This is a genomic window from Streptomyces sp. NPDC021115, assembly GCF_044333065.1.
Lineage (GTDB): Bacteria > Actinomycetota > Actinomycetes > Streptomycetales > Streptomycetaceae > Streptomyces.
Genome location: NZ_JBIRQF010000006.1, coordinates 1 through 57,671, shown reverse-complemented (window position 1 = coordinate 57,671; position 57,671 = coordinate 1). Strand labels below are relative to the sequence as shown.

At 72.9% G+C, this 57,671-nt stretch carries 4 protein-coding genes and 1 pseudogene (1 of these 5 running past the window's edge); all 5 read right to left on the bottom strand.

Annotated features, from left to right (window positions below):
• Nucleotides 1-631, bottom strand: the beginning of a protein-coding gene (locus ACH4TL_RS20510) for a type I polyketide synthase (RefSeq protein ID WP_398329213.1). It extends 14,903 nt beyond the left edge of the window; the window shows 631 of its 15,534 coding nt (coding positions 1-631); it begins with the start codon at nucleotides 629-631; its stop codon lies beyond the left edge, outside the window.
• Nucleotides 632-889: 258 nt separating this feature from the next.
• Nucleotides 890-5,854 (bottom strand): annotated as a pseudogene (locus tag ACH4TL_RS20505) (type I polyketide synthase); the annotation flags it as partial.
• Nucleotides 5,855-5,917: 63 nt separating this feature from the next.
• Nucleotides 5,918-26,053, bottom strand: a complete 20,136-nt coding sequence (locus ACH4TL_RS20500; protein WP_398329210.1) for a type I polyketide synthase — start codon at nucleotides 26,051-26,053, stop codon at nucleotides 5,918-5,920.
• A 26-nt stretch (nucleotides 26,054-26,079) separates the two neighbouring features.
• Nucleotides 26,080-37,257, bottom strand: coding sequence for a type I polyketide synthase (locus tag ACH4TL_RS20495; RefSeq protein ID WP_398329208.1), 11,178 nt, complete (start codon nucleotides 37,255-37,257; stop codon nucleotides 26,080-26,082).
• Between the two features lie 50 nt (nucleotides 37,258-37,307).
• A partial coding sequence (locus ACH4TL_RS20490; protein WP_398425296.1) for a type I polyketide synthase occupies nucleotides 37,308-57,671 on the bottom strand: 20,364 nt, incomplete at its 5' end.

Here is a 57,671-nt window from a genome sequence, read left to right as displayed (position 1 = left end):
CCAGCGACGAGGAGCAGGCGGTGTCGACGGTGACGGCGGGGCCCTCGAAACCGAAGGTGTAGGACAGGCGGCCGGAGGCGACGCTCGCGGCGTTGCCGGTGCCGAAGTAGCCCTCGAAGTTCTCCCCGGAGCTGAGGATCGCGCCCAGGTAGTCGTGGTTGCTGGTGCCGACGAAGACGCCGATCTGCTTGCCGCGCACGGTGACCGGGTTGATGCCGGCGCGTTCGAAAGCCTCCCAGGACGTCTCCAGCAGCATGCGCTGCTGCGGGTCCATGCCGAGGGCCTCACGCGGGCTGATGCCGAAGAAGGACGGGTCGAAGTCGGCGATCCCGTCGACGAATCCGCCCTCGTGCACATAGCTGGTGCCGGGGTGCTCCGGATCCGGGTGGTACATCTTGTCGACGCTCCACCCGCGGTCGGTCGGGAAATCGCTGACCGCGTCGATGCCCTCGCTGACGATGCGCCACAGATCCTCGGGGTCCTGAATGCCCCCGGGATAACGGCAGCCGATCCCCACGATGGCGATGGGGTCGTGGTTCTTCGCCTCGGCCTCCTGCAAGCGGAGGCGAGTCTGGTGCAGATCCGCCGTTACCACCTTGAGGTAGTCCCGCAGCGTCTCTTCATTCGCCATTACGCAATCCATTTACAGCAGACGGCATCGAAAATGCTCCACAGATCCCAGCAGAGGAGCCGTTAACCAACAAACAATTATTCGACTTCTCGCTCAGAGCCTATGCGCGAACTAATCCTCGCGCCAACCCCTAGATGCCCCCTATGACCCCCTGGTGGAACCAAGGAGTGATAGGGGGCAGCCGGTATTTCATAATCTATTCAAGCGTGGCGAAAATCCTGGCCGACATCGAGAATGATGTCAATAGCAGAATTCCCGTCACGCCCTTCCCAGTCCCTTGTTGATGAATGCGAAGAGCTCTTCGTCGCTGGCCGACTGGAGCTGGTCGACCTCGACGGCGTCCTTTGCCGTCTCCGCCGGCCGCGCCGCCGGGGGTTCGGCCGTGGCCGCCGTGCCGTCCGACTCGTTCCACTTCGCCATCAGCGACTGGAGCCGCATGGTGATCCGGGCCCGGGTGATGTTGTCGGGGGCGCTGGAGGTGAGCGCGGTCTCCAGCTTGTCGAGTTCGGCGAGCAGAGGCGCGCCGGCGGCCGCTTCGTCGGGCACGATCTCGGCCCGCATATGGGCGGCCACGGCGGCCGGGGTCGGGTGGTCGAAGATGAGGGTCGGCGGCAGCTTGAGTCCGCTGGCGGCTCCGAGGCGGTTGCGGAGTTCGACCGCGGTGAGCGAGTCGAAGCCCAGGTCCTTGAAGGCCCGGCCCGCCTCGATCGCCTCGGCCCCGGAGTGCCCGAGCACGGCGGCGACCGCACCACGGACGAGTTCCAGCAGCACCCGCTCCCGCTCGGTCTCGGGCAGCGTCGCCAGCTGACCGGCCAGCGCCTCCCCGGCGGCGGCCTCGTCGGCCGCGTCGGACCGCATCTCCGCCACGACCTCGCGGGCCTCGGGCAGCGTGTCGAGCAGCGGACGCGGCCGGTCGGCGGTGAAGGCGAGGGTGAAGCGGCGCCAGTCCATGTCGATGGCGGTCAGCGCCGTCTCGTCCCGGTCCAGGGCGTGCTGGAGCGCGGCGGTGGCGGGCTCGGGCGCCATCTCGTTGATGCCGTGGCGGCGCATCCGGTCGCCGGTGGCGCCGTCCACCGTGCCGCCGTCGCCCCACGGGCCCCAGGACACGGTGGTGGCGGGCAGCCCGTCGGCGCGGCGCTGCTCGGCGAAGCTGTGCAGGAACGCGTTGCCGGGCGCCTGGTTGCCCTGGCCGGGGGCGCCGAACGTGGCGGAGAAGTGCGAGAACAGCACGAACGCGGTCAGGTCCGCATCCCGCGTCAGCTCGTGCAGATGGCGCGTGGCGGCCACCTTGAGCCGCAGCACGCGCTCGGCCTGATCGGGGGTCAGCCCCTCGATCACCCCGTCCTCGATGACCGCGGCGGTGTGCATCACGGCCGTCAGCGGCTGGTCGGCCGGGATGGCGGCGAGGGTTTCGGCGAGCGCGTCCCGGTCGGTCACATCGCACGCGGCGAGGGTGACCTTGGCGCCGAGGCCGGTCAGTTCGGCCTCCAGCTCCACCGCGCCGGGGGCGTCCGCGCCCCGGCGGCTCGCCAGCACCAGGTGTTCGGCGCCGCCGCGGGCCAGCCAGCGGGCGACCTCCGCGCCGAGCCGCCCCGTACCGCCGGTGACCAGCGTGGTGCCGGACGGCTTCCAGGACCGTACGGGGGAGGTGTCGGCGAGCGGGGCGCGCACCAGCCGCGCGCCGAAGACGCCCGCCTCGCGGATCGCCACCTGGTCCTCGTCGTGTTCGGCGGCGAGGACGCCGATGAGCCGGGACAGCGCCTGCTCGTCGGGCGCCTGGGGCAGGTCGACCAGACCGCCCCAGCGCTCCAGGTGCTCCAGCGCGGCCACCCGGCCGAGCCCCCAGACCAGGGCGTGTTCGGGGCACTCCGGCCGGTCGGCGCCGCCGGTGGAGACGGCGCCCTGGGTCAGGCACCACAGCGGGGCGCCGATTCCCGCGTCGCCGAGCGCCTGGACCAGCGCGAGCTGGGCGGCGGTTCCGGCGGGCAGGGCGGGGTGGCGCGGATGCGCGTCCCCGGCCGGGGCGAGCAGCGACAGTACGCCGGTGAAGTCGCCACCGGCCTCGGTGTGCGCGGTGCGCAGCCGCTCGGCCAGCTCCTCGCGCCCGTCGGTGCCGGGGTCCACGACGATCTGCTGGACGTCGGCGCCGCGCCCGGTCAGCGCGCCGGTCACGGCGGCCGTCCACGCGTCGTCGGTGCTGGCCGCGACGACGAGCCAGCGCCCGTCCGGGCGCGCGGACCGCGCCTCGGCGAGCTGCTGCCACGTCACGCGGTAGCGCCAGCCGTCCACGGTGGACTGCTCACGGGCCTGCTTGCGCCACGACGCGAGGGCGGGCAGGACGGCGCTCATCGGCTGGTCGCCGTCGACGGTCAGCTCGGCGGCCAGCGCCTGCCAGTCCTCGGCCTCCACGGCCGCCCAGAACTTGGCCTCCACCGCGTCGTGCCGGGTCTCCCCCGCCGCGCGCCCCGCCCCGGCCTCGGGCCAGTAGCGCTGCTGCTGGAAGGCGTACGTGGGCAGTTCGATACGGCGGGCCCCGGTGCCGTCGAACACCGCGTGCCAGTCCACGGCGACACCGCGCGACCACGCCTCGCCGACGGAGGCCCAGAAGCGGTCGAGACCGCCCTCGTCGCGGCGCAGCGACCCGATCGCGGCCGCGTCCGCACCGGCGTCCTCGGCCGTCTCCTGCACGGCCATCGTGAGCACCGGATGGGCGCTGGACTCGATGAACACACCGAAGCCCTCGTCCAGCAGCCGCCGCACGGCACCTTCGAGTTCGACGGTACGGCGCAGGTTGGTGAACCAGTACTCCGCGCCCAGCTCGGAACCGTCGACCCACTCCCCCGTCACGGTCGACAGGAACGGCACCTGCGCGGTCTTGGGCTGTACGGGGGCCAGCAGACCGAGCAGTTCGTCGCGCAGCAGCTCCACCTGCGCGGAGTGCGAGGCGTAGTCCACCGGCACCCGGCGGGCCCGCACCCCGTCCGCCTCGCAGGAAGCCAGCAGCTCGTCCAGCGCGGCCGGTTCACCCGAGACCACCACGGCCGAGGGCCCGTTGACGGCGGCCACCGAGATGCGCTCCTCGCCCCACGGCGCGATCCGCTCCCGTACCTCGGACACCGGCAGCGCGATCGACACCATGCCGCCCTTGCCCGCCAGCACCCGGCCGATCGCCTGGCTGCGCAGCGCCACCACACGCGCCGCGTCCCGCAGCGTCAGGACGCCCGCCACGCACGCGGCGGCGATCTCGCCCTGCGAGTGGCCGACCACGGCGGACGGTTCGACGCCGAGCGTGCGCCACACCTCGGCGAGGGACACCATCACCGCGAACAGCACCGGCTGGACCACGTCCACCCGGTCCAGCGACGGCGCGCCGTCCACCCCGCGCAGCACATCCACCAGCGACCAGTCGGTGAACTCCGCGAGCGCCGCCGCGCACTCCTCGATCCGGGCGGCGAACACCGGCGAGGCGTCCATCAGCCCCACGCCCATCCGCACCCACTGCGAGCCCTGCCCCGGGAAGACGAACGCCGTCTGACCCGCGACGACGGAACCCCGCTCCACGCCCGCCGCCATGCCGCCGTCGGCGAGGGCGGTGAGCCCCGCCATCAGTTCGTCGCGGTCCCGGCCCTGGACGACACCGCGTACGTCCAGCGCGGCGCGGGTCGTGGCCAGCGACAGGCCCATGTCCACCGGGCGCAGCGCCGGTTCGTCGTGGAGGCGGTCCAGCAGCCGCCTGGCCTGGGCGCGCAGCGCGGCCTCGCTCTTGCCGGACACCACCCACGGCACCACGCCCGGCTGCTTCGACACCAGCTCGGCGGGCTCCCGCTCCTCGGCGGGCGCCTGCTCGATGATGGTGTGCGCGTTGGTGCCGCTGAAGCCGAACGAGGAGATGCCCGCGCGGCGCGGGCGGCCCGTCTCGGGCCACGGCGTAGCGGACGTGGCCAGCGAGATCGCGCCCGATGACCAGTCGATGTGCGGGGACGGCTCGGCGATGTGCAGCGACTCCGGCACCAGCCCGTGCCGTATGGCGAGCACCATCTTCATCACGCCCGCGATGCCCGCGGCGCCCTGGGTGTGGCCGATGTTGGACTTCACCGACCCCAGCAGCAGCGGCAGTTCCTCGGGACGGTCCGCGCCGTACGTGGCGAGCAGTGCCTGCGCCTCGATCGGGTCGCCCAGCGACGTGCCGGTGCCGTGCGCCTCGACCACGTCCACATCGGCGCCCGACAGCCGCGCGTTGGCCAGCGCCTGCTGGATGACGCGCCGCTGGGACGGGCCGTTGGGCGCGGTCAGACCGTTGGACGCGCCGTCCTGGTTGACGGCGGAGCCACGGACGACGGCGAGCACCTGGTGGCCGTTCTTCCGCGCGTCCGACAGCCGCTCCAGCAGCAGGACGCCCACGCCCTCGGCCGGGCCGAAGCCGTCGGCGTCGGCCGAGAACGCCTTGCAGCGCCCGTCCTGGGACAGTCCGCGCTGACGGCTGAACTCGATGAACAGACCGGGCGTGGACATCACATGGACGCCGCTCGCCAGCGCCAGCGAGCACTCGTCAAGCCGCAGCGACTGCACGGCCAGGTGCAGCGCCACCAGCGACGCCGAGCAGGCCGTGTCCACGGTGACGGCCGGGCCCTCCAGGCCGAAGGCGTAGCTGAGACGGCCGGAGACGACGCTGCCCGCGTTGCCCGTCCCCAGGTGGCCGCCGAAGTCGTCGTCGGCGCCGAGCGCCACCGTCAGATAGTCGGAGGCGTTCATGCCCGCGAACACCCCGGTACGGCTGCCGCGCAGGGTGGCCGGGTCGATGCCCGCCCGCTCGAACACCTCCCACGACGTCTCCAGCAGCAGCCGCTGCTGCGGGTCCATGGCCAGCGCCTCACGCGGCGAGATCCCGAAGAACGCCGCGTCGAACCGGGTGGCGCCGCCGAGGAAGCCGCCCTCGCGGGTGTACGTGGTCTCCGGGGTGTCCGGGTCCGGGTCGAACAGGTTCTGGAGGTCCCAGCCCCGGTCGGCAGGGAACGCCGTCTGCGCCTCGCCACCGGTGGCCATGAGCTGCCACAGCTCCTCGGGCGTGTCGACGCCACCGGGGAAGCGGCAGCTCATGCCCACGATCGCGATCGGCTCATGGGCCTGTTCGTCGACCTCCTGGAGACGCCGGTGGGCGGCGGTGAGGTCGGTGGTGACCTTCTTCAGATATTCGCGGAGCTTGGCTTCGTTCGCAGTCGCCATGGGACGTTCACCTATTCGCAGTGCTCTGGATCGTCGGGGGTCCGGGAGGGGTGCCGTTCGCGTTCAGCCGTTGCCGAACCTCTTGTCGATGAAGTCGAAGAGTTCGTCATCGCTGACCTCTTCGAACGCGTCCGACTCGGCGTCCGGCCCGTCGTCGTCCGCGGTGCGACGCACGTCGTGCCACTTCGCCAGCAGGGTCTGCAGGCGCACCGCGATGTTCGCATGCGCGGCCTCGTCGCCCGCGACCGCCGCCAGATCCTGCGGCGTCAGCGAGGACAGGCTGTTCTCCAGCCGCTCCAGCTCGTCCGCGAGGGACATTCCGCTGTCCGCGGCGTCCGGCGCCACCTCGTGGCGCAGCTGCCGGGCGAGCGCCATCGGCGTCGGGTAGTCGTACACCAGCGTCGCCGTCAGCTTCAGCCCGGTGGCCGCGTTGAGCCGGTTCCGCAGCTCCACGGCCGTCAGCGAGTCGAAGCCCAGCTCCTTGAACGCCTGCTCGGCGCCCACTTGCTCCTTCGACGCATAGCCCAGGACGGCGGCCACCTGGCGGCGCACCAGGTCGAGCACGGTCCGCTCCTGCTGGGCCTCCGACTGCCGCTCCAGCTGCCGCGCCAGGGTGTCGGCCTCGGCGGCCGCTTGGGCGACGGCCGGAGCACCGCTGTCGGCGGCCCGCCGCACCGGGGTGCGCACCAGACCGCGGTAGAGCGGCAGCAGCTCCCCGGCGGAGGCGGCGCCGCGCAGCGCCGCCAGGTCCAGCCGTACGGGCACCAGCACCGGCGCGTCGGGCACCGCGTGGGCCGCGTCGAACAGGGCCAGGCCCTCCTCGGCGGACAGCGGCAGCACACCGCCGCGCGCCGCGCGCTTCAGGTCGGCCGCGCCGATCCTGCCGCCCATGCCCCGCTCCTCGGCCCACATGCCCCATACGAGGGACTGCGCGGTACGGCCGGTGGCGCGGCGGTGTCCGGCGAGCGCGTCGAGGAACACGTTCGCCGCCGCGTAGCCGCCCTGGCCCGCGCCGCCGATCGTCCCGGCCGCGGCCGAGAAGAGCACGAACGCGGACAGGTCCAGATCGCGGGTCAGCTCGTGCAGATTGACCGCCGCGTCGACCTTCGGCCGCAGCACGCGGTCCACCCGCTCCGGCGTCAGCATGTCGATGACACCGTCGTCGAGGACGCCCGCGGTGTGCACCACGGCCGTCAGCGGACGCTCCGCCGGAATCCCGGCCAGCAGCCCGGCCAGCGCCTCCCGGTCGGCCGCGTCGCACGCGACGACCGTGGCCTCCGCGCCCGACTCGGCCAGTTCCGCCGTCAGTTCGGCCATGCCCTCGGCGGCGGGGCCGCTCCGGCTGGTCAGCAGCAGATGGCGGGCGCCGTGGACGGTGGCCAGGTGGCGGGCGACCAGCCTGCCCAGACCACCGGTGGCGCCGGTGATCAGGACGGTGCCCTCGGGGTCGATGGCGCCCCGTACCGGCTCGGTGGCCGGGGCCTCGACCCGGGCCAGCCGCGGCGCGTACGCCGCCCCCGCGCGCAGCGCGATCTCGGGCTCGCCCGAGTCCAGCGCCGCCGCGATCGCCGGGTACGACACCTCGCCGTCGACGTCGAGCAGCACGAACTGGCCGGGGTTCTCGGTCTGTGCGGACCGCAGCAGGCCCCACACGGGCGCGTTCGCCAGGTCGATGACCTCGGTGTCCCCGGCCGCGGCGACCGCGCCACGGGTGACCAGCACCAGCCGGGCACCGCCGGGCCTGCCGCCGTTCAGCCACTCCTGGACCAGGCCGAGGGCCCGGTGGGTGGCCGCGTGGGCGTCCGCCACCAGACCGTTGCCGCGGTCGGTGCCGGTCTCGGGCAGGAAGGGCACCAGGACCGTGTCCGGCGCCGTGCCGTCCGCAGCGTTGAGTGCTACGAGGTCGTCGTGGACCGTGGCGGTGTGCCCGGCCGCGTCGAGGGCGACGCTCAGCTTGAGGTCATCGCCACCGACCACGGCGAAGCCCGCCGCAGGTGCTTCCGAAGCCGCCGTCACCGGGGCCCAGTCGACCCGGAACAACGTGTCCCGGCGCCCGGACGCCGCCGACGCTCCGGCGATCCGGTCCACGTCCAGCGGCTCGGCGGCCAGCGCGTCCACCGACGCTACGAGCGCACCCGTCTCGTCGGCCGCCACCAGTCGCGTCGTGCCGTCCGCGGCCGGGGTGAGCCGTACGCGCAGCGCCTCGGCGCCCACCGCGTACAGGCTCAGCCCCCGCCACGACGCCGCCACCGCGGCGCCGTTCACGCCCAGCCCCAGCGGCTGGAGCGCACCGTCCAGCAGGGCCGGATGCAGCGCGAAGCGGGCGGCGTCCGCCTGCCGCTCCTCGCCGATACGGACCTCCGCGTACAGCTCCTCGCCGCGCCGCCACACCTGGCGCAGGCTCTGGAACGCCGGGCCGTGCAGCAGCCCGGCGCGGGCCATGTCCGCGTACAGGGCGCCGGTGTCGACCGGTTCGGCGTCGGCGGGCGGCCATACGGCGAACGCGCCCGCTTCGGCGGCGGCGTGGCCCTCGGCCGTTCCGAGAACACCACCGGCGTGCCGCGTCCACGGCTGGTCGGACTCCGCACCCTCCGGGCGCGAGTACACCGCCAGCGGGCGGCGCCCCTCACCGTCGGGTTCACCGACCGACACCCGCAGCTGCACCCCGCCGCGCTCCGGCAGGGTCAGCGGCTCCTCAAGGGCCAGCTCATCGACCCGGTCACAGCCCACCTGGTCCCCGGCGCGCACCGCCAGCTCCACGAAAGCGGAGCCCGGCAGCACGGCCGTATCGGCGACCGTGTGGTCCGCCAGCCAGGAGTGCGACGCGAGGGCGAGCCGCCCGGAGAAGAGGAACGCGTCCGCGTCGGGCAGCTCCACCGCCGCACCCAGCAGCGGATGACCGGCCGAGCCGAGCCCGGCCGAGGCCACCTCGTCCAGGGTGAGCAGCGCGTCGACCCAGTAGCGGCTGCGCTGGAACGCGTACGTCGGCAGGCCGACCTTTCGCGCGCCCGTACCGGCGAAGTACGCCTCCCAGTCGAGCGCCACGCCACGGACATGCGCCCGTGCGAGGGCCGTCGTCAGCGCCTCGGCCTCGGGGCGGTCCTTGCGGCAGACCGAGACGAAGGCGGCCTCGTCGTCGCCGGTCACGCACTCCTGCGCCATGGCGGTGAGCACCCCGTCGGGGCCCAGCTCGACGTACGTGGTGACGCCCTGCGCTTCGAGCGTGCGCACACCGTCGAGGAAGCGGACCGCCTCGCGGACGTGCCGCACCCAGAAGTCCGGGCTGGCGATCTCCTCGGCGGAGACGATGTCCCCGGTGAGGTTGGAGACGATCGGGATGCTCGGGGCCTCGTAGATCAGCAACTGCGCGACCTCGCGGAACGCTTCCAGCATGTCGTCCATGCGGGGCGAGTGGAAGGCGTGGCTGACCGTGAGGCGCTTGGTCTTGTGGCCCTGCGCCTCGAAGAACGCCGCGATCTGCACGGCGTCATCCTCGTCACCCGCGATGACCACCGAGGTCGGCCCGTTGAGGGCGGCGATGCTGACGCGCTCGGTGAGCAGCGGCACCACCTCGTCCTCGGACGCCTGCACGGCGATCATCGCGCCACCGGCGGGCAGCTCCTGCATGAGACGCCCGCGCGCGGCCACCAACTTCGCCGCGTCGGCGAGGGACAGCACCCCGGCCACATGCGCGGCGGCCAACTCGCCTATGGAATGCCCGGACAGGAAGTCCGCCTTCACACCCCACGCTTCGACCAGCCGGAACAGCGCCACCTCGACCGCGAACAACGCGGGCTGGGTGAAACCGGTCTGATCCAGCGCGGCGGCATCGTCCCCGAACAGGACATCGCGCAGCGGCCGTTCCAGGTGTGCGTCCAAGTGGGCGCACACCTCGTCCAGTGCGTCCGCGAAGACCGGGTACGCCTCGTACAGCTCGCGGCCCATGCCGAGCCGCTGGCTGCCCTGCCCCGTGAACAGGAACGCCACCTTGCCACCGGCCACCGAGCCCTCGACCAGACCGGCCACCTCGGACTCGCCGCGCGCCAGCGCCGCGAGACCGGCCAGCAGCCCGTCCGCGCCGTCGGCGGTGACCACGGCCCGGTGGTCCATGGCGGTGCGGGTCGTGGCCAGTGAATAGGCCACGTCCGTGGGTGCGGCGTCGCCGCCGAGGTGGGCCAGCAGCCGTGCGGCCTGACCCCGTACGGCGGCCCGGGACTTGCCGGACAGCACCCACGGCACCGTCGGCGGCTCCGCCACCGGACCGGCGGCGGGTGCCTCCTCCGGGGCCGGGGCCTGCTCGACGATGGTGTGGGCGTTGGTGCCGCTGATGCCGAACGAGGAGATACCCGCACGGCGCAGGCGGCCCGTCTCCGGCCACTCCCGCGCCTCGGTCAGCAGCTCCAGCTCACCGGCGGACCAGTCGACGTGCGGCGTCGGCTCGTCCACGTGCAGCGTCTGCGGCAGCACGCCGTGCTGCAACGCCAGCACCATCTTCATCACGCCCGCCACACCGGCGGCGGCCTGCGTGTGGCCGATGTTGGACTTGATGGAGCCGAGCAGCAGCGGCCGGCCCTCGGAGCGGTCCTGACCGTAAGTGGCCAGCAGCGCCTGCGCCTCGATCGGGTCGCCCAGCGTCGTACCGGTGCCATGGGCCTCGACCGCGTCCACCTCGGACGCCGTCAGCCCGGCCCCGGCCAGCGCCTGACGGATGACACGCTGCTGCGACGGACCGTTGGGCGCCGTCAGACCATTCGACGCGCCGTCCTGGTTGATCGCGCTGCCACGCACCGTCGCCAGCACCGTGTGCCCGTTACGACGGGCATCGGACAGCCGCTCCACGAGCAGCATCCCGACGCCCTCGCCCCAGCCGGTGCCATCCGCACCCGCCGCGAACGCCTTGATACGGCCGTCCGCCGCCAACCCACGCTGACGGCTGAAGTCCACGAACGAACCCGGCGTCGACATCACCGTCACACCACCGGCCAACGCCAACGAACACTCACCGGCACGCAACGCCTGAATCGCCCAGTGCAACGCCACCAGCGACGACGAACACGCCGTGTCCACCGTCACCGCCGGACCCTCAAGACCCAGCGCGTACGACACCCGACCGGACAACACGCTGGCCGCGTTGCCCGTCCCCATGAACCCGTCGCCGCTGTCCTGCGAGTTGAGGACGAGGGACAGGTAGTCCTGGCCGTTCGTACCGGCGAACACGCCGACCTGCTGGCCGCGCAGCGTCGTCGGATCGATACCCGCCCGCTCGAACGCCTCCCACGACGTCTCCAGAAGCAACCGCTGCTGCGGATCCATCGCAAGCGCCTCACGCGGCGAGATCCCGAAGAACGCGGCGTCGAAGTCCCCGGCGTCGGCCAGGAATCCGCCTTCGCGGACGTAGGTGGCGTACTCGGCGCCCGGCTCCGGGTCGTACAGCGACTCGATGTCCCAGCCACGGTCGGCGGGGAAGTCCGCCACCGCGTCCTGCCCGGTGGACAGCAGCCGCCACAGCTCCTCGGGCGAGTCCACCCCGCCGGGGAAGCGGCAGCTCATGCCCACGATCGCGATCGGATCGTCGTGCACGGAAACGGCGGAGGCGACGACGGCGGTGTCGGCCGCGCCCTCCTCGCCCAGGATCTCCGTACGGAGGTGGGCGGCGAGCGCCGAGGACGTCGGGTAGTCGTAGACCAGGGTGGGCGGCAGCCGCAGCCCGGTCACGGTGTTGAGGCGGTTGCGCAGCTCGACGGCGGTCAGCGAGTCGAAGCCCAGCTCGCTGAACGCCCGGCTCGCCTCCACCGCCTCCGCGTCGGCGTGGCCCAGTACGTCCGCCACGGCGGAGCGCACCAGGTCCAGCAGGACGCCCTCGCGCTCCGCCGCCGGAACGCCCGCGAGCCGCTGCGCGAGCGCGGACTCGCCGCCGCCAGCGGTACCGGCCGTCTGCCCGGCCGCGGCCTCCAGCGCAGTACGCGCCTCGGGCAGGTCCCGCAGCAGCGGGCTCGGCCGGGACGCGGCGAAGCCGGGGGCCAGCCGCGCCCAGTCGATGTCCGCGACCATCACGGTCGTCTCGTCCAGGTCAAGGGCCCGCTGGAGCGCTGCGACGGCCAGGTCGGCCGCCATCGGCGGCACACCGCCGCGGCGCATGCGCTGCTCCAGCGCGTCGTCCGCGGCCATACCGCCCTCGGCCCACGGGCCCCACGCCACCGAGGTGGCGGGCAGGCCCTCGGCGCGGCGCCGCTCGGCGAGCGCGTCCAGGAAGGCGTTCGCGGCGGCGTAGTTGGCCTGGCCAGCGGCGCCCATGGAACCGGCGAACGAGGAGAAGAGGACGAAGGCGGTGAGGTCCAGGTCCCGCGTCACCTCGTGCAGGTTGGCGGCCGCGTCGGCCTTCGCGCGCAGCACGGTGGCGAAACGCTCGGGGGTCAGCGACTCCAGTACGCCGTCGTCCAGCACACCGGCCGCGTGCACGACCGCCGTCAGCGGCAGCTCGGCCGGAAGCCCGGCCACCAGCGCGGCCAGCGCGTCACGGTCGGCGGCGTCGCAGGCCGCGACCGTGATCCGGGCGCCCTGCGCGGTGAGTTCGTCCCGCAGCTCGGCCGCGCCGGGAGCGTCGAGGCCCCGGCGGCTGGTGAGCACCACGTGCTCGGCGCCGTTGCCGATCAGCCAGCGGGCCACGTGCGCGCCCAACGCGCCCGTACCGCCGGTGACCAGCACGGATCCCGCGCCCGGCCGCCACTCGCGGCCGTGCGTCTCCCCGGTGGCACGGGTCAGGCGACGGCCGAAGACACCGGAGGCGCGCACCGCCACCTGGTCCTCGCCCTCGGCGCCGTTGCCCCCGGCCAGCACGCCCGCCAGCCGCGACAGCGCCCGGTCGTCCGCCGTCTCCGGCAGATCGACGAGCCCGCCCCAGCGTTCGGCCAGTTCGAGGGCGGCGACCCGGCCCAGGCCCCAGACCCGCGCCTGCCACGGGTCCACCGGACCGTCGGACCGGCCGGTGGAGACCGCGCCACGCGTGGCCACCCACAGCGGCCCGGTCACGCCCAGGTCGCCCAGCGCCTGCGCCAGGGCGGCCGTACGGAGCAGTCCGTCGGCGCCCCCGGCGAGGGACGGCAGTGCGAACACACCGGCCACCGGCGCGTCGGCGACCGCCTCGCGCAGCAGCTCGGCCATGTCCGTGCGGTCCCCTGCGGTCAGCTCGACGCGCTGGACCTCGGCGCCGCGCGCGGACAGCGTCCGTACGACACCCTCGGCCCAGACGTCATCCGCCCCGTCAGCGGGCGCCACGACCAGCCACCGGCCGCTCAGCGTCCCCGCGCCACGGGTCGGCGTCACCGGCTTCCAGCTCACCTGGTAGCGCCAGGCGTCCACGGTGGACCGCTCGCCCTGGCGGCGCCGCCACGAGGACAGCATCGGCAGGACGGCGCCCAGCGAGGACAGCTCGTCCGCGCCCTCGGACCGGAGCGTCCCGGCAAGGGCCTCCAGATCCTCACGCTCCACGGCCTCCCAGAACCGGGCGTCCACGGAATCCATCGCCGCGGCGGCCTCGCGGACCTCCTCCGGGTCCTCCACCCAGAAGCGCTGCCGCTGGAAGGCGTAGGTCGGCAGCTCGACCCGCGCGGGGCCCGTACGGGAGAAGAAGGCCCGCCAGTCCAGGGCGACACCCCGGGTGTGGAGGGCTGCCAGCGCACCGGTCAGCGACTCGGGCTCGGCACGCCCCTTGCGCAGCGCGGGAACAAACGCCGCATCGGCACCGGTCGCGCACTCCTGCGCCATGGCGGTGAGCACACCGTCCGGGCCCAGCTCCACGAACGTGGTAACGCCCTGAGCCTCCAGAGCACGCACACCGTCGAGGAAGCGCACGGCCTCACGGACATGGCGCACCCAGAAGTCCGGGCTGGTGATCTCCTCGGCGGACACCACGGCGCCCGTCAGATTCGACACGATCGGAATGCGCGGAGCCTCGTAGGTCAGCCCCTGCGCGACCTCGTGGAACGCGTCCAGCATCCCGTCCATGCGGGGCGAGTGGAACGCGTGGCTCACGGTGAGCCGCTTGGTCTTACGACCCTGCTGCTCAAAGCCCGCCGCGATCGCGACAGCCGCGTCCTCGTCACCCGCGATGACGACCGACGTCGGGCCATTCACAGCGGCGATGCTCACCAGGTCGGTGAGCAGCGGCGCCACCTCGTCCTCCGACGCCTGCACCGCGATCATCGCGCCACCGGCGGGCAGCTCCTGCATCAGACGACCGCGCGCGGCCACCAGCTTCGCCGCGTCGCCAAGCGACAGCACGCCCGCCACATGCGCGGCGGCGATCTCGCCGATGGAGTGCCCGGACAGGAAGTCCGCACGCGCACCCCACGCCTCGACCAGCCGGAACAGCGCCACCTCGACCGCGAACAGCGCGGGCTGGGTGAAACCGGTCCGGTCCAGCACCGAGGCGTCGTCCCCGAACAGCACCGTCTTCAAGGGCTGTTCGAGGTGCCGGTCCAGCTCATCGCATACGGCGTCCAGCGCCTCCGCGAACACCGGGTACGCGTCGTACAGCTCACGGCCCATCCCGAGCCGCTGGCTGCCCTGCCCCGTGAACAGGAACGCCACCTTGCCCTCGGACACCGAGCCTTCGACCAGGCCGGGGGCCGACTCGCCACGCGCCAGGGCGTCCAGAGCGGCGGCCCGGTCCTCGCCGACGACCACCGCGCGCCGCTCCAGCGCCGCCCGGCCGGTCGCCAGGGCGTAGCCGATGTCCGTGGCGTCCAGGCCGGGATGGGCGCCGAGGTGGTCCAGAAGCCGTGCGGCCTGGCCGCGCAGCGCGGCCCCGGACTTGCCCGAGAGCACCCACGGCACCGTTGGCAGCGCCACATCGGAAGCCGGGGCCGCTGCCACGGCCGGGGGCTGCTCCAGGATGGTGTGCGCGTTCGTGCCGCTCACGCCGAACGACGACACGGCCGCCCGGCGCGGTCGGCCGAGTTCCGGCCACGGCCGGGCGTCGGCCAGCAGCTCGACGTCGCCCGACGCCCAGTCCACATGCGGGGTGGGCTCGTCCAGATGGAGCGTCCGCGGCAGCACCCCGTGGCGCATCGCCATGATCATCTTGATGACGCCCGCGACACCGGCCGCCGCCTGGGCGTGGCCGATGTTCGACTTGAGGGAGCCCAGCCACAGCGGCTGCCCCTCCGGCCGCCCACGGCCGTACGTGGCGAGCAGCGCCTGCGCCTCGATCGGGTCGCCCAGCTTCGTCCCCGTACCGTGCGCCTCGATCACGTCGACATCGGCGGTGGTGAGCCGGGCGCTGGTGAGCGCGTCGCGGATGACGCGCTGCTGGGACGGGCCGTTGGGCGCCGTCAGGCCGTTCGACGCGCCGTCCTGGTTGATGGCGCTGCCGCGTACGACCGCCAGCACCGGGTGGCCGTTGCGGCGCGCGTCCGACAGCCGCTCCACGAGCAGCATGCCCGCGCCCTCGGCCCAGCCCGTGCCGTCCGCCGAGGCCGCGAAGGACTTGCAGCGGCCGCTGGTCGACAGACCGCCCTGGCGGCTGAAGTCGATGAAGGTCTCCGGGGTGGCCATGACGGTGACGCCACCGGCCAGGGCGAGCGAGCACTCGCCGTTGCGCAGCGCCTGCGCGGCCAGGTGCAGGGCCACCAGCGACGAGGAGCATGCGGTGTCGATGGTGACCGCCGGGCCTTCGAGCCCGAAGGTGTAGGCGACCCGGCCGGAGGCGACACTGCCCGCGGAGCCGGTGCCCAGATAGCCCTCAAGACCCTCGGGGACGGCGTTCAGACGGGACAGATAGTCGTGGTACATGACGCCCGCGAAGACACCGGTCCTGCTGCCGCGCGCCGTCGCCGGGTCGATCCCCGCCCGCTCGAACGCCTCCCACGACGTCTCCAGCAGCAGCCGCTGCTGCGGGTCCATGGCAAGGGCCTCACGCGGCGAGATCCCGAAGAAGTCCGGGTCGAACTCGGCCGCGTCGTGGAGGAAGCCGCCCTGGCCCGTGGTGCTGGTGCGCGCGGTGCCGGGGTCGTCGCTCAGCAGCCCTTCCAGGTCCCAGCCACGGTCGGCCGGGAAGTCGGAGACGGCGTCCACGGAGCCCATGACGAGCTGCCACAGCTCCTCGGGGGTCGTGACCCCGCCCGGGTAGCGGCAGCTCATCCCGACGATGGCGATCGCGTCGTCGTCGGCGGCGGCCACGGTCGGCACCAAGGCTGCCGCGCCCTCGTCCGCCTGATCGCCCACCAGCTCGGTCCGCAGATGGCGGGCGAGGACCGTCGGGTCCGGGTAGTCGAAGACCAGGGTGGCGGGCAGCCGCAGTCCGGTCACCGTGTTGAGGTGGTTGCGCAGTTCGACCGCGGTCAGCGAGTCGAAGCCCAACTCCTTGAACGCCCGCGCCGATCCGATGGTCTCCGCGCCCGCGTACCCGAGCACCGTCGCCACCTGCGCACGGACCAGGTCCAGCAGCAGCCGCTCCTGCTCCGGCTCCGACAGCCCCGAGAGCCGCCGCGTCAGGTCCGACTCGACCGCCCCGGCGACGGCTTCCACCGCACGCCGCGCCGGTACCCGCACCAGGCCGCGCAGCAGCGGCGAGACGGCGCCCGCCGCGGCCTGCGTGCGCAGGCCAGGGAGATCCACGCGCATCGGCACCAGGGACGCTTCGCCCACGGACAGCGCGGTGTCGAACAGCGCCAGGCCCTCCGCCACGGGCAGCGGGGGAAGTCCGGCCCGCCGCATCCGGGCGATGTCGGCCTCGTCGAGCGTGCCGCCCATGCCGCCACCGGCCCACAGGCCCCACGCCAGGGAGGTGCCGGGCAGGCCACGCGCCGCGCGGTGCTGCGCCAGCGCGTCCAGGAAGGCGTTGGCGGCGGCGTAGTTGCCCTGCCCCGGGCTGCCGAACACCGCGGCCACCGACGAGAACAGCACGAACGCCGTCAGGTCCAGGTCCTGGGTCAGCTCGTGCAGATTCCAGGCCGCGTCCACCTTCGGACGCAGGACCCCCGCCAGCCGCTCCGGCGTCAGGGACCCGATCACACCGTCGTCCAGCACACCGGCGGTGTGGACCACGCCGGTCAGCGGATGACCGGCCGGAACCGCCGCCAGCACCTCGGCCAGCGCGTCCCGGTCCGCCACGTCACACGCCGCCCAGCGCACCTCCGCGCCCGCCTCGGCCAGCTCGGCGCTCAGCTCCGCGGCGCCGGGCGCCGCCTCGCCACGTCGGCTCACCAGCAGCAGATGCCGTACGCCGTGCTCGGCCACCAGACGCCGGGCGAACAGACCGCCCAGCGAACCACCGGCACCGGTGACCAGCACCGTGCCGTCCGGATTCCACTCCGGGGAGCGGCTGTCGGCCCCGGACGTGGCCCGGGCGAGCCGGGGAATCCTGAGCGCCCCCTGCCGTACGGCGATGTCCGGCTCGCCGCTGTCCAGCGCCGCGGGCAGCGCGGCGGACGAGTCCTGATGGCCGTCGACGTCGATGAGGACGAAGCGGTCCGGGTTCTCGGACTGCGCCGAACGCAGCAGGCCCCGCACCGTGGCGCCCGCCAGGTCCGCCACCGGCTCACCGGCCTCGGTGGCCAGCGCCCCCGACGTCAGCACCGCAAGCCGCGCGTCCGCGAACCGCTCGTCGTCCAGCCATGCCCGTACCAGCGCCAGCGCCTCGGCGGCGGCCCGGTGCGCGGCACCTGCCGCGTCCGTGCCGCCGCGTGCGGACGGTGCCGCCAGCACGACCCGTGGTACGGCCGCACCGGCCTCGATCGCCGCGGTCAGCTCCGCGAGGTCGGCGTACGCCGCAACATCGGCGCCCACGCCCGCCGCGTCACGTACGAGGTCGTCGGAGCCCAGCACCGCCCACCGGTCGCCACCGTCCGTACCGGCCACACCCGCCAGTTCGGTCCACTCCAGGCGGAACAGCGATTCGTGGTGCTCCGTACGCGCGCTCCGCAGCTGCTCGGCCGAAACCGGACGCAGCCTCAGCGCCTCCACCGCGGCAACCGGCACCCCGGCCGTGTCCGCGATCTCCAGCCGCACCCCGTCGCCGCCCGCGGGCGTCAGCCGCACCCGCAGCGCCGCGGCACCGCTCGCGTACAGCGACACCCCGCTCCACGCGAAGGGCAGCCGCCCCTCTCCATCGGTGTTGCCCAGCCCTTCGAGCCCCACGGCGTGCAGCGCCGAATCCAGCAGCGCCGGATGCAGACCGAACCGGCCCGCCTCCTCCACCGCGTCCTCGGGCAGCGTCACCTCGGCGAAGATCTCACCGTCGCGCTGCCACGCCCTGCGCAGCCCCTGGAACACCGGCCCATACGCGAAGCCGATGTCCCGCAGGCCCTCATAGCGGCCGTCGATCTCCACCTCGACCGCGTCCGCCGGAGGCCACACGCTCAACTCGAAGGAAGCTTCCGGTCGGCCACCGGGCGACAGCACACCACTGGCGTGCCGCGTCCACGGCTCCTCGGCCGACAGACCCTCCTGACGGGAGTGCAGCGACAGCGACCGCCGCCCCGCGTCGTCGGCGGCGCCGACGGCGAGCCGCAGCTGCACACCGCCCTGTTCGGGCAGGGCCAGCGGCACTTCCAGCGTCAGCTCTTCCAGATGGTCGCACCCCACCTGGTCACCGGCCCTGACCGCCAGTTCCACCAGCGCCGTGCCCGGCAGCAGAACCGTGTCCAGGATGGTGTGCTCGGCCAGCCACGGATGAGTGGCCAGCGACAGTCGGCCGGTGAACAGCGTCCCGTCCACGTCCGGCAGCTCGGCGGTCGCCGCCAGGAGCGGATGCCCCGCCTCGCCCAGGCCCACGGCGGCCACATCGCCGAAGAACAGCGACGACACCCGCGGCCAGAACCGCTGCCGCTGGAACGCGTACGTCGGCAGCTCGACCCGCGTCGCACCCTTACCGGCGTAGAACGCGGTCCAGTCCACCGCGACGCCACGGACATGCGCCCGCGCCACGGCGGTGGTCAGCGCCTCGGCCTCGGGACGGTCCTTGCGCAACGCGGTGATGAACGCCGCGTCCTCACCGGTCACGCACTCCTGCGCCATCGCGGTGAGCACACCGTCCGGGCCCAGCTCCACGAACGTGGTAACGCCCTGAGCCTCCAGAGCACGCACACCATCGAGGAAACGCACGGCCTCACGGACATGGCGCACCCAGAAATCCGGGCTGGTGATCTCCTCGGCGGACACCACGGCACCGGTCAGATTCGACACGATGGGGATGAGGGGAGCCTCGTACGTCAGCCCCTGTGCGACCTCGCGCAACGCGTCCAACATGCCGTCCATGCGCGGGGAGTGGAACGCGTGGCTCACGGTGAGCCGCTTGGTCTTACGACCCTGCTGCTCAAAGCCCGTCGCGACCGCGACAGCCGCGTCCTCGTCACCCGCGATGACCACCGACGTCGGGCCATTCACCGCGGCGATGCTCACGCGCTCGGTGAGCAGCGGCTTGACCTCGTCCTCGGACGCCTGGACGGCGATCATCGCGCCACCGGCCGGGAGTTCCTGCATCAGACGGCCACGCGCGGCCACCAGCTTCGCGGCGTCCGTCAGCGAGAGCACACCCGCCACATGCGCGGCAGCCAGCTCACCGATGGAGTGCCCGGAGAGGAAGTCCGGCGTCAGGCCCCACGTCTCCACCAGCCGGAACAGCGCCACCTCGATGGCGAACAGCGCGGGCTGGGTGAAACCGGTCCGGTCCAGCGCCTCGGAGTCGTCCCCGAACAGCACATCCCGCAGCGGCCGCGCCAGATGAGCGTCCAGCTCCGCGCACACCTCGTCCAGCGCGTCCGCGAACACCGGATACGCCTCGTACAGCTCACGGCCCATCCCCAGCCGCTGACTGCCCTGACCCGTGAACAGGAACGCCACCCGGCCACCGGTCGCCGACCCCTGGACCAGCCCGGCCGCCGACTCACCACGCGCCAGCGCCTCCAGACCGGCCAGCAGACCGTCCCGGTCCTCCGCGACCAGCGCCGCCCGCTCGTCGAGCGCCGACCGGCCGACGGCCAGGGAGAAACCGAGGTCCACCAACCGGACCCCGTCCTCCTCCACGAGATGATCGCGCAGCCGCTCGGCCTGCGCCCGCAGCGCCTCCGGCGTCTTGCCCGAGAGGACCACCGGCAGCGCACCGTCCGCCTCCCCGGTCACCGACCCGGCCGACGCGACCTCGGCCACCGGCGCCTGCTCCAACACCGCATGCGCATTGGTGCCGCTGAAGCCGAACGAGGAGACGCCCGCACGACGCGGCTGTCCGGTCTCCGGCCACAACTCGTTCTCGGACAGCAACTCGATGTCGCCCGCCGACCAGTCCACATGCGGCGACGGCTCATCCACATGCAGGGTCCGCGGCAGCACACCGTGCCGCATGGCCAGCACGACCTTCATCACACCGGCAACGCCCGCGGCCGCCTGCGTGTGGCCGAGGTTCGACTTCACCGACCCCAGCCGCAACGGCCGGTCCGCGTCCCGGTCCTGGCCGTACGTGGCGAGCAGCGCCTGCGCCTCGATCGGGTCGCCCAGCGCCGTACCCGTACCGTGCGCCTCGACCACGTCCACGTCGGAGGCCGACAGACCCGCGTTGGCCAGCGCCGCACGGATCACCCGCTGCTGCGACGGGCCGTTGGGCGCCGTCAGACCGTTCGAGGCACCGTCCTGATTGACCGCCGTACCGCGCACCACCGCGAGCACCGGGTGGCCGTTGCGCCGGGCGTCCGACAGCCGCTCGACCAGCAGCATGCCGACGCCCTCACCCCACCCCGTGCCATCCGCACTCGCCGCGAACGCCTTGACCCGGCCGTCCTGCGCGAGTCCGCGCTGACGGCTGAACTCGATGAACGCGCCAGGGGTGGACATCACGGTCACACCACCGGCCAGAGCCATCGAGCACTCACCGGCCCGCAGCGCCTGGACCGCCGTGTGCAGGGCGACCAACGAGGAGGAGCAGGCGGTGTCGATGGTGAGGGCCGGGCCCTCCAGACCGAAGGTGTACGCCAGTCGGCCCGAGATCACACTGGCCGCGTTGCCCGTACCCACATGGCCGTCGATGCCGTCCTGCTCACCGCCCAGCAGCACCGACAGATAGTCCTGGCCATTGGTGCCGACGAAGACACCGGCCGCCGAACCGCGCAGCGTCGCCGGGTCGATCCCGGCCCGCTCGAACGCCTCCCACGACGTCTCCAGCAGCAGCCGCTGCTGCGGATCCATCGCCAGCGCCTCACGCGGCGAGATGCCGAAGAAGCCGGGGTCGAAGTCCGCCGCGTCGTCGAGGAAACCGCCGTCCCGGGCGTACGAGGTGCCCGGCTGATCCGGGTCCGGGTGGTACAGCGCCTCCAGGTCCCAGCCCCGGTCCGCGGGCATGCCCGAGATCGCGTCCGTACCGGACATGAGCAGCTGCCACAGCTCCTCGGGGGTGTTCACACCGCCCGGGAACCGGCAGCTCATCGCCACGATGGCGATCGGCTCGTCATCGGTCACCACGGACCCGGCCACCACCGGGCCCTCGACACCGGCCGCACGCCCGCCGAGAAGCTCGGTGAACAGGTGATCGGCCAGGGCGATCGGGTTCGGGTAGTCGTAGATGAGCGTGGCGGGAAGCCGCAGTTCAGTGGCCGCGTTCAGACCGTTGCGCAGCTCCACCGCGGTCAGCGAGTCAAAGCCGATCTCCCGGAACGCCCGCTCGGCGCTGACCTCCGCCACATCGGCATGGCCCAGGACGCCCGCGACATGCGTACGCACCAGATCCAGCAGCACCCGCTTCCGCTCCGCTTCGGGCAGCCCGAGCAGCCGCTCCGCCAGCGCGGAAGCCGACTCGGCACCGCCCGCACCACGCCCGCCGGAATCGCGTCCGCCGTCGTCCGGCACCGGCGCCAGCTCGGTCAGCAACGGGCTCGGCCGGACCGCGGTGAACGTGGACTGGAAGAGCTCCCAGTCGACATCCGCCACCGTCACGACGGCCTCCGGGCGGGACAGCGCCCGCTGGAGAGCGGTCAGGTTCAGGTCCGGCGCCATCACCCGCAGGCCACGGCGGCGCAGCTGCTCCTCGGCGTCGCCCTCGGCGGCCATACCGCCGTCCGCCCACGGGCCCCAGGCCACGGCGGTGGCGGGCAGGCCACGCGCCCGGCGCCGCTCGGCCAGCGCGTCCAGGAACGCGTTGCCAGCGGAGTACGCGCCCTGGCCGCCGCTGCCCCAGATCCCGGAGATGGAGGAGAAGAGGACGAAGGCGTCCAGGGGGTCGGACGACTCGTCGAAGATGCTGTCGAGGTGGATCGCCCCGGCCGTCTTCGCCTCCACGACGCGGGCCAGCTCCGCCAGGTCCCCGTCGGTGCCGGGCTCCTGGGAGACACCGGCCGCGTGCACCACGGCCCGCACCGGCGCACCGTCCGCCGCAAGCCGTTCCACCAGCGCTTGCAGCGCCGCACGGTCGGCCACATCGCACGCCTCGACGTCCACGACGGTGCCGGTCCCGGACAGCTCGGCCACGAACTCGGCCGCCCCCGGGGCCTCGGGGCCACGGCGGCTGAGCAGCACCAGCCGCTCCGCGCCGTTCCGGGCCAGCCAACGGGCCACATGCTGTCCCAACGCGCCCGTACCGCCGGTCACCAGCACCGTGCCACGCGGCGTCCACGGCTCGGCGGAGGCCACGTCCCGCGGCGCGCGCACCGCACGCCGTACGAAGACCCCGGCAGCGCGGATCGCCACCTGATCCTCGCCGCTCACCCCGGTGAGCACACCCGCGAGCCGGTCCAGCGCACGCCCGTCCAGCGACTCCGGCAGATCGACCAGACCGCCCCACCGCTCGGGCCACCCCAGGCCCACGGCCCGGCCGAAGCCCCAGAGCTGCGCCTGCGTCAGGCTGTCGAGCCGGTCCGCGCCACCGGTCGAGACCGCACCCCGGGTCACCGACCACACCCGCGCCGAGGCATAGGCGTCCTGCTGATCCAGCCCTTCGACCAGCGCACCGGTCAACGCGAGACCGACCGGCACCGCCGGATGGTCCGGATGCGGGCGCTCGTCCAGCCCCAGCAACGACAGGACCCCGGCCACCGGGCCCTCGGCCGCCACCGACGCGAGTCGGTCGGCGAGCAGTTCCACATCGGCATCGGCCGCGTCCAGCTCGGCCCGTACGACCCGCACCCCACGCCGCGCCAGATCGTCGGCCACCGCGGCAACCCAGGCGTCGTCCTCGCGGCCCGCCGGGACCGCCAGCAGCCAGGTGCCCGTGAGGGCGGCCGTCTCCGACGAACCACCCCGAAGGCGGGCCTGGGGCCTCCAGACGACGTTGTAGAGACGACCGTCGACCGTGGACAGTTCCTGCTGTTCACGACGCCACGACGACAGGGCGGGCAGCACCGCGCTCAGCGGCTGATCGCCCTCGACCCGCAGTTCGCCTGCGAGCGCTTCCCAGTCGCCGCGTTCCACCGCCTCCCAGAAGCGTCCTTCGACCACGTTGACGGCCGGGGCTATCGACTCCGCCGCCTCCGGAGGGGCCTCGAGCCAGTACCGGCGGTGCTGGAAGGCGTACGTGGGCAAGTCGACGCGGTGCGCGCCGGTCCCGGCGAAGTACGCGGCCCAGTCCACCTCGGCACCCCGCACATACGCCTGCGCGAGCGCGGCGGTGACGGTCTCGGCCTCGGGACGGTCCTTGCGGCAGGTGGCGGCGAAGGCCGCGTCGCCCTCGGTGAGACAGTCCTGCGCCATGGCGGTGAGCACACCGTCCGGGCCCAGCTCCACGTAGGTGGTGACGCCCTGAGCTTCCAACGTCCGCACGCCATCGAGGAAACGGACGGCCTCGCGGACGTGGCGCACCCAGAAGTCGGCCGTCGTGATCTCCTCAGCGGAGACCACGGCACCGGTCAGGTTCGACACGATCGGGATGCTCGGGGCCTCGTACGACAGCCCCCGCGCGACCTCGCGGAACGCGTCCAGCATCCCGTCCATGCGGGGCGAGTGGAAGGCGTGGCTGACGGTGAGCCGCTTGGTCTTCCGCCCCTGCGCCTCGAAGCCCGCCGCGATCGCGACAGCGGCATCCTCGTCGCCCGCGATCACGACCGATGTCGGGCCGTTCACAGCGGCGATGCTGACGCGCTCGGTGAGGAGCGGCGCCACCTCGTCCTCCGACGCCTGGACGGCCATCATCGCGCCGCCAGCAGGCAGCTCCTGCATCAACCGGCCACGGGCCGCCACCAGCTTGGCCGCGTCCGCGAGCGAGAACACACCCGCCACATGGGCAGCGGCGATCTCACCGATGGAGTGGCCGGAGAGGAAGTCGGGCCGCAGACCCCACGCCTCCGCCAGCCGGAACAGCGCCACCTCGACCGCGAACAGCGCAGGCTGAGTAAATCCGGTCTGATCCAGGACAGCGACGTCATCCCCGAACAGCACACCCTTCAAAGGCCGTTCCAGATGAGCGTCCAGCTCCGCGCACACCGCGTCCAGCACCTCGGCGAACACCGGATACGCCTCGTACAGCTCACGGCCCATCCCCAGCCGCTGGCTCCCCTGCCCCGTGAAGAGGAAGGCGAGCTTTCCGGTCACCGGCGAGCCCTGGATCAGGCCCGCCGCCGGCTGGTCGGCGGCCAGGGCCTCGAGCCGAGTCAGGAAACCGTCCCGGTCGCCCGCGACGATCACCGCGCGGTGCTCGAACGCCGCCCGGGTCGTGGCCAGCGAGTAGGCGATGTCGGGGACGCCGGGCGGGGTGGCCCCGTCCGCGGGGTTCCGCAGGAAGGTGAGCAGCCGTTCGGCCTGGGCGCGTGTGGCCTCGCCGCCACGTCCCGACACCACCCACGGCAGGACGGGGGCCGCCACGGCGGGGGCGGTCTGCTCGGCCGCCGGTTCGGTCTCCGGCGCCTGCTCGATGATGGTGTGGACATTGGTCCCGCTCACGCCGAACGACGAGACACCCGCGCGGCGCGGACGGCCGGTCTCCGGCCACGGCCGGGACTCGGTCAGCAGCGACACCTCACCCGCTGACCAGTCGACGTGCGGCGTGGGCTCGTCCACGTGCAGCGTCTGCGGCAGCACACCGTGCCGCATCGCCATGACCATCTTGATGACGCCGCCGATACCGGCGACGTTCTGGGTGTGGCCGATGTTCGACTTCAAGGAGCCGAGCCACAGCGGCCGCCCCTCCGGCCGGTCCTGCCCATACGTGGCGAGCAGCGCCTGGGCCTCGATCGGGTCGCCCAGCGTCGTCCCCGTACCGTGCGCCTCCACCGCGTCCACGTCGGCGGGGGTGAGGCGGGCGCTCTCCAGTGCCTGGCGGATGACGCGCCGCTGGGAGGGACCGTTCGGCGCGGTCAGACCGTTGCTCGCACCGTCCTGGTTGACGGCCGAACCGCGCACCACCGCCAGCACCTGATGGCCGTTGCGCCGCGCGTCGGACAGCCGCTCCACCAGCAGCACACCGACGCCCTCGGACCAGCCGGTGCCGTCCGCCGCCGCGGCGAAGGACTTGCACCGGCCGTCGGCGGACAGTCCGCGCTGGCGGCTGAACTCCACGAACACGTCCGGGGTGGACAGCACGGTCACGCCCGCCGCCAGGGCGAGCGAACATTCGCTCTGCCGCAGCGCCTGGACCGCCAGGTGCAGCGCGACCGAGGAGGACGAGCAGGCGGTGTCGATGGTGGCCGCCGGGCCCTCAAGACCCAGGGTGTACGAGAGCCGCCCGGACGCGACACTGGCGGCGGTGCCCGTCAGCAGATGCCCCTCGACGCCCTCCGGCAGGTCGTACCCGCCCGCCCCGTACGCCTGCGTCGAGGCGCCCACGAAGACACCGGTCCGGCTGCCCCGCACCGTCGCCGGGTCGATCCCGGCCCGCTCGAACGCCTCCCACGACGTCTCCAGCAGCAGCCGCTGCTGCGGATCCATCGCCATCGCCTCACGCGGCGAGATCCCGAAGAACGCCGGGTCGAACTCCGCAGCGTCGTACAGGAAGCCGCCGCCACGGGCGTAGAAGGTGCCCGCGCGCTCCGGGTCCGGGTCGTACAGCGCCTCCATGTCCCAGCCGCGGTCGGCGGGGAATCCCGAGATGGCGTCCTGACCGCCCGCGACGAGCTGCCACAGCTCCTCGGGGCTGCCGACGCCGCCGGGGAACCGGCAGCTCATGCCGACGATCGCGATCGGTTCCCGGGACGCGTCGGTGAGCTGCTGGTTCTGTCGGCGCAGCCGCTCGGTTTCCTTCAGCGAGGCCCGCAGCGCGTCAACGAGTTTGTCGTTGGGGGTTGTCATCGTGTACTCCGTGCTTTGGGTCCGCGTCAGGAATCGTTGCCGTCAAGGCCGTCGATATCGAGCGCCATGTCGATGAGGTGCTGGACGTCCATCGTGTCGATGGACTCGGTGTCGTCCTCGACGCCGCTGGTCTCGGAGGTGGCCGCTTGCGGTTCGGCCAGCCGGAGCAGCGTGTCCAGCAGCCCGGCCTCCCTGATCCGGCTCATCGGGAGGGTGTTCAGGATGCGGCGCAGCTCGGCGTCCCGCGGATCGGTGTCCAGATCGGCCGCCGACGCGTGGCGCGAGCTGTCCGGGACCAGTTCGGTCAGCAGATGCTCGGCGAGCACGGCCGGTGTCGGGTAGTCGTACACCAGGCTCGCGGGCAGCCGGAGGCCGGTGGCCGAGCCCAGCCGGGTGCGCAGTTCGACCGCGGTGAGGGAGTCGAAGCCCAGGTCCTTGAAGGCACGTCCCCCCTCGATCTCGTCGGCGGAGCCATGGCCGAGCGCGGTGGCCACATGGGTACGGACCACCTCCAGCAGCGCGTCCTTACGGTCGGCCGCGGCCATCCCGGTCAGCCGCTCGCGCAGCGCCGACGCGCCGTCGGCCGCCGCCTCGCCCTCACCGTCGTCGCCCCGCAGGGCCTTGACGACCTGGGCGAGGTCGTCGATCAGCGGGCGGGGGCGGGCGGCGGTGAAGGCCGGGGCGAACCGCTGCCAGTCGACATCGGCCACGGTCACGGCGGTCTCCCGGCGGGAGAGCACCCGCTGGAAGGCGACCATGTTCAGGTCGGGCGCCATCGGCGGCAGCCCGCGGCGGCGCAGCTGCTCACCGGCGTCGCCCTCGGCGGCCATGCCGCCCTCCGCCCACGGGCCCCAGGCCACGGCGGTGGCGGGCAGGCCACGGGCGCGGCGCCGCTCGGCCAGCGCGTCGAGGAAGGCGTTGCCCGCCGCGTACGCGCCCTGGCCGCCGCTGCCCCACACCCCGGCGATCGAGGAGAACAACACGAACGCGTCCAGCGGCTCGGCGTCCTCACCGAAGAGCGCGTCGAGGTGGACCGCTCCGGTCGTCTTGGCCGCCACGATCCGGGCGAACTCCGGGAGTTCGGTGCCCGTGCCGGGCTCCTGGGAGATCCCGGCCGCGTGCACCACGGCACGTACCGGGGTGCCGTTGGCCACCAGCTTCTCCACGAGCGCGGTGAGCGCTTCGCGGTCTGCCACATCGCATGCCTCGACGGACACGGCGGTTTCGGTGCCGGACAGTTCGGCCACGATCTCGGCCGCGCCCGGCGCGTCGGGGCCACGGCGGCTGAGCAGCACCAGCCGCTCCGCGCCGTTCCGGGCGAGCCAGCGGGCGACATGCCGCCCCAGCGCACCCGTGCCCCCGGTCACCAGCACGGTGCCGCGCGGTGTCCAGGGTTCGGCGGAGGCGGCCGCGTCCCGCGGTGCCGGGACGAGGCGGCGTACGAAGACCCCGGCGGCGCGGATCGCCACCTGGTCCTCGTCGTCGGACCCGGCGAGCACGGCCGCGAGCCGGTCCAATCCGCGTTCGTCGAGCGTCTCCGGCAGATCGACCAGACCGCCCCACCGCTCGGGCTGCTCCAGGGCGACGACTCGGCCGTAGCCCCAGATCTGGGCCTGGGTGGCGCTGTCCAGCAGGTCGGCGCCCCCGGTCGCGACCGCGCCCCGGGTGGCGCACCACAGGCGCGCGGTGGCGTCGTCGCCCTGCCGCGCCAGCGCCTCGGCCAGCGCGGCGGTCAGCGCCAGGCCGACCGGCACCGCCGGATGCTCCGGGTGCGGCCGCTCGTCCAGCGCCAGCAGGGACAGCACTCCGGCCACCCGGCCCTCGGCCGACGCCGAGGTGAGGTGGGCGGCCACGGTCGCGGGGTCGGTGTCCGCGGCGTCCAGTTCGACGCGTACGACACGTACCCCGCGCCGCACCAGGTCGTCGGCCACCGCGGCGACCCGGGGGTCGTCGGCGTAGCTCGCGGGGACGACGGTCAGCCAGGTGCCCGCGGGGGCCTTGGCCGGGCTCTGCGGACGCGGCTTCCACACCACGTTGTAGAAGTGGCCGTCGGCGGCGGACAGTTCGCGCTGCGTGCGGCGCCACGACGACAGGGCGGGCAGCACCGCGCTGAGCGGCTGGTCGCCCTCGACGCGCAGTTCGGTGGCCAGCGACTGCCAGTCCTCGCGCTCCACGGCGTGCCAGAACCGGGCGTCCACCGCGTCCACGGTGGTCTCGGCCGGGGCCCCGGCCTCCGGCCAGTACCGGCGGCGCTGGAAGGCGTACGTCGGCAGGTCGACGCGGTGCGCGCCGGTCCCCGCGAAGTACGCGGCCCAGTCCACCTCGGCACCCCGCACATACGCCTGCGCGAGCGCGGCGGTGACGGTCTCGGCCTCGGGACGGTCCTTGCGGCAGGTGGCGGCGAAGGCCGCGTCACCCTCGGTGAGGCAGTCCTGCGCCATGGCGGTGAGCACACCGTCCGGGCCCAGCTCCACGTACGTGGTGACACCCTGCGCTTCCAGCGTCCGCACACCGTCGAGGAAGCGAACCGCCTCGCGGACGTGGCGCACCCAGAAGTCCGGGCTGGTGATCTCCTCAGCGGAGACCACGGCACCGGTCAGGTTCGACACGATCGGGATCTTCGGGGCCTCGTACGACAGCCCCCGCGCGACCTCGCGGAACGCCTCCAACATCCCGTCCATCCGCGGCGAGTGGAAGGCGTGGCTGACGGTGAGCCGCTTGGTCTTACGACCCTGCACCTCAAAGCCCGCCGCGACCGCGGCAGCCGCGTCCTCGTCACCCGCGATGACCACCGAAGTCGGGCCATTCACAGCGGCGATGCTGACGCGCTCGGTGAGCAGCGTCGCCACCTCATCCTCCGACGCCTGCACCGCGACCATCGCGCCACCGGCCGGAAGCTCCTGCATCAGACGGCCACGCGCCGCCACCAGCTTCGCCGCATCCGCGAGCGAGAGCACACCGGCCACATGCGCGGCGGCGATCTCACCGATGGAGTGCCCGGACAGGAAGTCCGCACGCAGACCCCACGCCTCGACCAGCCGGAACAGCGCCACCTCGACCGCGAACAGCGCGGGCTGAGTGAACGCCGTCTGATCGAGCACCTCGGCGTCGTCCCCGAACAGCACCGTCTTCAGCGGCCGCTCCAGGTACCGGTCCAGTGCGTCGCACACCTCGTCCAGCGCCTCCGCGAACACCGGATAGGCGCCGTACAGCTCACGCCCCATCCCGAGCCGCTGGCTGCCCTGCCCCGTGAACAGGAACGCCACCTCGCCACCGGCCACCGAGCCCTCGACCAGCCCCGCCGCGCCATGCCCCTCGGCCAGCGCCGCGAGCAGGTGGTCGGGGAGTTCGCCGTCCCGGCCGAGCAGCACGGCCCGGTGCTCCAGGGCGGAACGGGACGTGGCCAGGGAGTACGCGAGGTCGAGTGGGCGGGCCGCCCGGTCGTCCGGGCTGTTCGCGAAGGCGCGCAGCCGCTCGGCCTGGGCCCGCAGCGCGTTCTCCGTACGGCCGGAAACCGGCCAGGCGAGCACGGGCAGGCTCCGGTCGGGAACGGCCGCGGAGGCAGCGTCGGCGTCCGGGACCTGCTCGATGATCGTGTGGGCGTTGGTGCCGCTGAAGCCGAACGACGACACGCCCGCGCGGCGCGGACGGCCGGTCTCCGGCCAGGCCTGGGACTCGGTCAGCAGCTCGATGTCACCCGCCGACCAGTCCACGTGCGGGGTCGGCTCGGTGACGTGCAGCGTCTGCGGCAGCACACCGTGCCGCATCGCCATCACCATCTTCATGACTCCCGCGGCACCCGCCGCGGCCTGGGTGTGCCCGATGTTGGACTTCATCGAACCCAGCCACAGCGGTCGGCCTTCCGGCCGGTCCTGCCCGTACGTGGCGAGCAGCGCCTGCGCTTCGATCGGGTCCCCCAGCGACGTCCCCGTGCCGTGGGCCTCGACGACGTCGACGTCCGCGGCCGTGAGATCGGCGTTGACGAGGGCCTGCCGGATGACGCGCTGCTGGGACGGGCCGTTCGGCGCGGTCAGACCGTTGCTCGCACCATCCTGGTTGACGGCGGTGGAGCGCAGGACGGCGAGGACCGGGTGGCCGTTCTTGCGGGCCTCGGAGACCCGCTCCACCAGGAAGAGGCCCACGCCTTCCGCCCAGTTGGTCCCGTCCGCGTCACCGGAGAACGCCTTGATCCGGCCGTCGGCGGACAGGCCGCCCTGGCGGCTGAACTCCGTGAAGATGCCCGGGGACGACATCACCGTGACGCCGCCCGCCAGGGCGAGCGAGCACTCGCCGTTGCGCAGCGCCTGGGCGGCCAGGTGCAGGGCCACCAGCGACGACGAGCACGCGGTGTCGACGGTGAGCGCGGGCCCTTCGAGACCGAAGGCGTAGGACAGCCGGCCGGACGCCACGCTGGAGGCGTTGCCGGTGCTGAGGTGTCCTACGAGGTCCTGTGGCTCGTCCAGCAGCAGGCTCAGATAGTCCTGTTCGCTGGAACCGATGTAGACGCCGGTCCTGCTGCCGCGCAGCGACTGCGGGTCGATCCCGGCCCGCTCGAACGCCTCCCACGAGGTCTCCATCAGCAGCCGCTGCTGCGGGTCCATGGCAAGGGCCTCACGCGGCGAGATCCCGAAGAACGCCGCGTCGAAGTCGGGCGCGTCGAGCAGGAAGCCGCCCTCACGGGCGTAGGTGTCGCCCTCGGCGTCCGCGGCGTGGCCGGTCCGGTCCCAGCCCCGGTCGGCGGGGAAGCCGGTGATGGCGTCCTCGCCGGAGACCAGGAGCTGCCACAGCTCCTCCGGCGACCGTACGCCGCCGGGGTAACGGCAGCTCATCGCGACGATCGCGATCGGGTCGTCGTCGCGGTCGGCCGAGGTGGTCATCCGGTGGGGGACGATCGCGTCGGCCACCTCGCCGACGAGTTCGCCGCGCAGATGGTCCGCGAGGACGGCCGCGTTCGGGTAGTCGAAGACCAGCGTCGGCTGAAGCCGCAGCCCGGTCACCTCGCGGAGGCGGTTGGACAGTTCGACGGCGGTGAGGGAGTCGAAGCCCAGGTCCTTGAACGCCCGGCCCTCTTCGAGTGCCTGCGGGTCCGCGTATCCGAGTACCGCCGCGACCTGACTACGGACCAGGTCCAGCAGCAGCCGGTCCTGCTCGGCCGCGCTCAGCCCGGCCAGCCGCCCGGCCAGGCCGGAAGCGCCGTCACGCGCGGTGTTGTCCACCACGCGCCGTACCGGAACGCGGACCAGACCGCGCAGCAACGGCGCGAGCGTGCCCGCCGTGGCCTGGGTGCGCAGCGCGGCGGCGTCGACCCGCATGGGGACCGCTGCCACCTCGGCCGAGCCGAGCGCCGCGTCCAGGAGGGCCAGGCCCTCCGCCGGGGACAGCGGCGGCAGGCCCGCGCGCCGCATCCGGCTGATGTCGATCTCGCTCAGGCCGCTGCCCATGCCGGAGCCCGCCCACAGGCCCCACGCGAGCGAGAGGGCCGGGGCGCCCTCGGCGCGGCGGCGCGACGCCAGCGCGTCCAGGAACGTGTTGGCGGCGGCGTAGTTGCCCTGGCCGGGGCCGCCGAACACGCCGGAAACGGCGGAGAACAGCACGAACGCCGCCAGGTCCGCGTCCCGCGTCAGCTCATGGAGGTTCCACGCGGCATCCACCTTCGGGCGCATGACGTGGTCGACGCGCTCGGGCGTCAGCGAACCGATGACACCGTCGTCCAGCACACCGGCCGTGTGCACCACGGCCGTCAGCGGATGCTCGGCGGGGACGGCGGCCAGCACCTCGGCGAGCGCTTCGCGATCGGCCGCGTCACACGCGGCGACCGTCACCTCGGCGCCCAACTCGCGCAGCTCGGCGACGAGTTCGGCCGCACCCGTGGCCTGCTCACCACGGCGGCTGGTGAGCAGCAGGTGCCGCACCCCGCGCTCGGTCACCGCGTGCCGGGCGACCAGGCCGCCGAGGGCACCGGTGCCGCCGGTGATCAGCACCGTACCGTCCGGATTCCATGCGGCGGGCACGGTCAGCACGACCTTGCCGACGTGCCGCGCCTGGCTCATGTAGCGGAACGCGTCCGGGGCCTGCCGCACGTCCCAGGCGCTGATCGGCAGTGGCCGCAGTACGCCCTGGCGGAACAGGTCCAGCAGCTCGCACAGCATCTCCTGGATGCGGTCGAGACCCGCGTCGAACAGGTCGAACGCCTGGTAGGAGACGCCGGGGTACTGGGCGGCCACCTCCTCCGGCTCCCGGATGTCGGTCTTGCCCATCTCGACGAACCGGCCGCCGCGCGGCAGCAGCCGCAGCGAGGCGTCCACGAACTCCCGCGCCAGCGAGTCCAGCACCACATCGACGCCGCGACCGCCGCTGACCTCGCGGAACTTCTCCTCGAAGGCCAGGTCGCGGGAGGACGCGATGTGGTCGTCGGCCAGCCCGAGCGAACGCAGCGTGTCCCACTTGCCGCGCCCGGCGGTGGCGAAGACCTCCACGCCCCAGTGCCGGGCCAGTTGCACGGCCGCCATGCCCACACCGCCGGCGGCGGCGTGCACCAGCAGCGACTCCCCGCCCTCCACGGCGGACAGATCGCGCAGCGCGTAGTAGGCGGTCATGAAGACGATCGGCACCGCGGCCGCCTCGGCGAACGTCCAGCCCGGCGGCATCGGCGCCACCATGCGCCGGTCCGCCACCACCAGCGGCCCGAACGCCCCCGGCAGCATGCCCAGGACGCGGTCGCCGGGTGCCAGATCGGTGACATCGGGGCCGGTCTCCACGACGACACCGGCGCCCTCAATGCCCATCACCGGGGCCTCGCCTGGGTACATGCCCAGCGCGTTCAGCACGTCCCGGAAGTTCAGACCGGCGGCCCGGACCTCGATCCGCACCTGCCCGGCCCGCAACGGCGCCGCCGCCTCGGGGCACGGCAGCAGCGTCAGGTTCTCCAGCGTGCCCTTTTCCTCGCTGTCCAGCCGCCACGCGCGCTCCCCGGCCGGAGGCACCATCGCGCCGCCCGAGGCCACCCGCGCCAGCTGCGGCGCGTGGACCGTGCCACGGCGCAGCGCGAACTGCGGCTCACCCGACGCCAGCGCGGCGCCCAGCGCCCCGTACGAGGCATCGGTGCCGTCCACGTCCACCAGGACGAGGCGGTCCGGGTGTTCCGACTGCGCCGAGCGCACCAGACCCCACACCGCGGACCGGGCCGGGTCGTCCACCCCGGCGTCGCCCCCTGCGGTCACCGCGCCCCGGGTGACCAGGACGAGACGGGACGTGGCAGGGCGGTCCTCGGCCAGCCACGCCTGCACCAGAGCCAGCGCGTCCCGCGCGGCGGTGTGGGCGGCACCGGCCACGTCGTCCTCGGTGGTGTCGCCCGGGCCGAAGTACGCGAGCAGATACTCGGGCGCCTCCGACTCCCCGGCTTCCACCGCCGCGTTCAGCGCGGCCAGGTCGGCGTGGACGGCGACACCGGCCGTGAGCACCGGCGGCGCACCGGCGCCGAGCACCGCCCACGGCACACCGGCCCCGGACGTCTCGGCGGACACCGGCACCGTGGGCCAGTCCAGCCGGAACAGCGACTCGTGGTACGCCGCCTGCCAGGTCAGCGGCCGCTCTGCCGGAACGGGGCGCAGGACCAGCGAGTCCACCGCGGCGACCGGCGCACCGGTCGAGTCCGCGATCTCCAGCCGGACGCCCTCCGCTCCGCGCAGCACCAGCCGCACCCGGAGCGCCGAGGCGCCACTGGCGTACACCGACACCCCGTTCCAGGCGAACGGCAGTCCCCCCTGCTCACCGTCGTCCGGGCCGAGCAGGCCGAGCGCGTGCAGCGCGGAGTCGAACAGCGCCGGATGCAGTCCGTAGTGCTGCGCGTCGGACGCGGCGGAGTCGTCAAGCCGGGCCTCGGCGAAGAGTTCGTCCCCGCGTCGCCAGGCGGCCGCGAGTCCCTGGAACACCGGGCCGTACCGCAGACCGGCCTCGGCGAGGGTCGCGTACAGCTCCTCGGTGGGGGCCGCCTCGGCGCCCGGCGGCGGCCACGCGGTCAGCTCGAACCCCGGGCGGGCCGCGCCCGAGGCGAGCACACCGTCGGCGTGGCGCGTCCACGGCTCCTCGGCCGAGGCGTCCTCCGTACGGGACAGGACGGCGAGCGGCCGGTGTCCGGAATCGTCCGCGGCGCCGATCGCGACCTGGAGGCGAACGCCACCGCGCGCGGGCAGCACCAGCGGGGCGTGCAGCGTCAGCTCGTCGAGCAGATCGCAGCCGACCTGGTCACCGGCGCGGACGGCGAGCTCCACGAACGCCGTGCCCGGCAGCACCACCGCATCCTGCACCATGTGGTCGGCCAGCCACGGATGGGTGTCCACGCCCAGCCGACCGGTGAACACCAGCCCATCGGACTCCGCCAGGGGCACTGCCGCGCCCAGGAGCGGATGCCCGGCCGACTCCAGCCCCACGAGCGCCACATCACCCGCGGAGGTCCCGCCCGACTGCAGCCAGAACCGCTCGTGCTGGAAGGCATACGTCGGCAGCTCGACCCGCGTCGCACGCCTACCGGCGAAGAACCCGGCCCAGTCCACCGCGACGCCACGGACATGCGCCCGCGCCACGGCGGTGGTCAGCGCCTCGGCCTCGGGACGGTCCTTGCGCAACGCGGTGATGAACGCCGCGTCCTCACCGGTCACGCACTCCTGCGCCATCGCGGTGAGCACACCGTCCGGGCCCAGCTCCACGAACGTGGTGACACCCCTGGCCTCCAGAGTGCGCACACCATCGAGGAAACGCACGGCCTCACGGACGTGCCGCACCCAGAAGTCCGGGCTGGTGATCTCCTCGGCGGACACCACGGCACCGGTCAGATTCGACACGATCGGGATCTTCGGAGCCTCGTAGGTCAGCCCCTGCGCCACCTGACGGAACTTCTCCAGCATCCCGTCCATGCGCGGCGAGTGGAACGCGTGGCTGACGGTGAGCCGCTTGGTCTTACGACCCTGCGCCTCGAAGCCCGCCGCGATCTCCAACGCAGCATCCTCGTCACCGGCGATGACGATCGACGCCGGGCCATTCACGGCGGCGATGCTCACCCGCTCGTTCAGCAGCGGCGCCACCTCGTCCTCCGACGCCTGCACCGCGATCATCGCGCCACCGGCCGGAAGCCCCTGCATCAGACGGCCACGGGCGGCCACCAGCTTCGCGGCGTCCCCAAGGGACAGCACACCCGCCACATGCGCGGCGGCCAGCTCACCGATGGAGTGCCCGGAGAGGTAGTCGGGCCGCATGCCCCACGCCTCGACCAGCCGGAACAGCGCCACCTCGATGGCGAACAGCGCGGGCTGGGTGAAACCGGTCCGGTCCAGCCGCTCGGCGTCGGCCCCGAACAGCACCTCTCGAAGCGGCCGTTCCAAGTACCGGTCCAGCTCCGCGCACACCGCGTCCAGCGCCTGGGCGAACACCGGGTAAGCGGCGTACAGCTCACGGCCCATCCCCAGCCGCTGGCTGCCCTGCCCCGTGAACAGGAACGCCACCTCGCCACCGGCGACGGTGCCCTCGACCAGCCCCGGCGCTGACTCCCCGCGCACCAGCGCCTCCAGGCCCGCGACCAGCCCGGCACGGTCCTCGCCGACGACCACCGCGCGGCGCTCCAGCGCCGCCCTGCCGGTGGCCAGCGAGTAGGCCACATCGGCGGTGCCGAGGGCGGGTTCACGGTCGAGGTGGGCGATGAGGCGCCGGGCGTTGTCGTGCAGCGCCGCCCCGGTCCTGGCGGACAGGGTCCACGGCAGTACGGCGGCGGTGACCGCGGCCTTCGTGCCGTCCTCGTCGGCGGTCTGCGGCTCCTCCGGCTCCGGGGCCTGCTCCAGGATGGTGTGGGCGTTGGTGCCGCTCACACCGAAGGCCGAGACACCGGCCCGGCGCGGCCTGCCGGTCTCGTCCCACGGCCGGGCCTCGGTCAGCAGGGACACCTCGCCCGCCGACCAGTCGACGGTCGGGGACGGCTCGTCGACGTGGAGGGTCATGGGCAGGACGCCGTGGCGGATCGCCATGACCATCTTGATGATGCCCGCGACACCCGCCGCCGCTTGGGCGTGGCCCAGGTTGGACTTGAGCGAACCCAGCCACAGCGGGCGGCCCTCGGGGCGCTCCTGGCCGTACGTGGCGAGCAGCGCCTGCGCCTCGATCGGGTCGCCGAGCGTCGTCCCCGTACCGTGCGCCTCGACGACGTCGATTTCGGCGGCGGACAGCCGGGCGCTCTCCAGCGCCTGGCGGATGACGCGCCGCTGGGAGGGACCGTTCGGCGCGGTCAGACCGTTGCTCGCACCGTCCTGGTTGACGGCCGAGCCGCGCACCACCGCCAGCACCGGGTGGCCGTTGCGCCGGGCATCCGAAAGCCGCTCCACCAGCAGCACACCGACGCCCTCGGACCAGCCGGTGCCGTCCGCGGCCGCCGCGAAGGACTTGCACCGGCCGTCGGGGGCGAGCCCGCGCTGGCGGCTGAACTCCACGAACACATCGGGGGTGGGCATCACCGCGACGCCGCCGACCAGGGCGAGCGAGCAGTCGCGCTGGCGCAGCGCCTGCGCCGCCCAGTGCAGGGCGACCAGCGACGACGAGCACGCCGTGTCGATCGTGGCGGCCGGGCCCTCCAGGCCGAAGGTGTAGGCGATACGGCCGGACAGCACGCTGGTGGCGCCGCCGGTGAGCAGCAGGCCCTCCAGCTCCTCGGGCGCGTGCAGGGTGTCGACGCCGTACCCCATGGGCGAGGCGCCCACGTAGACGCCGGTGCGGCTGCCCTTGACCGACGTCGGGTCGATGCCCGCGCGCTCGAACACCTCCCAGGAGGTCTCCAGCAGCAGCCGCTGCTGCGGGTCCATCGCCAGGGCCTCACGCGGCGAGATCCCGAAGAAGCCGGGGTCGAACGTGGTGGCGCCGTCGAGGAATCCGCCGCCGCTGTTGTAGAAGGTTCCCTTGCGGTCGGGGTCCGGATCGGCCAGTCCCTCGATGTCCCAGCCGCGGTCGTCGGGGAATCCGGAAATGGCGTCACCGCCCTCCGCGACCAGTTGCCACAGATCCTCGGGGGACCCGACGCCGCCGGGGAAACGGCAGCTCATCGCGGTGATCGCGATCGGTTCCTGCGCGTCCGCCTCCACCTCGGTCAGGCGGCGACGGGTCCGGCGCAGCTCAGTGGTCATCCACTTCAGATTGTCGAGAAGCTTCTCTTCGTTCACGCTAGCCACGGAAACGTCACCCCCTGAGGTCAGTTGAAGAGCGGTGGGCGGTCATCACGTCAGGACCTTCCGAATTCGCTGTTGATGATGTCGAAGATGTCTTCGGCGGAGGCGGAGTCCAGGTCACTTCCGTCCTCGTCGGTGCCGTCGCCCACCGTGGCGCTCCCGGTCTCGTTCCATGTCCGCAGCAGCGCTTCCAGCCGGGCCGTGATCCGGTCCCGTTCCGTCGTGTCGTCTGAGACGCCCGAGAGGGCGAATTCCAGCTTGTCGATCTCGGCGAGGACCGGGAGTTGCGGTGTGGTGTCCTCGTCGAGGAGTTCGGCACGCAGGGCACCGGCGAGCACGGCGGGTGTCGGATGGTCGAAGACCAGGGTGGCGGTGAGCTTCAGCCCGGTCGCCGCGCCCAGCCGGTTGCGGAGTTCGACGGCGGTGAGCGAGTCGAAGCCCAGCTCCTTGAACGCCCGGCCCGCCTCGACGGCCGTGGTGTCGTCGTGTCCGAGGACGGCGGCGACCTCCGTACGGACGAGGTCGAGCAGGACGCGGTCGGCCTCGGGCCCGGTGAGCCCCGCGAGCCGCTGCCGCAGGGACTCCGCCGGTGCCTCGGCCGTCGTCCCTTCGCCCGCGCTCTCGGCCCGGTCCGCCGCGAGGGCGCGGACGACCTCGGGCAGATCGGCGATCAGCGGACGGGGACGGGCCACCGTGAAGGTGGTGGCGAAGCGGTCCCAGTCGACGTCGGCGACGGTGACGGCGGTGTCGTTCCGGTCCAGCGCCTGCTGGAGGGCGGCGATGGCGGAACGCGGGGCCATCACCGGCAGCCCGAGGCGGCGCAGTTGCCCGGCCGCCTCGTCGTCGGCGACGAGTCCGCCGTCCGCCCACGGGCCCCAGGCCACGGAGGTGGCGGCGGCGCCCCTGGCGCGGCGCTGCTCGGCCAGCGCGTCGAGGAACGCGTTGCCCGCCGCGTACGCGCCCTGGCCGCCGCTGCCCCACACCCCGGCGATCGAGGAGAACAGCACGAACGCGTCCAGCTCGGTTTCGCCGAGCAGCGCGTCCAGATGGGCCGCGCCCGCGACCTTCGCGGCGACCACGTCGGCGACGTCCGCCGGGGTGGTCTCCGCGAGCGGTGCGAGCTGCCCCGCACCCGCCGTGTGCACGACCGCGGTGAGCGGGTGGTGCGGGTGTTCGTCGCGGATCCGGGCCAGCAGCCCGGCGACGGCGTCCCGGTCGGTCACATCGCATGCGGCGACGGTCACCTCGGCGCCCTTCGCGGTCAGTTCGGCCGCGAGCTGGTCGGCGCCGGGTGCCCGCTGCCCACGGCGTCCGGCCAGTACGAGGTGGTCGGCGCCGTGGTCCGCCAGCCAGCGCGCCACATGGGCGCCCAGCGCACCGGTGCCGCCGGTGACCAGGACCGTGCCCCGGGGCCGCCACGGCGCTCCGGTGGCCGGAGCGCGTTCGGCGTGGGCGAGGCGGCGGGCCAGGACTCCGGCCGTACGGAGCGCCAACTGGTCCTCGTGGTCGTCGCCGTGTCCGCCGAGCACGCCCGCCAGACGGTCGGCGGCCCGTTCGTCGAGCGTCGCCGGCAGGTCGATCAGACCACCCCAGCGCTCCGGGTGCTCCAGCGCGACCACCCGGCCCAGGCCCCAGATCTGCGCCTGTGCGGCGCTGCCCAGCGGCTCCGAGGCGGCGGTGGCGACGGCGCCGGTGGTGGCGCACCACAGCGGGGCGTCCAGGCCCGCGTCCCCGAGCGCCTGCACCAGCACTCCGGTGCGCAGCAGCCCGGTGGGCACGGCGGGGTGGTCGGGGTGCGGACGCGACTCCAGCGCGAGCAGCGACAGCACCCCGGACACCTGCTCATCGGCCGTGGCCCGGCGGATCCGGTCGGCCAGGGCCGCCCGGTCGAGGTCACCGGCGTCGGCCGGGGTGACGCGCCGGATGTCGGCGCCCCGGTCGGCCAGCGCGTCGACGATCCGGCGCACGGTGTCGGCCCGGTCGGCGGACCCGGCCGGTTCGACGACCAGCCAGACGCCGGGGACGGCGGCGAGCCGCGGCTCCTCCAGCGGCTTCCATGTGACGCGGTAGCGCCAGCCGTCGAGCGCGGACTGCTCACGTTCGCGACGACGCCACTCCGACAGCTCCGGGAGCAGCGCGCTCAGCGGCTGGTCCACGTCGATGCCGACCGCGTCCGCCAGCGAGGCGAGGTCGTCGCTCTCCACTGCCTCCCAGAACCGGGCGTCGGCCGTGTCGATGGCCGTGGCCGCCTGGTCGGGCGTGTGCCGCGCGGCGCCGTCGAGCCAGTAGCGCCGCCGCTGGAACGGGTACGTGGGCAGTTCGACGCGGTGTGCGCCGGTACCCGCGAACAGCTCCTCCCAGTCCAGGGCCGCGCCCCGGACGTGCAGGGTGGCGAGAGCGGCGGTCAGCGTCTCCGCCTCGGCCCGCCCGCCGCGCAGCACGGACACGAAGGCCACATCGTGCGGGCCCTCGTCGGTGACGCAGTCCTGCGCCATGCCGGACAGCACCCCGTCCGGGCCGAGTTCGACGTACGTGGTGACGCCCTGGGCCTCCAGCGCGCGCACTCCGTCGAGGAAGCGGACGGCGTGGCGGACGTGGCGCACCCAGTAGTCGGCGGCCATGCCCAGCTCGTCGGCCACCAGCTGTCCGGTGACGGTGGAGACGATCGGGATGCGCGGCGCGCCGTAGGCCAGCCCCTCGGCGACCTTGCGGAACTCGGCGAGCATCCCGTCCATGTGCGGGGAGTGGAACGCGTGGCTGACGCTGAGCCGCTTGGTCTTCCGACCCCGCGCCTCGAAGCCCGCCGCGATCTCCACCGCCGCGTCCTCGTCGCCCGCGATGACCACCGACGTCGGGCCGTTCACAGCGGCGATGCTCACGCCCTCGGTCAGCAGCGGCTCGACCTCGTCCTCCGCCGCCTGTAGCGCGATCATCGCGCCACCGGACGGCAGTTCCTGCATCAGCCGACCGCGCGCGGCCACCAGCGTGGCGGCGTCCGCGAGCGAGAGCACACCCGCCACATGCGCGGCGGCCAGCTCGCCGATGGAGTGCCCGGCCAGGACGTCGGGCCGCAGCCCGGCGGCCTCGGTCAGCCGGAACAGCGCGACCTCGACGGCGAACAGCGCGGGCTGGGTGAAGCCGGTCTGGTCCAGCGGCTCCTTCTCGTCGCCGAACAGTACGTCGTACAGCGGCCGTTCGAGGTGCCGGTCCAGCTCGGCGCAGACCGCGTCCAGCGCCTCGGCGAAGACGGGGCTCGCCCCGTACAGCTCACGGCCCATGCCGAGCCGCTGGCTGCCCTGCCCGGTGAAGAGCACGGCCGTACGGCCTTCCGTGGGCACGCCCCGGATCAGCTGCGCGGCGGACTCGCCCCGCGCGAGCGCGCCGAGGCCCGCGAGCAGCCGGTCCCGGTCCTGGCCGAGGACCACCGCACGGTGTTCCAGGGTGGACCTGGTGGTGGCCAGGGAGTACGCCACGTCCACGGTGTGGAGCCCGGTGTCGGCCTCGATGTGGGCGCGCAACCGCTCGGCCTGGGCCCGCAACGCGTCCTCGCCCTTGGCCGACAGCGGCCAGGCCACCACATCGGGCCGGACGAGCGGGCGCTTCTCGGCCTGCTCGGCGGGCGCGGTCGGCTCCGGGGCCTGCTCCAGGACCGTATGGGCGTTGGTGCCGCTGAAGCCGAACGAGGACACGCCCGCGCGGCGCGGACGGCCGGTCTCCGGCCAGGCCCGGGCCTCGGTCAGCAGCTCGATGTCGCCCGCCGACCAGTCGACGTGCGGCGACGGCTCGTCCACGTGCAGGGTGCTCGGCAGCACACCGTGCCGCATGGCGAGAACCATCTTGATGATGCCCGCCACACCGGCGGCGGCCTGCGTGTGGCCGATGTTGGACTTGATGGAGCCCAGCCACAGCGGCCGCTCCGGGTCCCGCTCCTGACCGTAGGTGGCCAGCAGCGCCTGCGCCTCGATCGGGTCACCGAGCCGGGTGCCGGTGCCGTGGGCCTCGACCGCGTCCACGTCCGCGGCCGACAGGCCCGCACCGGCCAGCGCCTGCCGGATGACGCGCTGCTGCGACGGGCCGTTCGGCGCCGTCAGACCGTTCGACGCGCCGTCCTGGTTGATGGCGGAGCCGCGGACGAGCGCGAGGACCGGATGGCCGTTGCGGCGCGCGTCGGACAGCCGCTCGACCAGCAGCATGCCGACGCCCTCGCCCCAGCCGGTGCCGTCCGCGCCCCCCGCGAACGCCTTGCACCGGCCGTCGGGGGCCAGTCCGCGCTGACGGCTGAACTCGATGAACGCACCGGGGCTCGACATGACCGTCACACCGCCCGCGAGCGCGATCGAGCACTCGCCCTGGCGCAGCGCCTGGATCGCCCAGTGCAGCGCCACCAGCGAGGCGGAGCAGGCCGTGTCGACGGTGACCGCCGGACCCTCCAGGCCGAAGGTGTACGCGAGGCGGCCGGAGACCACGCTGGCGGCGTTGCCGGTGGCGAGGTAGCCCTCGACATCCTCGGGGACCGTGTCCAGCGAGGCCAGGTAGTCCTGCCCGTTGGAGCCGACGAAGACACCGGCCGAGGTGCCGCGCAGCGTGGCCGGGTCGATGCCCGCCCGCTCGAACGCCTCCCACGAGGTCTCCAGCAGCAGCCGCTGCTGCGGGTCCATCGCCATCGCCTCACGCGGCGAGATCCCGAAGAAGCCCGCGTCGAAGTGGCCCGCGTCGTAGAGGAATCCTCCCTCGCGTGCGTAGAAGGTGCCCCGCTTGTCGGGGTCCAGGTCGTAGAGCGCGTCCAGGTCCCAGCCACGGTCGGACGGGAACTCCGCGATCGCGTCGCCGCCCGCCGACAACAGCTGCCACAGCTCCTCGGGCGAACGCACCCCACCCGGGAAACGGCAGCTCATCGCCACGATCGCGATCGGATCGTCGTCGGTCGCCACCGACACGGGCACCGGGCCCGAGGTGTCGACGGCGGTTTCCTCACCGACCAGTTCGCTGCGCAGATAGCCCGCCAGGGCGGATGCCGTCGGGTAGTCGAAGACCAGCGTCGCGGGCAGCTGAACACCCGTCGCCGCGTTCATCCGGTTCCGCAGCTCGACCGCCGTGAGCGAGTCGAAGCCCAGCTCACTGAAGGCCCGCTCGACCCCGATCGACTCCGAACCGTCATGCCCCAGCACCGCGGCCACCTGCGTACGCACCAGATCCAGCAGCAGCCGGTCCCGCTCGTCCGCACCCAGCCCGGCCAGCCGCGCGGCGAGCCCGCCTTCGGCAGACGCGCCACCGGTGTCCTGCTGGGCCTGCGCCACGTCCGCCGATTCCGCGAAGTCCACGATGAGGCGGCTCGGCCGTACGGCGGTGAACTCCGGCGCGAACCGGGCCCAGTCGATGTCCGCGACGGCCACCGCCGCATCGTCCAGGTCCAGCGCCCGCTGGAGGGCGGCGATCGCCACCTCGGCGTCCATCGGCGGCAGACCGCCACGGCGCAACCGCTGCTCCAGGCCCTTGTCCGCGGCCATACCGCCCTCGGCCCACGGGCCCCAGGCGATCGACGTGGCGGGCAAACCCTGGGCGCGCCGACGCTCGGCCAGCGCGTCCAGGGAGGCGTTGGCCGCGGCGTAGTTGCCCTGACCGGCGGCGCCGAACGTGCCACTGATCGAGGAGAACAGCACGAACGCCGACAGGTTCAGGTCACGCGTCAGCTCATCGAGATGCGCCGCCGCGGTCACCTTCGCCCGCAGGACCTTCGTGAAGCGCTCGGGGGTGAGCGCGTCGAGTACGCCGTCGTCGAGCACACCGGCCGTGTGGAACACACCGTTTAGCGGCAGTTCCTCCGGCAGCGACGCCAGCAGCTCCGCCAGCGCGTCCCGGTCGGCCACGTCACACGCGGCAACCGTCACCCGGGCACCCGATGCCGCCAGCTCATCCCGCAGCTCCACCGCACCCGGAGCATCCAGCCCACGACGGCTGGTCAGCACCACGTGCCCGGCGCCGTTCGCCACCAGCCAACGGGCCACCCGCGCGCCCAGCGCACCCGTACCGCCCGTGACCAGGGTCGTACCGTCACCCGGTGTCCAGGACCCGTCGGAGGAGGACGCGGATGCGGATGCCTGAACCAGTCGGCGTCCGAAAACGCCCGACGCACGCACCGCTACCTGGTCCTCACCGCCGACCCCGGCCAGCACCTCCGCCAGCCGCGCCTGCGCACGGTCGTCGGCCGCGGCGGGAAGGTCGACCAGACCGCCCCAGCGCCCGGGCAGCTCCAGCGCCGCCGCCCGGCCCAGGCCCCACAGCTGCGCCTGATCCGGGCTGACCGCGCCGTCCGAACGGCCCACAGCCACCGCGCCCCGCGTGGCCACCCACAACGGCGCACCGACACCCGCATCACCCAACGCCTGCGTCAGCGCCGCCGTGGTCAGCAACGCGTCCCCCTCGGCGAGGGCCAGCAAGGAGACCACACCGGCCACAGCCTCGTCACCAACAGCCGAAGTCAGCCGCGCCGCCACCGCGCCACGGTCCTCATCGGCAGCCAGCACGACCTGCGCCACATCGACACCACGGTCGTTCAGCATCCCGACGACACCGGCGACCCACGCGGACTCGGCCGCCTCAGCCGGTATCACCACGAGCCAACGGCCGCTCAGGGACGCGGTGGAACGGTCGGTGACCGGCTTCCACGACACCCGGTAACGCCAGCCGTCCACCGTCGAAAGCTCCGACTGCCTCCGCCGCCACGACGACATCGAGGGCAGCAGGGCTTCCAGCGCTTCATTGTCCTCGGCACCGAGACCCAGCGTCGCAGCGAGCGATTCCAGATCCTCGCGCTCGACGGCCTCCCAGAAGCGGGCGTCCACCGTGTTCAGCACCGTGCCATCGGCGGTGGCGGTGGCCTTCGACAGGTCGAGCCAGTAGCGACGGCGCTGGAAGGCGTACGTCGGCAGCTCCACGCGCCGCGCACCGGCCCCGGCGTAGAACGCCTCCCAGTCCAGGGCCACGCCCCGGACATGCAACGCGGCAAGGGCAGCCGTGACCGACTCGGCCTCCGCCCGCCCCTTGCGCAGCGCGGCCACGAACCCGGCGTCCTCGCCGGTCACACACTCCTGCGCCATGGCGGTGAGCACCCCGTCGGGCCCCAACTCGACGAACGTCGTCACGCCCTGCGCTTCCAGCATCCGCACACCATCCAGGAAACGGACCGCTTCGCGGACGTGGCGCACCCAGAAGTCGGCGCTGGTGATCTCCTCAGCGGATACCACGCCACCGGTCAGGTTGGACACGATCGGAATACGCGGCGCCTCGTACGACAGCTCCTCGGCCACCTCGCGGAACGCGTCCAGCATCCCGTCCATGCGCGGCGAGTGGAACGCGTGGCTGACAGTGAGCCGCTTGGTCTTACGACCCTGCGCCTCGAAGCCCGCCGCGATCTCCAGCGCCGCGTCCTCATCACCCGCGATGACCACGGACGTCGGTCCGTTGAGCGCGGCAATCGAGACCCGCTCGGTGAGCAGCGGCAGCACCTCGTCCTCCGACGCCTGCACCGCGACCATCGCGCCACCGGCCGGAAGCTCCTGCATCAACCGCCCACGGGCCGCCACCAGCTTCGCCGCATCCGTCAGCGAGAGCACACCCGCCACATGCGCGGCGGCCAGCTCACCGATGGAATGCCCGGAGAGGAAGTCCGGCGTCACACCCCACGCCTCGACCAACCGGAACAGCGCCACCTCGACCGCGAACAGGGCGGGCTGGGTGAACCCGGTCCGATCCAGCGCCCCGGAGTCATCCCCGAACAGGACGTCCCGCAGCGGCCGTTCGAGATGCGCGTCCAGCGCCTCGCAGACCGCGTCCAGCGCATCGGCGAACACCGGGTACGCGTCGTACAGCTCACGCCCCATCCCCAGCCGCTGGCTGCCCTGCCCCGTGAACAGGAACGCCACCTTGCCCGCCACCGGCGAGCCCTGCACCACGCCCGCGGCCGGTTCACCGGAGGCCAACGCCTCCAGCCCCCGCAGGAAGCCCTCACGGCCATCGGCCACCAGCACCGCACGGTCCTCGAACGCGGTACGCCCAGCCGCCAGCGTGTAACCGATCCCGGCCAGATCCACATCCCCATCGGTGGAACGCAGCCGGTCGAGCAGACGCCGGGCCTGCTCACCCAGCGCCTCCTGCCCCACAGCCGACAACGGCCACGGCAGCACCGGCGGCACGACGGACGGCCGCCCCGCCCCGGCCCCGGAGTCCTCCAGAACCGGCGGCTGCTCGATGATGGTGTGCGCGTTGGTCCCGCTGATGCCGAACGAGGAGATACCAGCGCGACGCGGACGGCCGGTCTCCGGCCACTCCACGCTCTCCGTCAGCAGCGAGACCGCGCCATCCGCCCAGTCCACGTTCGGCGACGGCGCATCCACATGCAGCGTCTGCGGCAGCACACCGTGCCGCATCGCCATCACCATCTTGATGATGCCCGCGACACCAGCAGCAGCCTGCGTGTGACCGATGTTGGACTTGATGGACCCCAGCCACAGCGGCTGGTCCGCGTCCCGATCGCGTCCGTACGTGGCCAGCAGCGCATGCGCCTCGATCGGGTCACCGAGCGTCGTACCCGTACCGTGCGCCTCGACGACATCCACATCGCCGGTCGTCAGCCCGGCACTGCTCAGCGCCTGCCGGATCACCCGCTGCTGCGACGGACCATTCGGCGCCGTCAGACCATTCGACGCACCGTCCTGGTTGATCGCCGAGCCACGCACGACCGCCAGCACCGGATGGCCGTTACGGCGCGCGTCCGACAGCCGCTCCACGAGCAGCATGCCCGCGCCTTCGCTCCAGCCCGTACCGTCCGCCGAGGCCGCGAACGACTTGCACCGGCCATCGGTGGCCAGGCCCCGCTGACGGCTGAAGTCCACGAACGTCTCGGGCGTGGCCATCACCACCGCACCACCGGCCAGCGCCATCGTGCACTCGCCAGAGCGCAGCGCCTGGATCGCCCAGTGCAGCGCCACCAGCGACGACGAGCAGGCGGTGTCGATCGTGACCGCCGGACCCTCCAGGCCGAAGGTGTACGCCACCCGACCGGAAGCGACACTGCCCGCGTTGCCGGTGCCGATGTAGCCCTCGACACCATCGGGAATCTCGCCCGTCCCGGAGAGGTAGTCGTGATAGATGACGCCCGCGAAGACACCGGTCTTGCTGCCGCGCGCGGTCGACGGGTCGATACCCGCGTGCTCGAACGCCTCCCACGAGGTCTCCAGCAGCAGTCGCTGCTGCGGGTCCATCGCCATCGCCTCGCGCGGCGAGATCCCGAAGAACGCCGGGTCGAAGTCCCCCGCGTCGTGCAGGAAGCCACCCTCACGCGTGTACGACGTCCCCGCGTGGTCGGGGTCCGGGTGGTACAGGCCGTCCAGGTCCCAGCCACGGTCCACCGGGAAGCCGGAGATGCCGTCGCCGCCCGTGGCGACCAGCTGCCACAGGTCCTCAGGAGTGCGCACCCCACCGGGGAAGCGGCAGCTCATCCCGACGATGACGATCGGATCGTCCGCCACCGCCGGGCTTGTCTCCACCCGCGTGGGCACGAGAGGCGCCAGGGCCTCCTCGGCACCCACCAGCTCCTCACGCAGATACCCGGCCAGGGCGGTCGGGGTCGGGTAGTCGAAGACGAGCGTGGCCGGAAGCCTCAGCCCGGTGACCGTCTTCAGGTCGTTGCGCAGCTCGACCGCGGTGAGCGAGTCGAAGCCCAGCTCCCTGAACGCCCGGCCGGGCTCCACCGCCTCCGGACCCGCGTAACCCAGCACCGCGGCGGCCCGCCCGCACACCAACTCCAGTAGCTCACGATCCTGTTCGGTCCGCGTGAGCCCGGCGAGACGCTGGGCGAGCGAGGAACCGTCGGTGGCCGTGACGGCCCCGGCAGTGGTCCGCCGGACCGGAGCCCGCACCAGACCACGGAACAAGGGCGGGACGACACCGGTCGCCGTCGCTTCGGTGCGCAGGCCCGCGTAGTCGAGTCGCATCGGGAACAGCACCGCCGTGCCGTCGGCACGCGCCGCGTCGAACAACGCAAGCCCCTCGTCGGCAGCGATCGGGGCGATCCCACCGCGCGCGATACGCCGCAGGTCGACCTCGTCCAGCGTGCTGCCCATGCCCGCACCGGCCCACAGACCCCAGGCCAGAGCGGTGGCCGGAAGGCCCTGCGCCACACGCCGCTGCGCCAGCGCCTCCAGGAACGAGTTGGCCGCGGCATAGCTCGCCTGCCCCGGCGCGCCGAACACCGCCGCCGCACCCGAGAACAGCACGAACGCCGACAGGTCACGATCCTGGGTCAGCTCATGCAGGTTCAGCGCCGCATCCACCTTCGGACGCAACACCCCCGCCACCCGCTCAGGCGTCAGCGACCCAAGAATGCCATCGTCCAGCACACCCGCCGTATGCACCACACCGGTCAGCGGATGCTCAGCCGGAATGGCCGCCAGTGTCTCGGCCAACGCCTCCCGGTCAGCCACATCACACGCCGCCCACGTCACGGTCGCACCGGCCGCCGTCAGATCGGCAGCCAGCTCGTCAGCTCCGTCGGCGTCGGCGCCCCGACGGCTCACCAGCAGCAGCTGCCGCACACCATGAGCCGAGACCAGATGGCGGGCGAAGAGGCCACCCAGCGTTCCGGAGGCGCCGGTGACCAGCACCGTGCCGTGCTCGTCGAAGGACGGAGCGGTGTCAGCGTCATCGGCGTTCGGCACCCGGGCCAACCGCGGCGCGAGCACCACGCCCCCGCGCAGCGTCAGCTCCTCCTCGTCCACGCCCAGCGCCGCGGGCACCGAACCGTACGAACCCTCGTCCACGTCCAGCAGCACCAGACGGCCGGGATTCTCCGACTGCGCGGAACGGAACAGACCACGCACAGCGGCCTGCGACAGATCCGCCACACCCGCACCCGGCACGGTCTCCACCGCGCCGCGCGTCAGCAACACCAGCCGCGCCCCGGCAAACCGCTCGTCGGTCAGCCACGACTGAAGCGAGGAGAGCATGGCCTGCGTGGCCTCGTGCACGGCCGACGCGTCGCCGCCGTCACCGAGACCGAGCAGCAGCACCGTGTCCGGCACCGCCGCCCCGGCGTCCACCGCCGTACCGAGCGCCGCCAGATCACCGTACCCGGCGAGTCGGATCCCGTTCCCGAACGCGTCGTCCAGCGCGGCCAGTTGCCCGGCGTCCGCACCGAGGACCGCCCACTCACCCGTCACCGCACCCGTCGCGGGCGCCGGAACGGCCGACCACTCCAGCCGGAACAGCGATTCGTGCAGCCCACCACGCGCCGCACGCACCTGGTTGGCCGAGGCCGGGCGCAGCACCACGGAGTCGACCGTGGCCACCGCGCGCCCCGTACCGTCGGCCACCAGCAGCGAGACCACATTGGACGACTGCTCGGACAGCCGTACCCGCAGCGCACCGGCTCCGGCCGCGTGCAACTGCACACCGCTCCACGCGAACGGCAGCAGCGCACCCTCCGCCGACGCCGCATCGCGGTCGAAGCCCTCAGCGCCGATGGCATGCAGCGCCGCGTCCAGCAGCGCCGGGTGCAACCCGAACCGCTCGGCTTCAGCGCCCGACGTCACCGCATCCTCAGGGAAGCCGACCTCGGCGTACAGGTCCTCGCCGAGCCGCCAGGCACCCCTGAGCCCCTGGAACACCGGCCCATAGCCGAGGCCCGCCCCGGCCAGCTCCTCGTACACCCCGTCGACCGCGACCGGCGTGGCACCCTGCGGCGGCCACACACCAAGGTCGTCCAGCTCAGCGCCCCGGACACCGACCACGAGCACACCGGCGGCGTGCCGCGTCCACGGCTCCGTCCCGAGCGCGTCCTGCCGACGCGAGTGCAGGCTGAACGCACGGCGACCGGACTCGTCCGGCCCCTCCACCACGAGCTGCACCCGCACCCCGGTGTGCTCCGGGAGCACGAGCGGGGCCTCCAGGGTCAGTTCGTCCAACCGCTCACAACCCACCTGCGCACCCGCAGCACACGCCAACTCCACAAAGGCCGTACCGGGCAGCAGCACGGTGTCCATGACCTCGTGATCCGCCAGCCAAGGATGCGTACGGGGGGAAAGCACTCCCGTGAACAGATAGCCATCGCCATCCGCGAGCGCGACCGCGGCACCCAGCAGCGGATGCTCGATGTCACCCAGCCCGACCGACTCCAGGTCACCCACCGCGAGGGCGGCGGCGCTGGGCCAGTACCGCGTGCGCTGGAAGGCATACGTCGGCAGCTCCACGCGCCGCGCACCGGCCCCTGCGAAGACAGCCGTCCAGTCCGGCGTCACGCCACGCACATGCGCCCGCGCGACAGCCGACAACAGCGCCTCAGCCTCAGGGCGATCCTTCCGCAGCGCGGCGGCGAACGCGGCGTCGGTGTCCTCACCGGTCACGCACTCCTGCGCCATCGCGGAGAGCACACCGTCGGGTCCCAGCTCGACGAACGTCGTTACGCCCTGCGCTTCCAACGTTCGTACGCCGTCCAGGAACCGCACCGCCTCGCGGACGTGGCGCACCCAGAAGTCGGCGGTCGCGATCTCCTCGGCGGACACCACTTCGCCGGTCAGGTTGGAGACGATCGGGATGCGCGGAGCCTCGTACGACAGCTCCTGCGCCACCTCGCGGAACGCCTCCAGCATCCCGTCCATGCGCGGCGAGTGGAACGCGTGGCTCACGGTGAGACGCTTGATCTTACGGCCCTGCGCCTCGAACGAGGCGGCGATCTCCAGCACCGCGTCCTCGTCACCGGCGATGACCACGGACATGGGCCCGTTGAGGGCGGCAATGCTCACCCGGTCGGTGAGCAGCGGCGCCACCTCGTCCTCCGACGCCTGCACCGCGACCATCGCGCCACCGGCCGGAAGCTCCTGCATCAAGCGGCCACGGGCCGCCACCAGCTTCGCCGCGTCCGCGAGCGACAGCACACCCGCCACATGCGCGGCAGCCAACTCACCGATGGAGTGCCCGGAGAGGAAATCGGGCCGCAGACCCCACGCCTCGACCAGCCGGAACAGCGCCACCTCGACGGCGAACAGCGCGGGCTGGGTGAACCCGGTCTGGTCCAGTACGGCGGCATCGTCGCCGAACAGCACATCCCGCAGCGGCCGCTCAAGGTGCAGATCCAGATGCGCACACACCGCGTCCAGGGCATCGGCGAACACCGGATAGGCGTCGTACAGCTCACGCCCCATCCCCAGCCGCTGGCTGCCCTGCCCCGTGAACAGGAACGCCACCTTGCCCTCGGCGACCGTCCCCTCGACCGCACCCGACGCGGACTCGCCCGCTGCCAGAGCGCCAAGCGTCCGCAGCAGCTCATCCCGGTCACCAGCGGTGACCACCGCACGCCGCTCCAGAGCAGCCCGACCCACAGCCAAGGCATGAGCGACATCCAGCGGCGCCAACTCCGGCCGCGCCTCGATGTGAGTGCGCAGCCGCGCGGCCTGCTCCCGCAGCGCCTCGGCGCTCTTGGCCGACAGCACGAACGGCAGGAGCCCGCCGAGCCCGTTTCCTTCAGGCGTCTCGGTCGGTTCGTCGCTCGCCGGGGCCTGTTCGATGATGGTGTGCGCGTTGGTGCCGCTGATGCCGAACGAGGAGATACCGGCGCGGCGCAAGCGGCCCGTCTCAGGCCACTCCACCCGCTCCGTCAGCAGCGACACCGCGCCCGCCGACCAATCCACGTGCGGCGACGGCTCATCCACATGCAACGTCCGCGGCAGCACACCGTGCCGCATCGCCATCACCATCTTGATGATGCCCGCCACACCGGCGGCGGCCTGCGTGTGACCGATGTTCGACTTGATGGACCCCAGCCACAGCGGCTGTTCCGCGCCCCGGTCGCGTCCGTACGTGGCCAGCAGCGCCTGGGCCTCGATCGGGTCACCGAGCGTCGTACCCGTACCGTGCGCCTCGACGACATCCACATCGCCGGTCGTCAGCCCGGCGCTGCTCAGCGCCTGCCGGATGACGCGCTGCTGCGACGGACCGTTCGGCGCCGTCAGACCATTCGACGCACCGTCCTGGTTGATCGCCGAGCCGCGCACGGTGGCAAGGACGGGGTGGCCGTTGCGGCGCGCGTCCGACAGCCGCTCCACGAGCAGCATGCCGACGCCTTCGCCCCAGCCCGTGCCATCAGCCCCGGCCGCGAAGGCCTTGATCCGGCCGTCCGCCGCCAGCCCGCGCTGACGGCTGAAGTCGATGAAGTTGTCGGGAGTGGACATCACGGTGACACCACCGGCGAGCGCCATCGAGCACTCACCACTCCGCAGCGCCTGCACGGCCATGTGCAGCGCGACCAGCGACGACGAACACGCAGTGTCCACGGTGACGGCCGGGCCTTCGAGCCCGAAGGTGTAGGCCACCCGGCCCGACACCACACTCGCCGCGTTACCCGTGCCCCAATGGCCCTCAAGTCCCTCGGGCGCCCGCTCGAGCAGCGACAGGTAGTCCTGTCCGTTGGTCCCGGCGAAGACACCGACCTGCTGACCACGCACCGTGGCCGGGTCGATGCCCGCCCGCTCGAACGCCTCCCACGAGGTCTCCAGCAGCAGCCGCTGCTGCGGATCCATCGCAAGGGCCTCACGCGGCGAAATCCCGAAGAACGACGCGTCGAAGTCGGCCACGTCGTAGAGGAAACCGCCCTCACGCGTGTACGTGGTCCCCTGATGCTCCGGGTCCGGGTCGTACACCCGGTCCAGGTCCCAGCCACGGTCGGACGGGAACTCCGCAATCGCGTCCCCACCCGCCGACAGCAGCTGCCACAGCTCCTCGGGCGAACGCACCCCACCCGGGAAACGGCAGCTCATCGCCACAATCGCGATCGGATCGTCGGCCACCGCAACCGTCGGCGCCACCACACCACCGGCCACCGCCACGTCCGAACCCAGCAGCTCGGCACGCAGGTGGTCGGCCAGGACGGCCGCGTTCGGGTAGTCGTAGACGAGCGTGGCGGACAGCTTCAGCCCGGTCGCCGCGTTCAGCCGGTTACGCAGCTCCACCGCGGTGAGCGAATCGAAGCCCAGCTCCTTGAAGGCACGCCCGCCCTCGACCGCCTCGGCCCCGCCGTGTCCCAGCACCGACGCGACCTGCGCACGCACCAACTCCAGCAGCGTCTGCACGCGCTCGGTCTCCGTCAGACCGGACAGCTGCTCGGCCAACGTCCCGGTCCCGGCGGTGGCGACCGTACGCGGCGCACCCGCGCCGTCCGACACCGGACGCGCCGCAGGCAGTTCGCCGAACAGCACGCTCGGCCGCACGGCGGCGAACCCGCCGAGGAACCGGTCCCAGTCGATGTTCGCGACCGTCACGGCGACCTCATCGAGGTCCAGCGCCCGCTGCATCGCGGCAAGCGCCGACTCGGGCGCCATCGGCGGCACCCCATCACGGCGCATCCGCCGCTCCAGCGCCTCATCCGCGGCCATACCGCCCTCGGCCCACGGACCCCACGCGATCGACGTGGCAGGCAGACCCTCCGAGCGACGCCGCTCGGCCAGCGCGTCCAGATAGGCGTTGGCCGCCGCGTAGTTGCCCTGACCGGCCGCACCCACCGAACCACTGATCGACGAGAACAGCACGAACGCCGACAGATCCAGCTCACGCGTCAGCTCGTCCAAGTGGAGCGCGGCGTCAGCCTTCGCCCGCAGCACCGAAGCGAACCGCTCGGGCGAGAGCGAGTCCAGTACACCGTCATCGAGCACACCGGCCGTGTGGAACACACCGTTTAGCGGCAGCTCCTCCGGCACCGACGCCAGCAGCTCCGCCAACGCGTCCCGGTCGGCCACATCACACGCGGCGACCGTCACCCGAGCACCCGACGCCGCCAGCTCATCCCGCAGCTCCACCGCACCCGGAGCATCCAGCCCACGACGGCTGGTCAGCACCACGTGCCCGGCGCCGTTCGCCACCAGCCAACGCGCCACCCGCGCGCCCAGCGCACCCGTACCACCCGTCACCAGCGTCGTACCGGCACCCGGTGTCCAGGACCCGTCGGAGGAGGACGCGGATGCGGATGCCTGAACCAGTCGGCGTCCGAAAACGCCCGACGCACGGACCGCTACCTGGTCCTCACCGCCAACCCCGGCCAGCACCTCCGCCAGCCGCGCCTGCGCACGGTCATCGGCCGCGGCGGGAAGGTCGACCAGACCGCCCCAGCGCTCGGGCAGTTCCAGCGCCGCCACCCGGCCCAGGCCCCACAGCTGCGCCTGATCCGGGCTGACCGCGCCGTCCGAACGGCCCACGGCCACCGCGCCCCGCGTGGCCACCCACAACGGCGCACCGACACCCGCATCACCCAACGCCTGCGTCAGCGCCGCCGTGGTCAGCAGCGCGTCCCCCTCGGCGAGGGCCACCAAGGACACCACACCGGCCACAGCCTCGTCACCAACAGCCGAAGTCAGCCGCGCCGCCACCGCGCCACGGTCCTCATCGGCAGCCAGCACGACCTGCGCCACATCGACACCACGGTCGTTCAGCATCCCGACGACACCGGCAACCCAGGCGGACTCGGCCGCCTCGGCCGGTATCACCACGAGCCAACGGCCGCTCAGGGAAGCCGTGGAACGGTCGGTGACCGGCTTCCACGACACCCGGTAACGCCAGCCGTCCACCGTCGAAAGCTCCGACTGCCTCCGCCGCCACGACGACATCGAGGGCAACAGGGCTTCCAGCGCGCCATTGTCCTCGGCACCGAGACCCAGCGTCGCGGCGAGCGATTCCAGATCCTCGCGCTCGACGGCCTCCCAGAAGTGGGCGTCCATCGCGTCGGGCACCGTGGCGTCGGACACGGCACCGGCCGCCGACACGTCCAGCCAGTACCGCGTGCGCTGGAAGGCATACGTCGGCAGCTCCACCCGCCGCGCGCCGGTGCCCTCGAAGTACGCGGCCCACTCCGGGGACCGGCCCCGGACATGCAGCAGGGCAAGGGCAGCCGTTACGGACTCAGCCTCCACCCGCCCCTTGCGCAGCGCGGCCACGAACCCGGCGTCCTCGCCGGTCACACACTCCTGAGCCATCGCCGACAGCACACCGTCGGGGCCGAGCTCGACGAAGGTGGTGGCGCCCTGCGCTTCAAGCGTACGGACGCCGTCGAGGAAGCGGACGGCTTCGCGGACATGCCGCACCCAGAAGTCCGCAGTCGTGATCTCCTCCGTGGAGACCAGCTCACCGGTCAGGTTGGAGACGATCGGGATACGCGGCGCCTCGTACGACAGTTCCTGCGCCACCTCGCGGAACGCGTCCAGCATCCCGTCCATGCGCGGCGAGTGGAACGCGTGGCTCACGGTGAGCCGCTTGACCTTGCGCCCCTGCGCCTCGAACGACGCCGCGATCTCCAGCGCCGCATCCTCATCACCCGCGATGACCACCGACGCCGGGCCATTCACGGCGGCGATGCTCACCCGCTCGGTGAGCAGCGGCAGCACCTCGTCCTCCGACGCCTGCACCGCGACCATCGCGCCACCGGCCGGAAGCTCCTGCATCAGACGCCCACGCGCGGCCACCAGCTTCGCCGCATCCGCCAGCGACAACACACCCGCCACATGCGCGGCAGCCAACTCACCGATCGAATGACCCGACAGGAAGTCCGGCGTCACACCCCACGCCTCGACCAACCGGAACAACGCCACCTCGACCGCGAACAGCGCAGGCTGAGTGAACCCGGTCCGATCCAGGACAGCCGCGTCATCCCCGAACAGCACATCCCGCAGCGGCCGCTCCAGATACAGATCCAGATGCGCACACACCTCATCCAACGCATCCGCGAACACCGGGAAGGCGCCATACAACTCACGCCCCATACCCAGCCGCTGACTCCCCTGCCCCGTGAACAGGAACGCCACCTTGCCACCGGCCACCGAACCCTCGACCAGGCCCGGGACGGACTCGCCCAGGGCCAGCGCGTCCAGGCCCTCGAGGAACGACTCGCGGGCAGTGGTGACGAACGCCGCGCCCTGTTCCAGCGTGGCACGGCTGGTGGCAAGCGAGAACGCAAGGTCGGTCGCGGTCAGTTCGGGGTGGGCCCGGACATGGGCGGCCAGCTGAACGGCCTGGGCGCGCAGAGCCTGTCCGTCCTTCGCCGACAACAGCCACGGCAGCGCGGCCAGCTCACGCGACTCGGGCGTCTCGGCCGGGGCGGCCGAAAGGGCCGGGGCCGGGGCCTGCTCGATGATGGTGTGCGCGTTGGTCCCGCTGATGCCGAACGAGGAGATACCGGCGCGGCGCAGACGGCCGGTCTCCGGCCACTCCACGTTGTCCGTCAGCAGCGACACCGCACCCGCCGACCAGTCCACATGCGGCGACGGCTCATCCACGTGCAGCGTCTGCGGCAGCACGCCGTGGCGCATCGCCAGCACCATCTTGATGATGCCCGCGACACCAGCAGCCGCCTGCGTGTGACCGATGTTGGACTTGATGGAACCGAGCAGCAGGGGCCGATCGGCGTCGCGGCCCTGGCCGTACGTGGCCAGCAGCGCCTGCGCCTCGATCGGGTCACCCAGCGTCGTCCCCGTGCCATGCGCCTCGACCGCGTCGACCTCGGCGGCCGACAGACCCGCACCGGCCAGCGCCTTACGGATCACCCGCTGCTGCGACGGACCGTTCGGCGCCGTCAGACCATTCGACGCACCATCCTGATTGATCGCGCTACCCCGCACGACCGCCAACACCGGGTGGCCGTTCTTCTCCGCGTCCGACAGCCGCTCCACCAGCAGCATGCCCGCGCCCTCGCCCCAGCCGGTGCCATCGGCACCGGCCGCGAACGCCTTGATCCGACCGTCCGCCGCCAGCCCGCGCTGACGGCTGAAGTCCACGAACGCCTCCGGCGTGGACATCACCGTGACGCCGCCCGCGAGCGCCATCGAGCACTCACCGCTCCGCAGCGCCTGCACCGCCATGTGCAGGGCCACCAGCGACGACGAACACGCAGTGTCCACCGTCACCGCCGGGCCCTCAAGACCGAAGGTGTACGAGATCCGGCCCGACACCACGCTCGCCGCGTTGCCGGTCCCCCAATGGCCCTCAAGCCCCTCGGGCGCCCGCTCGAGCAGCGACAGGTAGTCCTGACCGTTGGTCCCGGCGAAGACACCGACCTGCTGACCACGCACCGTGGCCGGATCGATGCCCGCCCGCTCGAACGCCTCCCACGACGTCTCCAGCAGCAGCCGCTGCTGCGGATCCATCGCCATCGCCTCACGCGGCGAAATCCCGAAGAAGCCGGGGTCGAAGTCCGCAGCGTCGTAAAGGAAGCCGCCCTCACGCGTGTACGACGTCCCCTGATGCTCCGGGTCCGGGTCGTACAGCCCCGCCAGATCCCAGCCACGGTCGGACGGGAACTCCGCGATCGCATCCCCGCCCGTCGACAGCAGCTGCCACAGCTCCTCGGGCGAGCGCACCCCACCCGGGAAACGGCAGCTCATCGCCACAATCGCGATCGGATCGTCGGCCAGCGCAACCGTCGGCGCCACCACACCACCGGCCACCGCCACGTCCGAACCCAGCAGCTCGGCACGCAGATGGTCGGCCAGGACAACCGCGTTCGGGTAGTCGTAGACGAGCGTGGCGGACAGCCGCAGACCAGTCGCCGCATTCAGCCGGTTACGCAGCTCCACCGCGGTGAGCGAATCGAAGCCCAGCTCCTTGAAGGCACGCCCGGCCTCCACCGCCTCGGCCCCACCATGCCCCAGCACCGACGCGACCTGCGCACGCACCAACTCCAGCAGCTCGCGGTCCTGCTCAGCCCTCGGGAGGCCGCTCAGGCGCTCGCCGAGAGGCGAGGCGGAGTCGGTGCCGACCTGTCCGGTCCCGGCGCCGGTCGCGCCACGCGTCCCGACCTCCGGGAGATCGGCGATCAGCGGGCTCGGCCGCACGACGGTCAGCGTGCGGGCGAAGCTCTCCCAGTCGATGTCCGCGACCGTCACGGCGACGTCATCGAGGTCCAACGCCTGTTGCAGCGCGGCGAGCGCAGACTCGGGCGCCATCGGCGGCACCCCATCACGGCGCATCCGCCGCTCCAGCGCCTCATCCGCGGCCATACCGCCCTCGGCCCACGGACCCCACGCAATCGACGTGGCAGGCAGACCATCGGCACGCCGACGCTCAGCCAACGCATCCAGATACGCATTGGCCGCCGCGTAGTTGCCCTGCCCGGCCGCACCCACCGAACCACTGATCGACGAGAACAGCACAAACGCCGACAGATCCAGCTCACGCGTCAGCTCATCGAGGTTCTGCGCCGAGGCGGCCTTGGCGCGCAGCACCCGCTCCAGGCGCTCGGCGTCCAGGGCGTCCACAACACCGTCGTCCAACACACCGGCGGCATGCACGACGCCGGTCAGCGGCAGCTCCTCCGGCAACGACGCCAGCAGCTCCGCGAGCGCGTCCCGGTCCGCCACGTCACAAGCGGCAACCGTCACCCGAGCACC

Bases quoted from the DNA above. Each gene is read 5' to 3' on its own strand.
- ACH4TL_RS20500 (WP_398329210.1), bottom strand. From the start codon at position 26,053: ATGACAACCCCCAACGACAAACTCGTTGACGCGCTGCGGGCCTCGCTG.